58 protein-coding genes and 1 pseudogene are annotated in these 54,649 nt (G+C 68.4%); 30 read left to right on the top strand and 29 right to left on the bottom strand.

Features of this window, described 5'->3' with window-relative positions; all coding sequences use genetic code 11:
- Positions 1-23: 23 nt before the first annotated feature.
- Complete coding sequence (locus HNP73_RS12075; RefSeq protein ID WP_343063278.1) at positions 24-245, top strand: ribbon-helix-helix domain-containing protein; 222 nt, start codon at positions 24-26, stop codon at positions 243-245.
- A 2-nt stretch (positions 246-247) separates the two neighbouring features.
- Here HNP73_RS12075 and HNP73_RS12070 read toward each other — a convergent pair whose 3' ends face one another.
- Positions 248-445: a hypothetical protein gene (locus HNP73_RS12070; RefSeq protein ID WP_184150740.1), complete on the bottom strand. Its 198-nt coding sequence runs from the start codon at positions 443-445 to the stop codon at positions 248-250.
- 12 nt (positions 446-457) lie between these two features.
- Positions 458-1,537, bottom strand: coding sequence for a WD40 repeat domain-containing protein (locus tag HNP73_RS12065; RefSeq protein ID WP_184149429.1), 1,080 nt, complete (start codon positions 1,535-1,537; stop codon positions 458-460).
- A gap of 77 nt (positions 1,538-1,614) precedes the next feature.
- Here HNP73_RS12065 and HNP73_RS12060 point away from each other — a divergent pair, with 77 nt between their 5' ends.
- Positions 1,615-1,878, top strand: coding sequence for a hypothetical protein (locus HNP73_RS12060; RefSeq protein WP_184149426.1), 264 nt, complete (start codon positions 1,615-1,617; stop codon positions 1,876-1,878).
- Positions 1,879-1,905: 27 nt separating this feature from the next.
- On the opposite strand, the gene HNP73_RS12055 is transcribed toward HNP73_RS12060, so the two are convergent.
- Entirely contained in the window at positions 1,906-2,340 is a 435-nt protein-coding gene (locus tag HNP73_RS12055) for a hypothetical protein (protein ID WP_184149423.1), read from the bottom strand.
- Positions 2,341-2,828: 488 nt separating this feature from the next.
- On the opposite strand from HNP73_RS12055, the gene HNP73_RS12050 reads away from it, so the two are divergent.
- From HNP73_RS12050 to groEL, 8 genes are all read left to right on the top strand, one after another.
- Entirely contained in the window at positions 2,829-4,499 is a 1,671-nt protein-coding gene (locus HNP73_RS12050) for an aromatic/alkene/methane monooxygenase hydroxylase/oxygenase subunit alpha (RefSeq protein WP_184149420.1), read from the top strand.
- Between the two features lie 154 nt (positions 4,500-4,653).
- Complete coding sequence (locus HNP73_RS12045) at positions 4,654-5,730, top strand: NADH:ubiquinone reductase (Na(+)-transporting) subunit F (protein ID WP_184149417.1); 1,077 nt, start codon at positions 4,654-4,656, stop codon at positions 5,728-5,730.
- A gap of 24 nt (positions 5,731-5,754) precedes the next feature.
- Positions 5,755-6,810 carry an aromatic/alkene monooxygenase hydroxylase subunit beta gene (locus HNP73_RS12040; RefSeq protein ID WP_184149414.1) on the top strand — a complete coding sequence of 352 codons (1,056 nt, stop codon included), beginning with the start codon at positions 5,755-5,757 and terminating at the stop codon, positions 6,808-6,810.
- 14 nt (positions 6,811-6,824) lie between these two features.
- Positions 6,825-7,202 carry an MmoB/DmpM family protein gene (locus HNP73_RS12035; protein WP_184149411.1) on the top strand — a complete coding sequence of 126 codons (378 nt, stop codon included), beginning with the start codon at positions 6,825-6,827 and terminating at the stop codon, positions 7,200-7,202.
- A gap of 58 nt (positions 7,203-7,260) precedes the next feature.
- The gene (locus HNP73_RS12030; RefSeq protein WP_221288486.1) at positions 7,261-8,376 is read left to right on the top strand and encodes an NAD(P)-dependent alcohol dehydrogenase; all 1,116 of its coding nucleotides are present in this window, start codon (positions 7,261-7,263) and stop codon (positions 8,374-8,376) included.
- Positions 8,377-8,400: 24 nt separating this feature from the next.
- On the top strand, positions 8,401-9,423 hold the full coding sequence (locus HNP73_RS12025; protein WP_184149408.1) for an amidohydrolase family protein: 1,023 nt from the start codon (positions 8,401-8,403) through the stop codon (positions 9,421-9,423).
- Positions 9,424-9,429: 6 nt separating this feature from the next.
- Positions 9,430-10,242, top strand: coding sequence for an iron-sulfur cluster assembly protein (locus HNP73_RS12020; protein ID WP_246399743.1), 813 nt, complete (start codon positions 9,430-9,432; stop codon positions 10,240-10,242).
- Positions 10,243-10,333: 91 nt separating this feature from the next.
- The gene (gene groEL / locus HNP73_RS12015; RefSeq protein ID WP_184149405.1) at positions 10,334-11,962 is read left to right on the top strand and encodes a molecular chaperone GroEL; all 1,629 of its coding nucleotides are present in this window, start codon (positions 10,334-10,336) and stop codon (positions 11,960-11,962) included.
- Positions 11,963-12,158: 196 nt separating this feature from the next.
- Here the strand turns inward: groEL and HNP73_RS23320 are convergent, their stop codons facing one another.
- The 10 genes and pseudogenes from HNP73_RS23320 to HNP73_RS11970 all read right to left on the bottom strand — a co-directional run bounded on the left by HNP73_RS23320 (position 12,159) and on the right by HNP73_RS11970 (position 21,977).
- Entirely contained in the window at positions 12,159-13,031 is an 873-nt protein-coding gene (locus HNP73_RS23320) for a sigma 54-interacting transcriptional regulator (RefSeq protein ID WP_246399741.1), read from the bottom strand.
- A gap of 496 nt (positions 13,032-13,527) precedes the next feature.
- A pseudogene (locus tag HNP73_RS23315) lies at positions 13,528-13,932 on the bottom strand (GAF domain-containing protein); the annotation flags it as partial.
- Between the two features lie 293 nt (positions 13,933-14,225).
- Positions 14,226-14,702 carry a hypothetical protein gene (locus tag HNP73_RS12005; protein ID WP_184149402.1) on the bottom strand — a complete coding sequence of 159 codons (477 nt, stop codon included), beginning with the start codon at positions 14,700-14,702 and terminating at the stop codon, positions 14,226-14,228.
- A 158-nt stretch (positions 14,703-14,860) separates the two neighbouring features.
- Positions 14,861-15,799, bottom strand: a complete 939-nt coding sequence (locus tag HNP73_RS12000) for an ABC transporter permease (RefSeq protein WP_184149400.1) — start codon at positions 15,797-15,799, stop codon at positions 14,861-14,863.
- Positions 15,796-16,722, bottom strand: coding sequence for an ABC transporter permease (locus tag HNP73_RS11995; RefSeq protein WP_184149397.1), 927 nt, complete (start codon positions 16,720-16,722; stop codon positions 15,796-15,798). The genes HNP73_RS12000 and HNP73_RS11995 overlap by 4 nt, the downstream gene beginning before the upstream one ends.
- Positions 16,723-16,836: 114 nt before the next feature.
- Complete coding sequence (locus HNP73_RS11990; protein ID WP_184149394.1) at positions 16,837-18,285, bottom strand: sugar ABC transporter ATP-binding protein; 1,449 nt, start codon at positions 18,283-18,285, stop codon at positions 16,837-16,839.
- Complete coding sequence (locus tag HNP73_RS11985) at positions 18,285-19,298, bottom strand: ABC transporter substrate-binding protein (protein ID WP_184149390.1); 1,014 nt, start codon at positions 19,296-19,298, stop codon at positions 18,285-18,287. The genes HNP73_RS11990 and HNP73_RS11985 overlap by 1 nt, the downstream gene beginning before the upstream one ends.
- Positions 19,299-19,461: 163 nt before the next feature.
- Positions 19,462-20,721 (bottom strand): D-tagatose-bisphosphate aldolase, class II, non-catalytic subunit, encoded by a 1,260-nt coding sequence (locus HNP73_RS11980; protein ID WP_184149388.1) that lies wholly within the window; start codon positions 20,719-20,721, stop codon positions 19,462-19,464.
- Positions 20,718-21,656: a tagatose kinase gene (locus tag HNP73_RS11975; protein WP_184149385.1), complete on the bottom strand. Its 939-nt coding sequence runs from the start codon at positions 21,654-21,656 to the stop codon at positions 20,718-20,720. Before HNP73_RS11975 ends, HNP73_RS11980 begins: the two co-directional genes overlap by 4 nt.
- 87 nt (positions 21,657-21,743) lie before the next feature.
- Entirely contained in the window at positions 21,744-21,977 is a 234-nt protein-coding gene (locus tag HNP73_RS11970) for a hypothetical protein (protein ID WP_184149382.1), read from the bottom strand.
- Between the two features lie 84 nt (positions 21,978-22,061).
- On the opposite strand from HNP73_RS11970, the gene HNP73_RS11965 reads away from it, so the two are divergent.
- The gene (locus tag HNP73_RS11965) at positions 22,062-23,153 is read left to right on the top strand and encodes a zinc-binding dehydrogenase (RefSeq protein WP_184149379.1); all 1,092 of its coding nucleotides are present in this window, start codon (positions 22,062-22,064) and stop codon (positions 23,151-23,153) included.
- Positions 23,154-23,156: 3 nt separating this feature from the next.
- On the opposite strand, the gene HNP73_RS11960 is transcribed toward HNP73_RS11965, so the two are convergent.
- The 3 genes from HNP73_RS11960 to HNP73_RS11950 all read right to left on the bottom strand — a co-directional run bounded on the left by HNP73_RS11960 (position 23,157) and on the right by HNP73_RS11950 (position 25,403).
- Positions 23,157-23,852 carry a molecular chaperone DjiA gene (locus tag HNP73_RS11960; RefSeq protein WP_184149377.1) on the bottom strand — a complete coding sequence of 232 codons (696 nt, stop codon included), beginning with the start codon at positions 23,850-23,852 and terminating at the stop codon, positions 23,157-23,159.
- 76 nt (positions 23,853-23,928) lie between these two features.
- Positions 23,929-24,669, bottom strand: a complete 741-nt coding sequence (locus tag HNP73_RS11955; RefSeq protein WP_184149374.1) for an SDR family NAD(P)-dependent oxidoreductase — start codon at positions 24,667-24,669, stop codon at positions 23,929-23,931.
- A 65-nt stretch (positions 24,670-24,734) separates the two neighbouring features.
- Positions 24,735-25,403, bottom strand: coding sequence for a TetR/AcrR family transcriptional regulator (locus tag HNP73_RS11950; protein WP_184149371.1), 669 nt, complete (start codon positions 25,401-25,403; stop codon positions 24,735-24,737).
- Between the two features lie 182 nt (positions 25,404-25,585).
- On the opposite strand from HNP73_RS11950, the gene HNP73_RS11945 reads away from it, so the two are divergent.
- From HNP73_RS11945 to HNP73_RS11915, 8 genes are all read left to right on the top strand, one after another.
- Positions 25,586-26,425 carry a transporter substrate-binding domain-containing protein gene (locus HNP73_RS11945; protein ID WP_184149368.1) on the top strand — a complete coding sequence of 280 codons (840 nt, stop codon included), beginning with the start codon at positions 25,586-25,588 and terminating at the stop codon, positions 26,423-26,425.
- Positions 26,426-26,505: 80 nt separating this feature from the next.
- Positions 26,506-26,940, top strand: coding sequence for a type II 3-dehydroquinate dehydratase (gene aroQ / locus HNP73_RS11940; protein ID WP_184149365.1), 435 nt, complete (start codon positions 26,506-26,508; stop codon positions 26,938-26,940).
- On the top strand, positions 26,937-27,380 hold the full coding sequence (locus tag HNP73_RS22905) for a Gfo/Idh/MocA family protein (protein WP_221288484.1): 444 nt from the start codon (positions 26,937-26,939) through the stop codon (positions 27,378-27,380). The genes aroQ and HNP73_RS22905 overlap by 4 nt, the downstream gene beginning before the upstream one ends.
- The gene (locus HNP73_RS22900) at positions 27,362-27,994 is read left to right on the top strand and encodes a Gfo/Idh/MocA family protein (protein ID WP_221288483.1); all 633 of its coding nucleotides are present in this window, start codon (positions 27,362-27,364) and stop codon (positions 27,992-27,994) included. The genes HNP73_RS22905 and HNP73_RS22900 overlap by 19 nt, the downstream gene beginning before the upstream one ends.
- 75 nt (positions 27,995-28,069) lie before the next feature.
- Complete coding sequence (locus HNP73_RS11930) at positions 28,070-28,915, top strand: aldo/keto reductase (protein WP_184149362.1); 846 nt, start codon at positions 28,070-28,072, stop codon at positions 28,913-28,915.
- Positions 28,912-29,574 (top strand): amino acid ABC transporter permease, encoded by a 663-nt coding sequence (locus HNP73_RS11925; protein ID WP_184149359.1) that lies wholly within the window; start codon positions 28,912-28,914, stop codon positions 29,572-29,574. The genes HNP73_RS11930 and HNP73_RS11925 overlap by 4 nt, the downstream gene beginning before the upstream one ends.
- Before the next feature lie 11 nt (positions 29,575-29,585).
- A complete protein-coding gene (locus tag HNP73_RS11920) occupies positions 29,586-30,230 on the top strand; it encodes an amino acid ABC transporter permease (RefSeq protein WP_184149356.1) in 645 nt (214 codons plus the stop codon).
- Positions 30,231-30,269: 39 nt separating this feature from the next.
- Positions 30,270-31,001: an amino acid ABC transporter ATP-binding protein gene (locus tag HNP73_RS11915; protein WP_184149353.1), complete on the top strand. Its 732-nt coding sequence runs from the start codon at positions 30,270-30,272 to the stop codon at positions 30,999-31,001.
- A 27-nt stretch (positions 31,002-31,028) separates the two neighbouring features.
- Here HNP73_RS11915 and HNP73_RS11910 read toward each other — a convergent pair whose 3' ends face one another.
- Both HNP73_RS11910 and HNP73_RS11905 read right to left on the bottom strand, forming a co-directional pair.
- A complete protein-coding gene (locus HNP73_RS11910; protein WP_184149350.1) occupies positions 31,029-31,478 on the bottom strand; it encodes a hypothetical protein in 450 nt (149 codons plus the stop codon).
- 2 nt (positions 31,479-31,480) lie between these two features.
- On the bottom strand, positions 31,481-31,915 hold the full coding sequence (locus HNP73_RS11905; RefSeq protein ID WP_184149347.1) for a DUF1489 family protein: 435 nt from the start codon (positions 31,913-31,915) through the stop codon (positions 31,481-31,483).
- A 134-nt stretch (positions 31,916-32,049) separates the two neighbouring features.
- Here HNP73_RS11905 and HNP73_RS11900 point away from each other — a divergent pair, with 134 nt between their 5' ends.
- The 4 genes from HNP73_RS11900 (at position 32,050) to HNP73_RS11885 (ending at position 37,031) form a co-directional block, all read left to right on the top strand.
- Positions 32,050-34,917, top strand: coding sequence for an adenosylcobalamin-dependent ribonucleoside-diphosphate reductase (locus tag HNP73_RS11900; RefSeq protein WP_221288481.1), 2,868 nt, complete (start codon positions 32,050-32,052; stop codon positions 34,915-34,917).
- A gap of 92 nt (positions 34,918-35,009) precedes the next feature.
- On the top strand, positions 35,010-35,609 hold the full coding sequence (locus HNP73_RS11895; protein ID WP_184149344.1) for a LemA family protein: 600 nt from the start codon (positions 35,010-35,012) through the stop codon (positions 35,607-35,609).
- A gap of 16 nt (positions 35,610-35,625) precedes the next feature.
- Positions 35,626-36,420 carry a TPM domain-containing protein gene (locus HNP73_RS11890; protein WP_184149341.1) on the top strand — a complete coding sequence of 265 codons (795 nt, stop codon included), beginning with the start codon at positions 35,626-35,628 and terminating at the stop codon, positions 36,418-36,420.
- Positions 36,420-37,031: a TPM domain-containing protein gene (locus tag HNP73_RS11885; protein WP_184149338.1), complete on the top strand. Its 612-nt coding sequence runs from the start codon at positions 36,420-36,422 to the stop codon at positions 37,029-37,031. The genes HNP73_RS11890 and HNP73_RS11885 overlap by 1 nt, the downstream gene beginning before the upstream one ends.
- An 11-nt stretch (positions 37,032-37,042) precedes the next feature.
- Here the strand turns inward: HNP73_RS11885 and HNP73_RS11880 are convergent, their stop codons facing one another.
- Positions 37,043-38,176: a fatty acid desaturase family protein gene (locus HNP73_RS11880; protein ID WP_246399737.1), complete on the bottom strand. Its 1,134-nt coding sequence runs from the start codon at positions 38,174-38,176 to the stop codon at positions 37,043-37,045.
- A 124-nt stretch (positions 38,177-38,300) separates the two neighbouring features.
- Between HNP73_RS11880 and HNP73_RS23675 the strand changes: the two genes are divergently transcribed.
- The gene (locus HNP73_RS23675) at positions 38,301-39,332 is read left to right on the top strand and encodes a LacI family DNA-binding transcriptional regulator (protein WP_184149336.1); all 1,032 of its coding nucleotides are present in this window, start codon (positions 38,301-38,303) and stop codon (positions 39,330-39,332) included.
- Positions 39,333-39,338: 6 nt separating this feature from the next.
- Here the strand turns inward: HNP73_RS23675 and HNP73_RS11870 are convergent, their stop codons facing one another.
- The 4 genes from HNP73_RS11870 to HNP73_RS11855 form a co-directional block, all read right to left on the bottom strand.
- Positions 39,339-39,950 carry an HAD-IA family hydrolase gene (locus tag HNP73_RS11870; protein WP_184149333.1) on the bottom strand — a complete coding sequence of 204 codons (612 nt, stop codon included), beginning with the start codon at positions 39,948-39,950 and terminating at the stop codon, positions 39,339-39,341.
- Positions 39,951-40,033: 83 nt separating this feature from the next.
- Positions 40,034-41,305 (bottom strand): HlyC/CorC family transporter, encoded by a 1,272-nt coding sequence (locus HNP73_RS11865; RefSeq protein ID WP_184149330.1) that lies wholly within the window; start codon positions 41,303-41,305, stop codon positions 40,034-40,036.
- 45 nt (positions 41,306-41,350) lie between these two features.
- Positions 41,351-42,292, bottom strand: a complete 942-nt coding sequence (locus HNP73_RS11860) for a site-specific tyrosine recombinase XerD (RefSeq protein WP_184149327.1) — start codon at positions 42,290-42,292, stop codon at positions 41,351-41,353.
- On the bottom strand, positions 42,289-43,890 hold the full coding sequence (locus HNP73_RS11855) for a hypothetical protein (protein ID WP_184149324.1): 1,602 nt from the start codon (positions 43,888-43,890) through the stop codon (positions 42,289-42,291). The genes HNP73_RS11860 and HNP73_RS11855 overlap by 4 nt, the downstream gene beginning before the upstream one ends.
- Before the next feature lie 256 nt (positions 43,891-44,146).
- On the opposite strand from HNP73_RS11855, the gene HNP73_RS11850 reads away from it, so the two are divergent.
- The 3 genes from HNP73_RS11850 to HNP73_RS11840 all read left to right on the top strand — a co-directional run bounded on the left by HNP73_RS11850 (position 44,147) and on the right by HNP73_RS11840 (position 46,865).
- The gene (locus HNP73_RS11850; protein ID WP_184149321.1) at positions 44,147-44,749 is read left to right on the top strand and encodes a shikimate kinase; all 603 of its coding nucleotides are present in this window, start codon (positions 44,147-44,149) and stop codon (positions 44,747-44,749) included.
- Positions 44,746-45,876 (top strand): 3-dehydroquinate synthase, encoded by a 1,131-nt coding sequence (aroB, locus tag HNP73_RS11845; RefSeq protein ID WP_184149318.1) that lies wholly within the window; start codon positions 44,746-44,748, stop codon positions 45,874-45,876. Before HNP73_RS11850 ends, aroB begins: the two co-directional genes overlap by 4 nt.
- Before the next feature lie 227 nt (positions 45,877-46,103).
- Positions 46,104-46,865, top strand: a complete 762-nt coding sequence (locus tag HNP73_RS11840; RefSeq protein ID WP_184149315.1) for a MipA/OmpV family protein — start codon at positions 46,104-46,106, stop codon at positions 46,863-46,865.
- 3 nt (positions 46,866-46,868) lie between these two features.
- On the opposite strand, the gene HNP73_RS11835 is transcribed toward HNP73_RS11840, so the two are convergent.
- Positions 46,869-47,306, bottom strand: coding sequence for a tellurite resistance TerB family protein (locus HNP73_RS11835; protein ID WP_184149313.1), 438 nt, complete (start codon positions 47,304-47,306; stop codon positions 46,869-46,871).
- Positions 47,307-47,455: 149 nt separating this feature from the next.
- Here HNP73_RS11835 and HNP73_RS11830 point away from each other — a divergent pair, with 149 nt between their 5' ends.
- Entirely contained in the window at positions 47,456-48,358 is a 903-nt protein-coding gene (locus HNP73_RS11830; RefSeq protein WP_221288477.1) for a cyclase family protein, read from the top strand.
- 6 nt (positions 48,359-48,364) lie between these two features.
- Here HNP73_RS11830 and HNP73_RS11825 read toward each other — a convergent pair whose 3' ends face one another.
- The 3 genes from HNP73_RS11825 to HNP73_RS11815 form a co-directional block, all read right to left on the bottom strand.
- Positions 48,365-48,817 carry a hypothetical protein gene (locus HNP73_RS11825; RefSeq protein ID WP_343063275.1) on the bottom strand — a complete coding sequence of 151 codons (453 nt, stop codon included), beginning with the start codon at positions 48,815-48,817 and terminating at the stop codon, positions 48,365-48,367.
- A 6-nt stretch (positions 48,818-48,823) separates the two neighbouring features.
- On the bottom strand, positions 48,824-49,192 hold the full coding sequence (locus HNP73_RS11820) for a DUF6152 family protein (protein WP_184149307.1): 369 nt from the start codon (positions 49,190-49,192) through the stop codon (positions 48,824-48,826).
- Between the two features lie 143 nt (positions 49,193-49,335).
- Positions 49,336-50,424, bottom strand: coding sequence for a PA0069 family radical SAM protein (locus tag HNP73_RS11815; protein ID WP_184150664.1), 1,089 nt, complete (start codon positions 50,422-50,424; stop codon positions 49,336-49,338).
- Positions 50,425-50,583: 159 nt separating this feature from the next.
- On the opposite strand from HNP73_RS11815, the gene HNP73_RS11810 reads away from it, so the two are divergent.
- Both HNP73_RS11810 and HNP73_RS11805 read left to right on the top strand, forming a co-directional pair.
- Positions 50,584-51,288 carry a corrinoid protein gene (locus tag HNP73_RS11810; RefSeq protein WP_184149304.1) on the top strand — a complete coding sequence of 235 codons (705 nt, stop codon included), beginning with the start codon at positions 50,584-50,586 and terminating at the stop codon, positions 51,286-51,288.
- 149 nt (positions 51,289-51,437) lie between these two features.
- Positions 51,438-52,064 (top strand): DUF1638 domain-containing protein, encoded by a 627-nt coding sequence (locus tag HNP73_RS11805; protein ID WP_184149301.1) that lies wholly within the window; start codon positions 51,438-51,440, stop codon positions 52,062-52,064.
- Positions 52,065-52,069: 5 nt separating this feature from the next.
- Here the strand turns inward: HNP73_RS11805 and HNP73_RS11800 are convergent, their stop codons facing one another.
- Positions 52,070-54,073, bottom strand: coding sequence for a pyrroloquinoline quinone-dependent dehydrogenase (locus HNP73_RS11800; protein WP_184149298.1), 2,004 nt, complete (start codon positions 54,071-54,073; stop codon positions 52,070-52,072).
- Positions 54,070-54,453: a hypothetical protein gene (locus HNP73_RS11795; protein ID WP_184149295.1), complete on the bottom strand. Its 384-nt coding sequence runs from the start codon at positions 54,451-54,453 to the stop codon at positions 54,070-54,072. The genes HNP73_RS11800 and HNP73_RS11795 overlap by 4 nt, the downstream gene beginning before the upstream one ends.
- Between the last annotated feature and the right edge of the window lie 196 nt (positions 54,454-54,649).

Below are 54,649 nucleotides of genomic sequence, written 5' to 3'. Positions count from 1 at the left end.
CCGGTGCGAGACCTTTCCAGCGCGTGAGCCGGTCCCTCAGGATCGGCGGTCACGCCACGAGCATCCAGCTCGAGGCGGCGTTCTGGGCGGTGCTCGACTCCATGGCCGAGCGTCAGGGGGTCACCACGCCGAAACTCATCGCGGCGCTCCACGAGGAGTCCGCCGAGTTCGAGGGCGGAGCGACGAACTTTGCCTCGACGCTCCGCACCATCTGCCTGATCTACGAGGGCTCGCGCCCGGGGTAGTCTCAGTGCGGCTTTTCCTCGCCTCCGAGCCGGCCCTCTGCGATCCAGCGGGCCGCGAGGACCAGTGCGCCCATGGCGAAGTCGCGCCCGTGTGCCGCGACGATTTCCTGCGAGAGATCGCCGAGACGCGTGAAGAACGCGTCCTTGCTCAGCTCTTCCTCGGTCAGGGTGGCGGGCGCGTTGGCGGTGTCGGTGCTCACCAGAATCTCCTCCTACTTGAACATGTTGCGCGGGAAGGTTGCGATTGCCGCCGCGCCACTCGCGTCGCCGATCGCCAGGTGACGTCCGTCCGGCGAGAAGGCGAGGCAGGTGATGGCGGCACCGGCCTGCCGCAGCAGGAGCTCGTCGCGCGTGCCGACCTGCGCCAGAACGACCTGACCGTTGGCGTAGCCGGCGGCAACGAGCGGCCGGCCCGGATGCGCCGCAACGGCCTCGACAACGACGAGCCCCGGCTGGCCGGTCAGAAGCGCCTGCTCGGTCGAGGGCAGCGCGCCTGCGTCCCAGGCGGCGATGCGGAACGCACCCGCCGCGGTCACCGCGTTCGCGGGGCGGCTCCAGGCGAGGCTCCGCACGGCGGCGGGGAAGCTCCGCAGGTGATGGACGGGCTCGGGCGCTTCGGCATCGACGAGCGCGAGCCCGTCCGCTCCGAGGGCGGCGGCCAGCCAGCGGCCGTCATCGCGCCAGGCGAGTCGCGAGACGTTGCGCAGCGGGACCGTCTCGTCCCCCTCACGCTCGAAGATCACCACCTGCGCGGCGTTGGCTGCGGCGAGCCGCCGGCCGTCCGGCGAGAGTGCGAGGGTGCGAAAGCCCGGGATCTCCCGACGCCGCACCGTGCCGCTCTGCATCGTGACCAGCGCACGCTCGTCCGCCGCGGCGGTGATCCCGGCCACGTGATCGAGCGCCACCACCGGCCCGTCGAGACTGAAGAGCGGCGTGGCCGTGCCAGCGCCATCGAGGCGCAGCACCCGGCCGCCCGCCGTCCCGGCGAGAAACCCGGTGCCCGCCGCGGCGAAGGCCGGCACCCCGTCGCAGAGATCGGTCACGGCGGCCAGCGGCGCGGGATCGCGCTCGCGCGGCCGGATCGTCGTCTGCCCGAGGTCGCCGCTCACGCGGATCCGACTGTCGGGCGGCTCATCGTCGGGAGCGCCCGCGATCAGCACAGCCCCGCCGGACGTGGCGAAAGCCGCGGTGCCGTCGGCGGCGAAACGCGCCTCCGCCACGGCATCACCCGTTTGCCAGCAACGGGCGATGAGATCGAAGAGCGTGAGTGCCCGGTTGCTCTGGTCATTCATGGCGGTCCTCCTCGGAGCGCGTCGGCACGGCGCGTACCAGCGGAGACGCAAATCGCGGGCCAACTCGGGAGGAGACCATGTTCGACAATGCGGGACGGGTGATGTTCACCGCCCTCCATGCCGCGGCCGAGGCGCGTCTCGGCGCGGAGCATCCCTGCACCGGTGCGCTGGCCGCCGCCGCACTGGACCCGGCGCCGGACGCGGTGCGGGCGGCGGAGGACGCGCTCCGGGCGCTGCCGGAGGCCGATCGGCTGGCGCTCATGGAGGCCACGCACCGGACGCTTCGCACCGATCCGGCGGCGTGGCTCGCCCTCTGGCCCGGCGGCGGCCGGAAGCAGTAGTCGGCGCCGGCCGGGCGACAATGCCTCTCAGGACCCGTCGCGCGGCTCCGGTGTCCGGTAGCCATCGAGCTGATCGGGCAGCCCGGGCGCCTGGGTGCGGAATTGTCGTTCGGCCATCTCGATGTGGGTGCGCAGCGCGTCCCACACGTCGACGCTGAGAAGGGACGTCGCGTCGCCGGTCAGCCGCTCCATCTCCGGCAAGCGCACCTGATGCGCCATGGAAAGACCCGCGAACACGAAGTCGCGCAAGGTGCGCGCGTGAGTCTCGATGAAGCCATGGATCATCGGATGGCTGTCGGGCGTGACGCCGTTGCGCGCGAGCTCGGCCTCGATGAAGTCATGGAAATGCCGCTGCAGGCGCAATTGGCTTTCGCCGAGGAAGCGCAGCATGAAAACTGCGTCCCGTGGCATGAGGCGGACCAGATCGGCGGTGACGTCCTGGGGTGAGGGGGTCTCTGGCATGGCGGGGCTCCCCGAGTGCGTCGCGAGTAGATACGCCGGGATGTGCGGTTGTCCAGATAGCTGTTTTGCACCCGCACAAGTAATTTTGCGTCCGCAAAATTACTGTCCACGCAACAACTGTAAATTACACATGTAACGAAACGTTACGTCCGGACCCGGGATGTGGACGGGGTTGCCCGGAAGCCACGCTCCTGGGACACGTTTTCGCACGTTCTCAACTTGGCACGGCAATTGCATGGTATCCGGCAGAACAAGCCCATCGGGAAGTCTGCCCGGTGCCACAAGAACGAAGGAAACGCGACCGGGTCACGACTGCTGGCTGAGAAGCCCGCCCACGAAAACCTCCGGGATGCGCGACACCTTTGCCGGATCCACCGAACGACGGCCCCCGACCGGGCTGCCGCTCGAGAGCGAGAAACTGGCGGCGCACGACGCCGCGATAGCCGGAGCCATGGGCTGCCGGCGCAACGGGTGGAGGCTTTTTGACGATGACGTCATTGACGCTCAACAAGATCACCTCGCAACGGGGCATCCCGGTTGGCGAGGCGACCAAGCGGATCTCGGACCTCGGGTGGCAGCCCACCTACGTCCAGGAAGCGAATACCTTCCCGACCGACTACAAGATCGCCAAGGCGCCGCGCGACCCGATGAAGCAGGTCCTGCGCTCCTACTTCCCGATGCAGGAAGAAAAGGACAACCGGGTCTACGGCGCCCTCGACGCGGCGCTTCGCGGCGACATGTTCCGCAACGTGGAACCGCGCTGGGTCGAGTGGATGAAGCTCTTCCTCGCGATCATCCCGTTCCCGGAAATCTCGGCGGCGCGCTCCATGGCCATGGTCGCCCGTCTGGCGCCGGGCGAGGATCTGCGCACCGGCTTCACCATGCAGATGGTCGACGAGTTCCGCCACTCCACGATTCAGATGAACCTGAAGAAGTGGTACATGGAGAACTACATCGACCCGGCTGGCTTCGACATCACCGAGGAAGCCTTCGGCAAGTGCTACGCCACCACGATCGGCCGGCAGTTCGGCGAGGGCTTCATCACCGGCGACACTATGACCGCCGCGTGCATGTACCTGACCGTGGTCGCCGAGACCGCGTTCACCAACACGCTCTTCGTCGCCATGCCGTCGGAAGCCGCCCGTAACGGCGACTACGCGCTGCCGACCGTGTTCCTGTCGGTGCAGTCCGACGAGAGCCGGCACATCGGCAACGGCCACTCGCTGCTCATGGCCGCCCTGAAGGAGCCGGAGAACCACCTGCTTCTCGAGCGCGACCTGCGGTATGCCTTCTGGCAGAACCACGCGATCGTCGACGCCGCCATCGGCACGTTCATCGAGTACGGCACCACCAACCGCGACAAGAACAAGGAATCTTACGCGGAAATGTGGCACCGGTGGATCTTCGAGGACTACTACCGGACCTACATGCTGCCGCTCGAGAAGTACGGCGTGAAGGTGCACCACGACGACGTCCACGAGGCGTGGAACCGCATCACCAAGAAGTTCTACGTCCACACCGTCGCCCAGTTCTTCGCGGTGGGCTGGCCGGTGAACTTCTGGCGGATCGAGGCGCAGCGTGACGCCGACTTCGAGTGGTTCGAGCACAAGTATCCGGGCTGGTACGCGCAGTTCGGCGACTTCTGGAAGTGGTACGACAAGCTCAGCCACCGCGGTCAGAAGGTCATCACCTTCGCCGGCGAGGACACGGGCTACGTCTACCCGCACCGCTGCTGGTCCTGCCTCGTTCCCTGCCTCATCCGCGAGGACATGGTGGTCGACGAGATCGACGGCCAGATCCACACCTTCGCCCACGAGCTCGATCGCTGGACGGCGGTGGAAGCGTTCTCCGGTGAGTACCAGGGCCGGCCGACGCCGGCGATGGGCCGCTTCTCCGGCAAGCGCGAGTGGGAAACGCTCTATCACGGCTGGGATCTGGCCGATGCGATCAAGGACCTGAACTTCGTCCGGTCTGACGGCAAGACCCTGATCCCGCAGCCGCATCTCCGCTTCGACGACAAGGAGATGTGGACCCTCGACGACGTGAAGGGCAACACGCTGCTCTCGCCGCTCACGATCCTTCGGGAAATGACCCCCGAGGCACGTGAGGCGCACATCGCCGAGTACAAGGCGGGCTTCACGATCAAGCCCTGCAACTGACGACCCCCCGGGGTGGGTGTCACACCCACCCCGCCAATACCAAGGGGCAGGCAAGCAACCCGCCCCACCAGCATCCGAAGTCAGCAACCGAAAAGACCTTCCCCGCACATCCGCGGGGAGGGGGCGGGGAAGAAGTGGAAACGAGGCAAAGGGAATGACTCACACGGTCCGCCTGGAGCCGGTCGGCGTCGAATTCGAGGTCGAGGACGGTGAAACGGTCCTCAATGCGGCCTTTCGTCAGGGCATCGCCCTGCCGCACGGCTGCAAGGAGGGTCAGTGCTCGGCCTGCAAGTGTATCCTGAACGAGGGCGAAGTCGACCTGCTGAAGTATTCGACCTTCGCGCTCAACGACATGGAGCGCGACAGCGGGCATATCCTGCTCTGCCGGTCGATTGCCTACTCCGACATGGAAGTGGAACTCCTCAACTACGACGAGGAAATCCTGTCGAAATCCATTGCGGTCAAGAGCTACGAGGGCCGCATCTCGGAGATCGACACTCTCACCCATGACATCCGGGGAATTGCCATCGCGCTCGATGCGCCGATCAAGTTCTGGGCCGGACAATATGTCGACATCACCGTCACCACCGAAGAAGGGGAGACGATTACGCGCTCGTTTTCCATGGCAAATACGCCGGAGCAAACCGAAACCCTGCGTTTCATCATCAAGAAGTACCCCGAAGGAAAGTTCTCCGGCGAGCTCGACTCCGGCGGAATCCGCACCGGTGCAGCCGTCACCGTCGTCGGACCGTACGGAACCTGCTTCCGGCGGGAAGACCGGGAAGGACCCATCGTGATGGTGGCCGCGGGTTCGGGGCTCTCGCCCGTCTGGTCGATCCTGCATGATCACGTGGCCAGCGGCGAGGACCGCGAAGTCTACTTCTTCTACGGCGCGCGTACCCAACGCGACCTGTTCTATCTGGACAGGATCGCGGCCCTGACGGAAGCCAATCCGTCCGTCCACTTCATCCCCGTCCTCAGCCATGCCGATGACGATGACGAATGGACCGGGGCACGGGGCTTTGTCCACGAGCGTGTCGCCGACAAGCTCAAGGAGCTCGACATCGACGGCGAAGGCGACGTCTACGCCTGCGGGCCACCGCCGATGATCGACGCGCTCGAGCCGATCCTCTTCATGGGCGGCTTCGAGACCGAGCGTATCCACTTCGACCGCTTCACCACTTCCTCCAGCGCTTCACCGGGGCAGCTCGAGCCGGCCCGGTCCCACTAGCGATACCAACAGGAGCGAAACGTCATGCCAGCTATCTCCAGCTCGGTCGGATCGGGCGCGGCGGGTGCCGCCATCTTCGCCGATAGCGACAGCCGCAAGTACCGCTACTTCCAGCCGCGCGGCCAGCGCGCCACCCACTACGAGGACGTCACCGTCGACGTCCAGCCGGACCCGGAGCGCTACCTGATCCAGAACTGGATCATCGAGTTCTCCGACGGCCGCGGCGCCTACATGAAGGACAACACCCGCGCGCTCAGCTCCAACTGGCACGCCTTCCGCGCTCCCGACCAGGAGTGGGAACGCACCCACTACCAGCGCCAGTCCAAGATCGAGACGATGGTCCAGTCCGTCATCTCGAACGCCCGCAAGTCCGGCGCCCACACCGCCTATGACAAGGCCTGGGTCAAGGTCCTGCAGCATCATCTCGGCGCGTGGAAGCACGCGGAGTTCGGCCTTGGCACCTCGCTCATGCAGGCGCAGCGCTACGGCTACACCCAGATGATCAACAACGCGACGCTGACCAACAGCTCCTACAAGCTGCGGCTCGCCCAGGACATCACCCTCTACCTCGCCGAGATCGGCATGGACATCCCCGGCTGGGATGACAACGCCGGCAAGGACCACTGGCTGAACGACCCCATCTGGCAGGGTTGCCGCGAGGCGATCGAGACGATCATGGGGACCACCGACTATCTGGAGCAGTACTTCGCCATCAACCTCGTCTTCGAGCCGCTGGTGGGTGAACTCTTCCGCTCCGGCTTCATGATGCGGGTGGCCGCCGCCAACAGCGACTTCGTGACGCCGCCCGTCATCTCCGCAGCCGAAGCGGACTACGAGCGCAACCTCGCGAACTGCATCGACCTCATGTACCTGCTGGCCCACGACGAAGAGCACGCCGAGCACAACCGCTCGCTCTTCAAGGCATGGATCAAGGTCCACCGCCCGCTCGCGGAGAAGGCAGCGCGCGACCTCCAGCCGATCTGGTCGGAGCCGCACTCGAAACCCGTCTCGTTCGAGGACGTGCGGGCACAGTCCGAGGAGCGCATCGCGCACATCCTCGGCGAACTCGGCCTCAACTAAGGGAGTAGGGACAGATGTCGGTAGAGTCCGCCAAGCGCGACAGCGCCAAGCACGACAACATCTTCAAGTCCATGAAGGACATCACCTTCGAGCAGACGATCTCCGACCAGTGCGGCGTGACGATGAACGACTCCGTCGAGGCACGTGCCATCGCCGAGTTCATGGGCCAGAAGCCCGACGTCACAGTCACCTACCAGCCGGCACTCATCCGCATCGACGGCCACGACAAGCTGATCTTCAAGATGGACGAGATCGGCGATTTCCTCGGCCGCGAGATGACGGCGGAGATCTTCGAGGTGAACACCTCCACTCACTACGGGCGCATGGTGCGGGTCGATGACAACACCGTCATCCTCTTCGGCAACATGGACGAGGTGATGGAATACATCTGACGCGTGACCGGGGCCGGTTCAGCCGGCCCCGTTTTTACCCCCCATCGGGAATGCATAGATGGACTCCTCTACGCTCGCCGGCAACTCCAGGAAGGCGAAGGCCGGCAAGATGAAAGCCGCGATCTTCGTTGAAAAGGGCCGCATCGTCCTCGACGACAAGCCCGTCCCCGACATCGGCCCGCAGGACGCGCTGATCCGGGTCACGACCACCACTATCTGCGGCACCGACATCCACATCCTGAAGGGTGAGTACCCGGTGGCGAAGGGGCTGACGATCGGCCACGAGCCGGTCGGGATCATCGAGAAGCTCGGCTCCGAGGTGAAGGGCTTCACCGAAGGCCAGCGGGTGATCGCCGGCGCCATCACGCCCTCCGGCTGGTCCAACGCCTGTCTCTGCGGCTTCTGCAGCCAGGACGGCGCCGGCACCAAACACGGTTGGCAGGCGATCGGCGGCTGGAAGTTCGGCAACACGATCGACGGCTGCCAGGCCGAATTCGTCCGGGTGCCGGACGCCATGGCGAACCTCGCGCCCATCGACGACCGCCTCACCGACGAGGAAGTCCTGATGTGCCCGGACATCATGTCCACGGGCTTCGCCGGTGCCGAGAACGGCGGCATCAAGATCGGCGATACCGTCGCGGTGTTCGCCCAAGGCCCGATCGGCCTCTGCGCCACGGCCGGGGCGAAGCTCCTCGGCGCCACCCGCATCATCACCGTCGATGCGGTCGCCGCGCGCATGTCCATGTCCCGCCAGCTCGGCGCCGACGAGGTCATCAACTTCCGCGAGACCGATCCGGTCGAAGCCATCATGGCCCTGACCGACGGCCGCGGCGTTGACGTGGCGATCGAGGCGCTCGGCACCCAGGCCACCTTCGCGGCGGGCCTGCGCGTTGTCCGCCCGGGCGGCACGCTCTCCAGCCTCGGCGTCTACTCGGGAGATCTGACGATCCCGCTCGACGCCTATGCCGCCGGTCTCGGCGACAAGACGATCAAGAGCGCGCTCTGCCCCGGCGGCAAGGAGCGGATGCGGCGGATGATGTCGGTCATCGCCTCCGGCCGGGTCGACCTGAAGCCCCTCGTGACCCACCGCTACTCCATCGACCAGATCGAGGAGGCGTATGACCTCTTCGCGAACCAGCGGGACGGCGTTCTCAAGGTCGCCATCTCGGTCTGAGCCAATAAACCAGGGAGCCAAGCCATGTACGTGACACCGGAAGGCAAGGAAATCTTCGTCGTCGACGGGCACATCCACTTCTGGGATGGAAGTCCGGAGAACCAGCGCAACATCCACGGCAAGCAGTTCATCGAGTGCTTCTACGCCTACCACAACGCGCTCTCGCCCAAGGACGAGCTGTGGGAGAAGTCGCGCTTCGAGAAGTACTCGGCCGACGACCTCTATCGCGACCTGTTCATCGACGGCCCGGATGACATGGCGATCATCCAGACCACGGTGCTCGGCGACTTCTACAAGAACGGCTTCGGCGACCTCGGCCGCGCGCACGACATGGCCAAGCGCGCCAAGGACCGCTTCATCATCAACGGCGCCTACGATCCGCGCGATGGTGAAAAGGCGCTCGAATACATCCACTACATGAAGGAAACCTACGACATCCAGGGCGTGAAGCTCTACACCGCCGAGTGGAAGGGCGACAGCAAGGGTTGGAAGCTCAACGATCCGTGGTCGTACCGTTGCTTCGAACTGCTCGACAAGCTCGGCATCAAGAACGTCCACGTCCACAAGGGCCCGACGATCATCCCGCTCAACAAGGATGCCTTCGACGTCCATGACGTGGACTACGCCGCGACCGACTTCCAGAACCTGAACTTCATCGTCGAGCATTGCGGCCAGCCGCGCCTTGACGACTTCTGCTGGATCGCGGTGCAGGAGACCAACGTCTTCGGCGGTCTCGCGGTGGTTCTGCCGTTCATCCACTCCCGTCCGCGCTACTTCGGCGAGATGATGGCCGAGCTCCTGTTCTGGGTCGGGCCGGACAAGATCCTGTTCTCCTCCGACTACGCCATCTGGACGCCCAAGTGGCTGGTCGAAAAGTTCTGGAACTACCAGATCCCCGAAGACATCGCCGCCGAGCGTGGCGTTCAGCTCACCGACGAGATCAAGGAGAAGATCCTCGGCCTCAATGCGGCCCGCATCTACGGCATCGACGTCGAGTCGAAGAAGGCCAAGCTGCGCGCCGAACCCGTCTCCATCGCAGCGGAGTAACAAGCCATGTGCGAGATGCACGAGGCCCGGACCCTCAGGGGCGACGTCTGGCAGGCGCTGGCGCGGGTGGCCGATCCCGAACTTGACGAGCCGATCACCGACATGGGCTTCGTCGAGGACGTGGAGTTCGCGGGACCGCCTGACGACGCTGTCGTCACCGTGGTCTTCCGCTTGCCCACCTACTGGTGCTCGCCGAACTTCGCGTTCCTGATGGCTGAAGGCATCTCGCGCGAGGTCGGTGGACTGCCCGGGGTCACCCGGGTGGTCGTCCGGCTCGAAGACCACATGCACGCCGAAGAGGTGATGGAAGCGGTCAACGGCGGCCGTGGCTTCCAGGCGGTCTTTGCCTCGCTCTGCGACGGTGGCGATCTCTCGGAACTGCGCGCCACCTTCGAGGAAAAGGCGTTCCAGCGCCGGCAGGAAAGCGTGCTGGTACGCCTCCGCGCCCTCGGCTGGTCGGACGCCTCCATCGCGGTGATGACGCTACGCCAGCTCGACGCCGTCGATTTCGACGGCGGCGAGGCGGCGGCGCAGCGGCCCCGCTACCGTGAGCTTCTGGTCCGGCGCGGCCTCGCCCGCTGGCCCGGCGATCTCGCCTTCCGCAACTGGGAGGGCGAGGCGCTGCCGGGAGACGGACTGAAGGACTATGTCGCACGTCTCCGGCAGGTGCGGATCAACATGGAGTTCAACGGCGCGCTCTGCCGTGGCCTCCAGGGCACTCGCTACAAGGAAGTCCAGACTGTCGATGGCGAGCCGACGCTCGTCGACTTCATGCTCGGCCGGGTGCCGGCGCGTGAGACGTCGTTGACATCAGGTTAAAAGAGCTCGGATTTCGCCGTAATTTCAAAGGATTAGACCGGGTGCGCAACATGCGCGACTGCGCGCCCGGCTGGGGAAAGAGGAAGAACAGATGCCCAAGGTGATGCTCCACAGTTCCGAGGCTCGCAGGGCGCTCGCGCGCGGCGTCTGGCAGCTCGCTGCCGCCGTCGAGCCCACGCTCGGGCCGAAGGGCATGAACACGATGATCGACCGCCCCCTCGGCACCCCGATGGTGACCCGGGACGGCGTGTCGATCGCCAGCGAGATCGAGCTTTTCGACCGGTTCGAAAACATGGGCGCCCAGGTGGTCCGTGAAGTCTCGATGCAGACCAACGAGGTTGCCGGCGACGGCACCACCACCGCCATCGTGCTGGCGAACGCCCTCATCCAGAAGGGCGTCGAGGCGTCCGAGAAGGGTGCGAAGACCGTCGATCTCTGCCGCGGCATCGACCTCGCCGTGACCGCCGTCGTCGCCGCCCTCCGCGCCGGCGCGAAGCCCGCGAAGAACGGCGCCCTCGCCTCGGTCGCCGCCATCGCCGCCACCGAGGCGAAGCTCGGCGCGCTCGTCGCCGAGGCCTTCGAGCGGGTAGGGGCCGAAGGCGTCATCACCACCGACTTCAGCGTGACCACCGAGACCCTGCTCGACGTCGTCGAGGGCATGTCCTTCGACCGCGGCTATCTCTCCCACCACATGGTGACCGATCAGGAGAAGATGGAAGCGGTGCTCGATCAGCCGCTGATCCTGATGACCGACCTCAAGATCAAGGATCCCGCTGCCCTCGACGGTGTCCGCAAGATCGCCGAGGCCGAAGGTCGCCCGCTGGTGGTCATCGCCGAGGAGGTGGCGCCGGAAGTCGTCATCACGCTGCTCGGCAAGGAAGGCCCGGGCCGTTACCTCGTGGTTCACGCCCCCGAATACGGCCACTGGCGCAAGGCCCTGATGGAAGACCTCGCCATCCTCACCGGCGGCCGCGTCATCGCCCGCGACCTCGGCGGCCGCGTCGAGGACGCCACCCGCGACGATCTCGGCGGCGCCGGTCAGGTCCGCACCAGCGCCACCCACACCGCGGTGATCCGCGGCGTGGGCGAGCCTGCCGCCATCACCGCCCGCCGTGCCCAGGTCCAGCGCCAGCACGACATGGCGCCGCCGAACATCGAGCAGGACAAGCTCCGCGAGCGCCTCGCGAAGCTCTCCGGCGGCACCGCCGTCCTCTACGCCGGCGGCGTCACCCCGGTCGAGCAGAAGCGCACCATCCAGCTCATCGAGGACTCGCTCTCCGCCGTTCGCGCTGCGGTCGAGGAAGGCGTCGTCGCTGGCGGCGGCACAGCCCTCGCCCAGCTCGGCCCGGTGGTCGACAAGGTGATTGCCGACGCGAAGGGCGACATCGCCGAGGGCGCGAAGCTCGTCCGCTCGGTCCTGACCCGCCCGCTCTGGCGCATCGTCCAGAACTCCGGCGGCGATGCTGACGAGGTGGTGAAGGAAGTCTCCGCGGTGAACGGCGGCTACGGCTACAACGCCGCGGCCGGCTCCTATCAGAACATGTACGAGGCCGGCATCATCGACCCCGTTCGCGTCACCTGCGCCGCGCTCGAGAACGCCGCCTCGGTGGCGAAGCTCATCCTGACAACGGAGACTCTCGTCGGCGATCTCGCCGAGGACGAGGACCCGACCGCCGGCCCGGCGCTGGGGGGCGGCGCCGAGAAGCTCGGACGCCCGTAAGCGGGCACACTTCCTTCTCAGGGGCAACCTTTTGGCCGCGGGCACTCTCCCGCGGCCATTTTTCGTGCCTGGCCGCCTGACGAGACTTCCTGACGAGACTTCCTGACGAGACCTTCCGCAACGGGAATGAAACGTCCGCGGGATCGCAAACCCCGCGGACGAACTCCGTCATTCCTGACCGCCCCCGAGCCCTCGCTCAGCGGAACGTGCGGCGGATGTCGTAGTGGTCGAGCTTGCGGTAGAGCGTCGGCCGGGAAATGCCGAGACGCTGGGCAACTCTGGTCAGATTGCCCTGCTCCGCCTCGAGCGCGTTCTTCAGCGTGACGAGCTCGGCATCCTCGAGGCGTGTTACGGCCGCAGGTGCTGGTGGCGCTTCGGGCACGGCAACCGGCTGGAGAATGTCCGGCGGCAGATCGATCAGCCGGACCGGGCCGCTCGCCAGGACGTGCAGCCGCTCGACCAGGTTCTTCAGCTCACGGACATTGCCGGGCCAGCGGTAGCTTCGCAGCGCGTCGAGCACCTCCGGCGTGAACTCGAGCCGGTCGCGGCCGCTGCGCTCCGAGGCGACGGCGTTGAAGTACTCCAGGAGCATCAGCGCGTCATCGCCCCGCTCCCTCAGCGGCGGCACCCGGAGCGCGACGGCGCCGATCCGGTAGTAGAGATCCCGGCGGAAACGGCCGGCGTCGACTTCCGCGCGCAGGTCGCGGTTCGTCGAGACGACGAGACGCACATCCACCGGTCGCGCCCGGGCCTCGCCAATGCGCTGCACCGCGCGATCCTCAAGGACCCGCAGGAGGAACGGCTGGATGTCGAGCGGCAGTTCGCCGATTTCGTCGAGGGTGAGCACGCCACCGTTGGCAAGCTCGAAGACACCCGGCTTGCCCTCGCGCGTGGCACCGGTGAAGGCACCGGCCACGTGACCGAAGAGCTCGCTGCCGATCAGCTCGCGGGTGATGCCGCCGCAGTTGACGGCGATGTAGCGATCGGCGGGCCGCGCGCTTCCGGCGAGGCGGGAAAAAAAGTTCCTTGCCGACGCCGGTCTCGCCTTCGACGAGAAGCGACGGCACATCGGGGCTGCGCGCGATCCGCGTGGCGATCTCGACCGCCTCACGGATTGCCGGGCTGCTGCCGATGATGATGGCTGCGGCCTCGGCCACCGGGTCGGCGCGCCCATTCCTTGCGCGGGTGCGTCCGGCCGGCAGGACCAGGGCCGCGCCGCGCAGACTGCCGTCGAGCTTCAGCGGCGTCAGGTGACATCCGCTCATGTCAGGCGGCAGCGCGCGGGTCACGTCGTCGAGAAATCCGCTCGGGTTGGTGGGCGACGGGACGTGCGCGGCGCAGGTCTTGAGCGGGAAGCGTCCGGCGACCTCGCAGGGGATGTTCGTGCAGTAGATCGGACGGCTCCGGCGATCGAGGATCATCAGGCCGTCGGAGCGGCGGTAGTGGGGTGCGGAGGCAATGAACGCCTCGAGCAGGCGCGAGCGTTCCTCGCTCTGCTGTTCGGCAAGGGCCTTCTCGATCTCGCGCGCGGCCGCCGCGACGAGGGCGGTGTTGTGCGGGCGAAAGATCCCCGGATGGCCGGACAGGTCGACCACGCCGACGATGCGGCCGTCGAGGGGGTCGCGGATTGGCGCGCCAGCACAGGTCCAGCCCTTGATACCGGCGCAGAAATGTTCGGCCGCGTGCACGAAGACCGGCTCGCCGGCGAAGAGCGCTGTGCCTATGCCGTTGGTGCCGACGACATCCTCGGTCCACTTGCCACCGACCGCGAGATGGATGTCCATGCCATCGTAAAGGGTGCGCTTGTCGCCGATCGTCTCGACGAGGACGCCCTCGTTGTCGGCGAGGACGAGCATGGCGCCAGTGCCTTCGAGCAAAGTGCCGATGCTGGCGAAGGAGCGCTGGGCGGCGGCGAGCAGGTCGGCGCTCGACTGGCGGAGGGCCTCGCGATGGTCGCGGTCCTCGGTCATGGGCGCTTCGCCCTGGGTGGCGTCGATGCCGCCGTGGGCGCATCGCTGCCAGCTGTCACCAATGAGCGAGCGCACCTGACATGCCGGGGCCTGGTCGGCCGAGCCGGCGAGGAGTTGCTCCCACGCGCCCATCGTTGCACGCTCGTCGTAGTCCGGGACGGATGTCGCGGACGCCGCGAGGGGAGAAGCGCGCCTGCCTGCCACTGAAGGGACTGGGTTGGGCTTGTTTGTCATCTCTCGTGCGTTGGATCGCTTTCGGGTGCTGCGTTGCCTCCAGTCGTCGGGAATGCTGGTCAGAGTTGCAGGCGGACGCCGATGGCGTCGATGAGGGCACGCTCGCCGTCGCGGCCGCGGACCGGCTCGCCGTCAAGCGTTGAGAGGGCGGTGGCGAGATCCGGATCGACCGGCGAGAAGAAGCCGTTCTCGCGCGTGGCGAGGCGGAAGCTCTCGATGCCATCGCGACGGCGGATGTCGCCCAGATGGTGCATCTGCCGGCCGGTATTGCTGTCGACCACGCTCACCCGGCCATTGACCGCGATGCGGACGAAAGGCTTCGGCGGCTCGGTCGTGGTGCTGGCGCGCGCCGTATGGATCATGAGGCCCGACGGTTCCGGCCCGGTCGCGGCGGGCTGCTGCTTCCGCGCGGACCAAGCCCCGTTGGTGAGGTGATCGGCCATGCGATTCAGCGTCGGGCGGTTCGCGTCGATGACACGCCTCAGGCGCTCATCTTCCGGACGCGGACCGTCCCGGCGAGAAATGATATCGACCACGCTTGTCTCCCCTGTGGCCGCCCGGGTCTGCGCCGGGGTCAGCCGTTCCTGCCAAATTACACCAACCGAGGCCAGACTGCTAGGACCAGAAGGTAGCGGTTGCGGGACCTTCACCGGTAGTAGCGGCTTACCACGTTGCTCACTTCGATGGGAGCAGGTTAGCGGGTCCGGGTCCGCCCGCCGGCTGCGACGATCACGGCGATGATGATGAGACCGGTCAGAATGAGCCGGACGCCGGCGCCGAGGCCGTAGGTGTTGAGCATGGTCACCAGCAGGAACATGAAGAGGCTCGCGCCCCAGATCCCCGGGACGTTGGAGTTGCCCCCCGCCACGGACGAGCCGCCGATGACGACGACGGCGATCGAGGTGAGCAGGTACTCTGCGCCCATGTTGAGCGCAGCGCCGCCGGAGAAGCTCGCGAGCAGGAAGCCGGCGAGTGACGCGAGTAACGCGCAGAGGATATAGGTGGCGAAGCGCACCCCATCGACCGGAACTCCGGCGAGGCGTGCGGCCCGCATGTTCTGGCCGATGGCGAGAACACGCCGGCCGAAGATCGTGCGCTCGAGCAGAACCCAGGCCGCGACGGTGAGAACAAGGGCGATCCAGGCAACGTTCGGCACCCCGAGGGTCATGTCGGTGGAAAAGCCGGCGAGCGCGTCGGGCGGCTTGATGCGAATGCCCCGGTTCGCCCAGATGGCGGTCGACTGGAAGATGAAGCTGGTCGAGAGCGTCGCGATGATCGGCGGGATACGGAGCGCGCGGATGAGGGTGAAGTTGGCGATGCCGACCCCGAGCCCGACGAGGAGCGAGACCCCGAGGCCGACGAGTGTGCCGCCGCCCCAGGCGTCGATCGCCTTCAGCGAGAGGGTCCCGGCCAGCGTCATGGTGGCGGGGATCGACAGATCGACGTTGCCGGGCCCGAGCGTGATGACGAACATCTGGCCAATGCCAACCATGACCGAGAACGCCGCGAAGGTCAGTGCTGCGTGAGTGACGCCGGCGGCTGATGCCCCGCCCGTGAAAAGCACGGTGGCGCCCCAGACTGCGGCCATGGCGATCCAGGACCAGATCCATGGGCGGGCGGCGAAAGCTGTCATCCGCGGCGCTCCTGCCGGTTGAGGACGAGGCGGATTGCAAGGACGACGATGAGGATCGCGCCCTGCGCGCCGATCTGCCAATCGGGAGAGAGGCGCAGGAAGGTGAGGAACGACGACGCGAGCGTCAGGGTGAGCGCGCCGATGACGGCGCCGATCGCGGAGACACGGCCGCCGGTGAACTCGCCACCCCCGAGGATCACGCCGGCGATGGAGAGAAGCGTGTAGCGCAGCGCGATGTTGGCGTCAGCCGCGGTGGTGAGGCCCACGAGCGAGACACCGGCGAGGACGCCGAAGAGGCCGGCGAGCGCGTAGGTGGCGGCGCGCAGTTTCAGGACCGACCAGCCGGCGCGCTCGACCGAGCGGGCGTTGCCACCGACACCCCGGAGCGCGGTGCCAAAGCTCGACCGCATGACGATGAGGTGCGCGACGGCCGCGATGACGAGGCTCGCGACGATCGCCATGGGCAGGAGCGGCGGCTTTGCCGTCATCAGGGCGCGGATCCACGGCGGCGCGCTGCCGCCCGGTGCGGGCAGGATCAGGACGGCGAGCCCGCCCCAGACGAAGCTCATGCCGAGGGAGACGACGATCGAGGGCAGCTCCCGCAGGTGGATGAGGACGCCGACGAGCGCATAGGTCGCGATGGCCGCGGCGAAGATGGCGAGGCCGAGCACGGGCGAATCGTTCAGGAAGGTGGCGGTGACGCAGGCGACGAAGCTCACGAAGGTGCCGATCGAGAGATCAAGGTCGTTGACCGCGATCACCAGCATCTGCGCGATCGTCGCAAGCGCGATCGGCACCGCGAGATTGAAGAGCAGGTTCAGGCCCAGATAGCTCATGGCGCGCGGTTGCAGCCAGAAGACGGCTGCAAGGAGCACGGCGAAGGAGAGCGCGGGGATGAGGACGCGCAGGGAGTCAGGCTTCATGCGGGACTCCGGGGGGTGGGGGCGGCTGGATGTATCGACGGTCAAATCCAGCTGGCGTCGGCGTGGCAAGAGGCGGGCGGCCAGAGCGGCGCTTCGCGGTCACAGGAACGCGCGTCATGCGTGCCCTCCGCCGAAGGACGCGGCGATGATGTTCTCCTCCGTCACCTCGTCGCCGCCGAGGGTCGCCGCGACCTTGCCTTCGCGAAAGACATAGACCCGGTCGCAGAGGCAGACCTCGTCGGTTTCGGTGGAGTACCACAGGAACGTGCGGCCGCCGTCCGCCTCGGTGCGGATCCGGGCGTAGACGTCCTGCTTGGTGCCGATGTCGACGCCGCGCATGGGATCGTCCATCAGCACCACCGGGGCGCGGCTGCCGAGCGCACGGGCGAAGAGCGCCTTTTGCTGGTTGCCGCCGGAAAGCGACACGATCGGCACGTCCATGCCCGGCGCGCGGATCGCCAGCCGCTCGCGCCATTCGGCGCCGAAGGCGGCCTCGGCTGCGCGGTCAACGAAGCCGCCGCTCCGGGTCATGTCGGGCAGGACGGTGGTGGTGGTGTTCCACAGGATCGACCAGAGCGGGAAGACGCCGTCCACCTGCCGGTCGCCCGCGACGAATGCCGCGCGCGGGTCGCGGCCGGTGCGCCAGCCGCTCGACGCGGCAAGATAGAGCGCCGCGAGCGCCTCGCTCTGGCCGTGACCGGCGAGACCCGCAAGGCCGACGATCTCGCCAGGCCACGCGGCAAGCGAACCGTGGGTCAGAAGCGGGGTGCCGGACCGGGCCGGTTGTGCCCGGCGGGCGGCGCGCTCGCGGGCGACGCTGCCCATGGCCGAGACGAGACCGCGGGCATCGAGGCCGGCGGTCGGCCGGTCTGCGGCGACGCGGCCGTCCTTCATGACCACCACGCGGTCGCTGATCTCCAGCACCTCCGAGAGGATGTGGCTGATGAAGACCACCGCGCCACCTCCGGCGCAGAAGCGGCGCACGTGGGCGATGAGTTCGCGCCCGCGGCGGGCGTCGAGCGAGGAGGTGGGCTCGTCGAGGATGACGAGGCGCGGCGGCGCGCCAACGTCGAGGAAGGCGATGGCGATCTCGACCATCTGACGTTGCGCGATCGAGAGCCCGCCCAGCCCGGCGTGGCCCGAGATACCATGGCCGGGGAAGATGCGGTCGAGGGACTCGCGCACCGTCGCTGCGGCCCGGTTGCGCCAGCCGAAGCCGCCCGATCCCTCGCGGAGCACACGGACGTTCTCCGCGACCGTGAGGTTCGGGCAGAGCGAGAGCTCCTGAAAGACGCAGCGGATGCCGACGCCCCGGGCGACCGCGACGTCATAGGTGGCCCGCGCCTCGCCGGCCGCGACGATCTCGCCGCGGTCGGGGGTGAGGCCGCCATTCAGCACGTTGACGAGCGTCGACTTGCCCGCGCCGTTGTGGCCGACGAGGCCGACGCACTCGCCGGACCGGATCGCGAAGTCGACGCCGTCAAGCGCGCGCACCGCGCCGAACGCCTTGGCGGCGCCGGCGACGGCGATGACGGCCGGGGCGATGACGGCCGGCTGAGGCATCAGGCTCCGCCGGCGGCGGCGATCACCTTCGCGGCGTCTTCCTGGGTGTACTCGACATTGGCGACGCCGCCCTTGGGCGTGGTCTCCAGCGCCGTCTCGAGGTCGGCCTGCTCGATCTTCAGGAACGGCACGGTCAGGTCCTTCGGGACTTCCTTGCCATCGAGGATCGCCTGCGCCACCCAGAATGCGAGAGTGGAGACGCCGGGCGCGATCGAGGTCGACATGGTCTCGTAGCCGCTGGCGTCCTTCTGTTCCTTCCACCACGCAAGCTCGTCCTGGCGGTTGCCCATGATGATGATGGGCGTCGGCCGGCCGGCGGCGGCGAAGGCCTGCGCGGCGCCGTAGCCGTCGCCCCCCTGGGTGACCACGGCGGCAACTTCCGGCAGCGAGGGCAGGACGCCTGCCACGGCCTTCTGCGCCACGTCCTGCGCCCAGTCGCCGTTGACCGAGCCCACGACCTTGAAGCCGGGGTTCTCGGTGACGCCCGCGGTGATGCCGGCATGGATCGCGTCATCGACGAAGACGCCCGCGAGGCCGCGGATTTCGAGGAGGTTGCCACCATCGGGCAGGCGGCCCTTCAGGTACTCGATCTCGTCCTTGCCCATCTTCTCGAAGTCGACGGCGATGCGCCATGCACAAGGCTCGGTCACGATGCCGTCGAAGGAGACGACCGTGATGCCCGCGTCGCAGGCTTCCTTGATCGCACCGTTGATCGCGGTCGGCGAGGCGGCGTTGACGACGATGGCGTCATAGCCCTGCAGGATCATGTTCTGGATCTGCGCGGCCTGCTCGGTGGCCTGGTTCTCGGCGGTGGTGAAACTGTCGGCCGCCGCGACGGTGCCGGCCTCGACGGCGGGCTTCGTCACGCGGTCCCAGCTTTCGAGCATCGCCTGACGCCACGAGTTGCCCGCGTAGTTGTTGGAGAGCGCGATGCGCTTTTCGGCGGTATCCGCCTGAACGGCCGTCGCGGCGGCGAGTGCGACGCCGGCAAGCAGGATGGTGCGGAACGTCATGGGGTCGTCTCCCTGTGTTGGAGCCTCGTCTGGGCGAGGTCTGGTCGTTCGTGACGACCAGTTGAGCAGAACCGGGTGGCGACGCAAGAGGGTTCGTTCTGAATAAATACCGGCGGCGTGAACATCGCGCATTTCGCGAGTCCGGGCGCCGCCGGTGCCGGCCTCAGCCGGGATGAGTCGCGGCGCGATACTGCCTGAGGACGCGCTCTACGGCGGCAATTTGCAGGGCGTGCGGCGTGGGCTCGAGGTGGCCTGCGGCGACGTCCGGATAGAGCGCGCCGAGGTACTGGCTCACCAGCGTCTCGGGGATGCGGCGGCCATCGAGCCGGGCGTCGAGGCGGGCGAGTGCCGACTGCGCCGCGGGATCGGGCCAGTAGTAGCGGATGCGATCGGCGTAGCCGAAATGCCGCTCGCGGCGGAGATCGTCCGGGGTGCCGTGGAGATACTTCTGCCAGTTGGACGGATTGGCCACCATCACGTCCTCCATGGCGGCGGCCAGCGCGGGCGGCGCGCCGTCGAGGGCGGAGGCGATGTGGTCGAGGCCGTAAAGCGCCTCGCGCAGCGCGAAGGTGAGGCCGGGGCCGACCTTCAGGATCGCGAAGCCGTCGCGCACGAGCGCGGCCAGCGCCTCGGTCGGCTGGTAGTCGGTCGAGTGGGCCTCGAAGACAAAGCCGGGCAGGTCGGTGAGCGCGGCCGAGAGGGCGCGGGCGGCATCGGGACGATAGACGATGACGTCGTCGTTGCCGAACTCAACCCCCGGTTGGACCACCGCCGCGATGGCGCGGGCGAAGGCGGCGTCGAGGCCCCGGGCGGCGAAGGCACGCTGGTGGACCGCGACGGTCTCGCGCGCGGCGTCGGGGCTCGTCACTTCAAGGTGGTCGATCGCATGGGTGGCGCCGCCCGGCACCGGCACCTCGGTGCCGATCACGTAGACCGGTGGCGTCGGCGCGGCGGCCTCGGCGACGGCGGCAAGCTCGGCCGCGCGTTCGGCGGTGGTGACATCGGGCAGGGCCGCCGGCTCGCCGGCGCAACCCATGCTGGTGTCGAGGTGGATCTTCCCGAAGCCGGCGCGGGCGTAGGCCTCGACCATGGCGCGCGCCTTCGCCATTGCATCGACGGGCGCGAGATCCTTCCACGGATTCGGGCCGAGGTGGTCGCCGCCGAGGATCAGGTCGTCGCGCGAAAAGCCGGTCCTGTCGGCAATCGCCTCGACGAAGGTGCGGAAATCGGCCGGGGTCATGCCGGTGTAGCCGCCGTCCTGGTTCACCTGGTTGCAGGTCGCCTCGATCAGCACCGGCGAAGCGGTTTCGACGCCGAGGCGAAGCGCGGCCTCGATCACCGTCGGATGCGCCGAGCAGACCGAGGTGATGCCGGCGGTCCGGCCCTCGGCGTGCAGGCGCGGGAGATCGGTGAGGACGCTCATGCGTGTGCTCCGAGGAAGGCGTCGAGTTCGGACCGGGTGGACGTTCCCTCCATCGGGCCGCGGCGGGTGACGGCGAGCGCTCCCGAGGCGTTGGCGAGGCGCAGTGCCTCGGCCGGCGTGGCGCCGCGCAGCCAGAGGGTGACGAAGGTGCCCGCGAACGTATCGCCGGCGCCGGTCGGGTCGATCTCCTCCACCGGATAGGCCGGTGCCGAGACGAGCGCGCCCTCGGCGTGGAAGCGGGCGCCCTCGGCGCCGTCCTTCACCACGATTGCCCGGATCCCCCGGCCGAGAAGCTCGGCGACGGCGTCGCCTTCGGTGGCGGCGCCGGAGAAGAGGAAGAGCTCCGGCCCTGACGGCAGGAAGAGGTCAGTGCGGGCGAGGACGCGGTCCATGGTCTCGCGGGTGCCGGGCGTGGCGAGAACCGACGGGCGGAGGTTCGGGTCGAAGGAGACGCTGCCGCCGCGGGCGTGGATGCGGTCCGCGGCCGAGAGCGCAAGCTCGACGATCGCAGGCGTGGAAAGCGAGGAGCCCATGACGTGGAGGTGGTCGGCGCCCTCGATCAGCCGCTCGGCCTCGGGCGTGGCGCCGGTGGCACCGGCAGCGCTGTGGCGGATGTTGAAGACAAAGTGCCGCGAACCGTCCGGGCGGTAGCGGACAAACGCGCTGCCGGTCGGCAGCTCCGGGTGGGTGACGATCGCCGAAGTATCGACACCGTCGCCCGCCAGACGGTCGAGGTTCACCCGACCAAAGTCGTCATCACCAACGCAGGCAATCATGCCACAAGGCTGTCCGAGCTTCGCAACCTGGTCGATGAAGATCGCCGGCGCCCCGGACGGGAAGGGGCCGACGAGGCTGATTGCCTCGAGAAACCCGTCCCCAGGCTCTGTTGCCATGATCTCAACGAGGATCTCTCCGATGGTAATGATCTTCTTCACGTCTTCCCCCCGAGGCGCAGGCTGGTGGCGGGAACGATTGCAGGGGATCGCGCTTGCTGTCCAGCCGGCGCGGGCCGCGCGGGGAGGTCAGTCGTGACGGTGGAACTGGTTGTAGAGGCCGCTGAGGCAGGCCTGTTCGCCCCGGTCGTAGAGGCCGTCGCCGTCAAGGTCGCATCTGGCGAACTGCGCCGCAGTCATCCGCGGATACCTGAGTTCGAGGCGCTCCTGCGGAACCGGCCCGCGCGGCGTCAGGAACGTGGCGGCGGCGGCTGAGGCAGCGACCGCTGCCGCGAGAACGATGAGCGTGGTGCGGCTGGCCATATGATGGGTCCTTTCGCTTGCTGCGAGAGATTGTCGCCGGCCGCGCGGTTTTCTAGTGTCGCCGGTCAGAAACGAGGAGTCGTCATGCGCGCCGCCGTTTGCCGCAGGTTCGGGGAGCCGCTGGTCGTCGAGGAGTTGGAGCTGGCACTGCCGGGACCGGGACAGGTCGCCGTCAGGATCGACGCTGTCGCGATCTGTCAGTCGGACGTGGCCTATGCGGCCGGGGCATGGGGCGGACCGGTGCCGACGGTTCTCGGGCATGAGGCCGCGGGAACGGTGACGGACGTCGGTCCCGGGGTCGTCGATCTGGAGCCGGGAACCCGGGTGCTGGTGACGCTCATCCGCTCCTGCGGGGCCTGCCCGGCCTGTTCGAGCGGGACCCCGACGTCCTGTGACCACGCGTTCGAGTTGCAGGCGAGCCCGCTCCGCGATGCGACCGGCGCGTCGATCGCGCAGGGGATGGCGACCGGCGCATTCGCCGAGGCGGTGGTGGTGGAGCGGAGCCAGCTCGTGCAGCTGCCGCTCGACGTGCCGCCGGAGGCCGCGTGCCAGCTCGCTTGCGGCGTGCTGACCGGGGTCGGCGCCGTCGTCAACGTGGCGAAGGTGCCGCCAGGCGCCACGGTCGCGGTCGTCGGCGCAGGTGGTGTCGGGCTGAACGCGATCCAGGGCGCCGCGCTCGCCGGAGCCGGCCGGGTGATCGCGATCGACCCGCTGCCGGCGAAGCGGGAGGCGGCGCGGCGGTTCGGGGCAACCGACGCGGTCGATCCCGGCGACGGTGACGGGGCGGTGACCGCGGTCCGGGCGATGACCCATGGCCGTGGCGTCGACTTTGCATTCGTCGCCGTCGGCTCGCCGTCCGCTATCGAGGAAGCGGCGTTGCTCCTCGCGGTGCGCGGGACGCTCGTCATCGTCGGCCTCGCGCCGTCGGGATCGTTGGTCCGATTTGACCCGACTCTGATGGCCGCGCGGAATCAACGGGTTCTCGGCGCGCGAATGGGGCAGTCGGTGATTGCGCGCGACGTGCCATGGCTCATCGGCGCCTGGCGTGCGGGGCGGCTCAAGCTCGAGGAACTGGTGACGGGCAGGTTCCGGCTTGACGAGATAAACGACGCGATGGCCGCCACCCGGGAGGGAGCGGCGCTGCGCAACGTCATCGTCTTTCGCGAACGGCGATAGATCTCATTCGGCCGGCGCCACGGTCTTCTTGCGCGCGACGATCTCTTCCCAGGCGCGGTTGATCGCGGTCAGCCGAGCGGTCGCGAGCTTCACCGCATCGATCGGCAGGCCGCGGGCGATCATCCGGTCGGGGTGAGTCGCGCGGACCAGTTCGCGCCAGCGGGCGCGTGTGGTGGCGAGGTCGGCGTCACGCGGCACGCCGAGGACCTGCCACGGGTCGGATATGCGTCCCTCGAGATGGCGCGCCTCGATGAGGTCGAACGCGGCCTCGGGGACGCCGAAGATCTCCCTGACCCGGCGCAGGAAACCCTCCTCGCCCTCGTGGTAGCGCCCGTCCGCCATCGCGATCTCGAAGAGGCCTTCGAGCACATCCTCGAGCACTTCCGGCTCGTCCTCGAACATCCCGGCGATGCGTGTGGCGTAGGCCTCGAAGCCCGCGACGTCCTGACGGGCGAGATTGAACACCCGCGCCGCCGCCATCTCGTCCTTGGGTGCGAGCTGGAAGACCCTGCGGAAGGCGGCGACCTCGGCGGGGCGCACGAGGCCGTCAGCCTTCGCCATCTTTGCGCCGAGGCTGACGATGGCGATGGTGAAGGCCACACTCCGTTCCGGCCCACGCCGGTCGAAGTAGGCTATGAGGCTCTCGCCCCGCGCGATGATCGCGGCGACGGCTTCGGAGATGCGGGTCCAGATTGACATCCCCTGTATATTAGCAGGCTATGCCGCGCCGCACAAACGCCCGTCGCTGAGCCGGCGTCCGGCCGTGGGGATCCCGTCAGTAGGTCGCGCGGCCCCCCGAGGCATCAAAGACTGCGCCGGTCGAGAACGAGCACTCCTCCGACGCGAGCCAGGCGACGAGCGACGCCACCTCCTCCGCGCGACCAAGGCGGCCGAGCGGGATCTTCGAGGTGACGTAGGCGCGGAACTCGGGGGTGACCTGGGTCAGCATCTCGGTCTCGATGGCGGCGGGCGCCACGCAGTTCACGAGGACGCCGGTGGTGGCGAGTTCGCGCCCGACGGATTTCGTCAGACCGATCACCCCGGCCTTCGACGCGGAATAGGCGACCGCGTTCGGGTTGCCCTCCTTGCCGGCGATCGAGGCGATGTTGACGATCCGGCCGTAGCCGGTCTTCAGCATTTCGCGCACCGCCGCCTGGCAGCAGTGAAAGACCGCGTCGAGGTTCAGCTTCATCACGAAGTCCCAGCCGTCGGTGGGGTATTCGGCGAACGGAGCGACTGGCCCGTTGTGGCCGGCGCTGGTGACGAGGATCCCGAGCGGGCCCATCTCGTCGACGACGCGGGCACAGGCGGCGTCGATTGCCACCGGGTCGGTGACGTCGACCGCATAGCCCCGGGCTCCCTCGATCCCGGCTGCCGCGGTCTCGGCCCGGGCACCGTCGAGATCCCAGATCGCCACACGATGCCCACGGTCCGCGAGCCGTGCGGCGATCGGCAGGCCGAGGCCCCCTGCGCCACCCGTGACGATGGCGACGCGTGACGTTTCGGCGGTGGGCATGGCGGTCTCCGGGTTGGCTGGGGTTGGGTGGAGCGGCGTCGAGGCGCCCGCAGGAAATGCAGGCGTCAGTCGGCCCGCAGGTAGCGCAGGATCATGTCGGTGATGCTGGCGAGGCGGGCATCGATGGCCTCGGGCGCCAGAAGATCACGCCCGAACAGGACCTTGAGCGAGTGCTGATTCGCCACATAGGTGAAGCTGAGCGCCGAGATGGAAATGTAGAGATCGAGGACGTCGATCCCGGGCCGGAAGACGCCGTCCGCCACGCCGCGCGCAAGGATCGCGTCAAGGCGGTCGAGGATGGTCCGGTTCAGCCCGGGCATGTCGGGCGAGCCCCTGAGATAGCTCGCGCCGTGCAGGTTCTCGGTGTTGATGATCCGCACGAAGGCGGGGTTGTCGACGTAGTAGCGCAGGGTGAACTCGGCGAGGCGCCGGATGGCCGCCTCGGGCTGATCCGGGTCGAGGTCGAGTGCCGCCTCGGCGTGGCGGATGCCGGCGTAGATGTCGTGCAGAGCCGCGAGATAGAGATCATCCTTGCTGCCGAAGTAGTGGTAAACCATCGCCTTGTTCGTCCGCGCCCGTTCGGCGATGCGGTCGATCCGCGCGCCCCCGACGCCGAACGAGGAAAATTCCTGTATGGCGGAATCGAGCAGGGCGCGGCGGCGTTTCTCCGGTGCGCGCTGCCCCGGGAGGATCGCGGCCTCGCTGCCGGTCGCCTCGCTGCCGATAGGGTCCATGGTTTCGAACCTCCGTTCGCCCGGCAAGGTTTCCGGGGTCGGTGTCAACCTACACCGCGAACGGCTTTGACATCAACCAACCGTTTGATTAACACTTGACGGTGGCCAGCCCCGGAAACTCAACCGGGGCGGCGCGAGCGGGTGGGCTGGTCCGACAGAACCACCTGAAATCGGGAGGAGACATGTCGATGAAATTCACGTTCCGGGCCCGGGCTCGGGCCATTGCGCTCGGTGTCGTCGCTGCATTGGGCCTCGCCGGCCTGACGCCCGCTCAGGCGCAGACGCTTGAGGCGATCAAGGAAGCCGGTGTGGTGCGGGTCGGCGTCATGGCCGAGCAGGCGCCGTGGGGTTCGATCGACGCCAGCGGCCAGAACATCGGCTACGACGTCGATGTGGCGCGGCTCATTGCCAAGGAGCTTGGCGTCGATATCGAGTTCGTGACCGGCGCGGTTGCCGCGCGCATCCCGAACCTGCTCACCAACAAGGTCGACCTGCAGATGGCGATCATGGGGATGTATCCCGATCGCGCCAAGGTGGTGCAGTTCACCCAGCCCTACGCCGGGCTCAAGATCGTGCTGATTGCCAGCGCCAAGGACAAGATCGAGACGATCGAGGACGCGCGCGACATGACGATCGGCGTGCCGCGCGGCGCGGCGCAGGACACGGCGATCACCAAGCTGCTTGGCGACGTGCCCAACATTCGCCGTTTCGATGACGACAGCTCGACCATTCAGGCGCTGGTTTCGGGACAGGTCCAGGCCGTCGGCGGCAACACGACCTACAAGATCAACATCGACCGCGCCGCGCCGGGGAATGATTTCGAGCCGAAGATCACCTTCCAGGAGCAGTGGATGGGCGTCGCCACGCGTCCGGGCGACAAGGAGCTGAACGAGTGGCTCAACAGCTTCATCGACAAGATCAAGGCTGACGGCCAACTGGAAGCGATCAGCCAGAAATGGCTCGGCGCGCCGCTGCCTGCGTTCCCGGCCTCACTCGAGGGCGTGCCCTACACCGTCCAGTAAACCGACCGGACTCGCGGCGGCCCGCGTGTGGCCGCCGCGGGTCCGGGTTGTCCCACTGATTTTCCGAGGAGAGGGGTCGCGTGCCCACGATCTATGTCCTGAACGGCCCCAACCTCAATCTGCTCGGCGAGCGTGAGCCGGACATTTACGGCAGCATCACGCTCGACCAGATCCGCGACTGGTGCGAGGCCGACGCGGCGGAGCTTGGCCTTGAGGTGGTGTTTCGCCAGTCAAACTTCGAGGGCGAGATCATCGAGTGGATCCACGAGGCACGCCGGCAGGCCGCGGGGATCGTCATCAACCCCGCCGGCTTCACGTTCACCTCGATCGCGATCCTTGATGCGCTCAAGACCTTCAATGGCCCGAAGATCGAACTTCACATCTCGAACGTGCACCAACGCGAGGAAATATATCATAAATCCCTCGTCTCCCGAACCGCCACCGCGGTGATGGCGGGCTTCGGGGCGCTCGGTTATCGCCTCGCGCTCCGGGCGATGAAGGACTGGACTGCATGACGCGGATCGCAGTCCTTGGCGCGGGTCTGATCGGGCGCGAGCACGCCGGGCTGATCGTTGCTCATCCGGCAACCGAACTCGCGGCGATCTGCGATCCGTCGCCCGCCGCCGAGGCGCTCGCCGCGCGCCTGTCGGTGCCGCATTTCGCCGACTACGTCGCGGGTCTCGAGGCGGTCCGGCCGGACGGCGCCATCGTCGCGCTGCCGAACCAGCTGCATGAGGCCGCAGCGCTGGCCTGCATCGAGCGCGGCATTGCGAGCCTTGTGGAGAAGCCGGTCGCCGACACGGTCGCGGCGGGAGCCCGGATCGCCGAAGCCTCGGAGCGGACCGGCGTCCCGGTGCTCGTCGGCCACCACCGCCGGCACAGCCCGGACATCCGCGCGGCGAAGGCTGTGATCGAGGGGGAGAGCTCGGGCCGCTGGTGGCGGTCAACGGCATGACGCTGTTCGACAAGCCCGACGACTATTTCGGCGCCGAGTGGCGGCGCCAGCCCGGCGGCGGGCCGCTGCTCATCAACCTGATCCACGACATCGACTCGCTTCGTCACCTCGTGGGCGAGATCGAGAGCGTGCGCGCGTTCACCTCGTCCGCGACGCGCGGTTTCCCGGTCGAGGATACGGCGAGTGTCGCCATCCGTTTCGCGAACGGCGTGCTCGGCAGCTTCGTCATCTCCGACGCGGCGGTCAGCCCGTGGGCGTGGGAGTACACCTCCGGTCAGGCGCTCTATCACCCGAGCCAGCCGGGGGCGTCGCTCTTCATCGCCGGGCGCGCCGGGGCGTTGTCGGTCTCCGACCTCTACCTCTGGCGCCACGCCGCGCCCGGCCAGCACTGGCAGCACCCGCTCGTCCGCGAGCATCGGCCGGGCGACGGCTCGCAAACCTATGTGACCCAGCTCGAGCATTTCGTGGCGGTGATCCGCCGCGAGGCGGCCCCGCTCGTCAGCGCGCGCGACGGGCTCGCGACGCTGGCCGCGACCCTCGCCGTCGAGGTGGCGGCGCGGGAGGACCGCACGGTCACGCTCGCCGAGATGCTGGGCGGCACGCGGGGGACCTGAGCCGGCTTCGACGGGCTGTCCCCGTACCGTGGGGGCGGCGCAATGGACGAGATGATGCCTGAGGGGGATGGGACCATGATCGAGAAGACTATCCGCGGCGAGGCGATCCCGGCGCTCGGCTTCGGAACGTTCGAACTCACCGGCCCGGACGGTGAGGCAGCGATCCGGACCGCGATCGAGATCGGCTATCGCCAGATCGACACCGCCATCCGCTATGGCAACGAGGCCGAGGTCGGCCGCGCCATCGCCGCCGCGGGCGTGCCCCGGGGCGAGCTCTTCGTGACGACCAAGATCTGGTACGACGATCTCGCGCCCGAGCGGGTGCATCAGCGCGTGAGCGAGAGTCTCGAACGTCTGGGGCTCGACCAGGTGGACCTGCTCCTCGTCCACTGGCCGGGGCGCGATGTGCCGCTCGGCGAGACCCTGGCGGCCTTCGCCGATGAGAAGGCTCGGGGGCGGACCCGGCTCATCGGGGTCAGCAACTTCACCGTGCCGCTGCTCGACGAGGCGCTCGACGTCCACAAGGCCGATCTCTTCTGCAATCAGGTCGAGTACCACCCGTATCTCTCGCAGGCGAAGCTCCTCGCGCGGATGCGCCGTGCCGACATGCTGCTGAACGCCTACCAGCCGATCGCCCGTGGCAAGGTGTTTCAGAGCGAGCTTCTGCAGGAGATCGGCCGCCGGCATGGCAAGTCTGCCGCGCAGGTGACGCTGCGCTGGCTGATCCAGCAGGACAATGTGGGCGCCATTCCGCGCTCGTCCCGCGTCGAGAACATGCGCGCGAACCTCGATATCTTCGATTTCGAGCTCAGCGAGGCGGAGATGGCCGCGATTTTCGGACTGGCGCGCGGCGAGCGGCTGTCGAACCTTCCCTGGGCTCCGGTTTGGGACGAGGACGACAGCGCGGGGGCCGCGGGATGACCCTCGACTTCAGCGTCGTCACCAATGCCTGGCAGGCCCTCGCGTGGGGCGTGGTTGGCACGATGCTCCTCGCGGTCTTCGGCATGGCGCTCGCCATGGTGATCGGCGTCGGCGGGGTGGCGGTGCTGCGGGCACAGCGGCGTATCCCGACGTTGCTCGTGACCGCCTTCGTGGAGGTCATCCGCAACACGCCGTTTCTGGTGCAGATCTACTTCATCTTCTTTGCCCTGCCGTTCGCCGGGATCCGCCTCAACCCGACGATCACCGCAATCCTCGCGCTCGGGCTCAATGGCGGCGCCTACGCGATCGAGATCATCCGCGGCGGCGTCGAGTCGATCCCGAAGGGCCAGACCGAGGCCGGCCTCGCGCTCGGGCTGCACAGGGGCGAGGTTTTCCGCATGATCGTGCTGAAGCCGGCGCTGAAGGCGATCTATCCCTCCCTGTCGAGCCAGTTCATCCTTCTGACGCTTACCACCGCGATCTGTACTTCGATCTCGGCCTACGAGCTCACCTCCGTCGGCCAGCGCATCGAGGCAGAGACGTTTCGCAGCTTCGAGGTCTATTTCACCCTGACGGGCATCTATCTGGTGATCTCGCTGCTGACCATGTGGGCGCTCGCGGCGATCGGCCGGCGGGCGTTCGCCTATCCCGACCGCTGAGGGAGGAGCCGATGGGTACGCTCGAATTCACCTACCTCCTGGAGGGCCTCCGCTGGACGCTGGTGCTGACGGCAGTGGGCTTCGCCGGCGGCATCGCCTTCGGCCTCCTTGTCGCGCTGATGCGCGTCTCGAAGAGCCCGTGGCTGCGCATTCCGGCGATCGGCTGGATCGGCCTCTTTCAGGGCACGCCGCTGCTCATGCAGCTCTTCGTGGTTTACTTCGGACTACCGCTTTTCGGCTTCGACGTACCGGCCTGGGCGGCGGTGGCGTTCGCGCTGACCGCGCACGCCTCTGCCTATCTCGGCGAGATCTGGCGTGGGGCGATCCAGGCGGTGCCGAGGGGCCAGACCGAGGCCGCCGAGGCGCTTGGCCTGCCGTCGCGGAGCCGGATGGTCGACATCCTCCTGCCACAGGCCTTCAAGCTGTCCCTGCCGGCGACGGTCGGGTTCCTCGTGCAGCTTCTGAAGGGCACGTCGCTCGCCGCGATCGTCGGCTTCATCGAACTGACGCGGGCCGGGGTGATCGTCGCGAACCAGATTTACCAACCGCTCGTGGTCTTTGGCATCGTCGGCGTGATGTACTTCCTGATGTGCTGGCCGCTGTCGCTCTATGGCCGCCACCTGGAACGGCGCATGGCGGCCGGTATCTCGAAGTAGGGAACAGATATGGCAACAGTACGGCCGGGGACGGCCTCCATGATCGAGATGCGCAACGTCGACAAGTGGTATGGCTCGTTCCAGGCGCTGAAGGACGTGAGCCTCACCGTCTTGCCCGGCGAGAAGATCGTGCTCTGCGGCCCCTCGGGGTCGGGCAAGTCGACGCTCATCCGCTGCATCAATCACCTCGAGACGATCCAGAAGGGCGAGATCGTCGTCGCCGGACACCGCTTGAGCGACAGCCAGAAGGTGGTCGACGCAGTGCGCCGTGAGGTCGGGATGGTCTTCCAGCAGTTCAACCTCTTTCCGCACAAGACCGTGCTCGAGAACTGCATCCTCGCGCCGATGCGGGTGCGCAAGCTCTCGCGGGCGGACGCGGAGGCGACCGCGCGGCGCTATCTCGAACGGGTGCGGATCGGCAATCAGGCGGAGAAGTATCCCGCCCAGCTTTCCGGCGGTCAGCAGCAGCGCGTGGCGATCGCCCGTGCGCTCTGCATGGAGCCGAAGGCGATGCTCTTCGACGAGCCGACGTCCGCCCTCGACCCGGAGATGGTGAAGGAGGTGCTCGACACCATGGTGTCCCTCGCGCGGGACGGCATGACGATGATCTGCGTCACCCACGAGATGGGCTTCGCCCGACAGGTGGCCGACCGGGTGATCTTCATGTCCGATGGCGAGATCATCGAGGAGAACGACCCGGAGCGCTTCTTCTCGAACCCGACCCACGCCCGCACCCGCGCCTTCCTCGGCGAGATTCTCGCCCACCGTTGAGCGCCCGGGCGGCTCCCGCGTGGGGTCTCAGTCCTGCCCGGCGAGCCCCTGCAGTCGCGACATCAGCGTGTCGCTCTTTCGGATGGCGAAGAGCACGTCGTCGATGCGGGTCTGGCCGTCCGGTTCCGGCACCACGACGATGTAGTCGTTCCAGCCGGTGCCGTCCGGCTGGCTCCGGGTGATCTGCACCAGCGCCGCGTTGACCGTGCGGGCGCCGCAGACCGGCACGGGCGTGGTGTAGGTCTGGAACAGCACGTCCGGCGGCGGCAGCGACGGGTTCCCCGCGGCCTGATCGAGAGCCCTCACGAGACCGCGGGACAGGAGCGGCCGGAGGCCGGCGAGATCGCCGGCAAGCGTCAGCCGGCAGAACTCGAAGCCCAGCTCGTCGTAGTTGAACGCCGACGCGGCAGCGGCGGGCGTGGCGGCCCCGAGGGCACCGGCCAGTGCGGCAGCGATCAGCATCGGGGCAGGGCGCATGGCTAGAGGACTCCCAGCTCGGCGAGACCGGCGGCGAGGGTCGGGGGCAAGTCCGCTTCGGCCTGGCCGGCGGCGAGGTCGGCCGGCGCGTCTTCCGGGCGCAGGTAGCGCCACCCCTGAAACGGCCGGCGCGGCTGTGGCACCGTGCGCACGACCTCCGGGTCGAGCCGGATGGCGCACCGCGCGATCCCGTCCGCGCCCTGCCGCGCCTCGAGCCCGAGGACGCGCTGCCGCGCGAGGACGAGCCCACGGAACACCCAGTAGAGCGAGCCGCCGTCAGTAAGTTCGTCGGCGCGTTTCGGCCACATCCGGGTGACGTGATACGGGTGGGGATCGAGGCCGGCGGCGCGGCGCTCGGCGATCCGGTCGGCCTGCCAGGCCAAGAGGTCCTCGACCGCCTCGGCGCCGACGCAGAGCTTGATCAGGTGAACGCCCATGGACTCACTACGTGTAGCGGAAAGCTTCCGCGAGTTACCCAAGATATACCGGTGCTCCGCCGGCTCCGCAATTGACTGGGGCACCCCTCGCACTTATCTTTGAAGCCCCCGCCGACAGCCCGCAGGGTATTCCCGTGAACAGTCCCCAGCATCCCACGACCGGCTCCGCCCGCGTGACCCTGCCCTGGCAGGAGGTGAGCCTCGACGTGCTGCGCGAGAAGTACGCCAAGGGCGCGGAGCGCGGGCTCGACGGCCCGGACGCGGTGCGTGCGGTGCGCTCGCGCGTGGCGCGCGCGCTGGCCGCGGTCGAGGATGATCCCGGCGCGCATGAGGCCGATTTCCTGCGGGCGCTGGAGGCAGGCTTCATTCCCGGCGGGCGGATCAACGCGGCGGCGGGCACCGGGATCCGCGAGGTCACGCTCATCAACTGCTTCGTGCAGCCGGTGGGCGATTCGGTCTCCGAGACCGTGGACGGCAAGCCCGGCATCTACATCGCGCTCCGCGAGGCGGCGGAGACCATGCGCCGGGGCGGTGGCGTCGGCTACGACTTCTCGGCGATCCGCCCGCGCGGCGCGCGGGTTCACGGCACCGCCAGCGCTGCTTCCGGTCCGATCAGCTACATGCATGTCTTCGACCAGTCCTGCGCCACGGTCGAGAGTGCGGGTGCCCGTCGCGGCGCGCAGATGGGCGTGCTGCGTGCCGACCACCCGGACATCCTCGAATTCGTCGGCGCCAAGCGTCAGGCGGGCCGGCTCAACAACTTCAACATCTCCGTCGGCGTGCCCGACGCGCTGATGCGCGCGGTCGAGGCGGATGGCGAATTCGACCTTGTCCACAAGGCCGAGCCCGGCCCGGCGCAGATCGCCGCCGGCGCGCGCCAGCGGGAAGACGGCGTCTGGGTCTACGCCACGATCCGGGCGCGCGAGCTCTGGTCGGCGATCATGCGGTCGACCTACGAGGCGGCGGAACCCGGCGTGCTCTTCCTCGACCGGATCAACGGCGAGAACAACCTCCACTACTGCGAGACGATCGAGGCGACGAACCCCTGCGGCGAGATCCCGATCCCCGATCACGGCTGCTGCTGCCTCGGGTCGATGGACCTCACCCGCTTCGTGACGGACCCCTTCACGCCTGACGCGGCGTTCGAGCACGCGCGTTTCGCCGAGACGGTGGCGATCGCGGTCAGGATGCTCGACAACGTGCTGACGACGACGGTCTGGCCGCTGCCCGAGCAGGCGCGCGAGGCGGAGGCGAAGCGCCGGATCGGCCTTGGCTTCACCGGTCTCGGCGATGCGCTCATCCTCATGGGCCTGCGCTACGACACCACGGCTGCGCGGGCCGAGGCGGCGGAGATCGCGCGGACCATGCGCGACGCGGCCTATCGGGCGTCCGTCGCACTCGCGCGCGAGAAGGGCGCGTTCCCGCTCTTCGATGCGGAACCCTACCTCGCGTCCGGCATGGCCTCGCGCCTGCCCGACGACATCCGGGCGGAGATCCGGGCGCACGGCATGCGCAACAGCCACCTGCTCTCGATCGCGCCGACTGGCACCATCAGCCTCGCCTTCGCGGACAACGCCTCGAATGGCATCGAGCCCGCGTATTCCTGGTTCTACACCCGCAAGAAGCGCGAGGCCGATGGCAGCATGCGCGAGTACCGGGTCGAGGATCACGCGTGGCGGCTCTGGCGTGCGAAGGGCGGCGATCCGGCCGCGCTGCCGCCAGCCTTCGTCAATGCCCTTGAGATCTCGGCGCGTGATCACATGCTGATGCAGGCGGCGATCCAGCCGATGATCGACGCGGCGATTTCGAAGACCGTGAACGTGCCGGAGGACTATCCCTTCGAGGACTTCGAGACGCTTTATCTCGAAGCGTGGCACGCCGGGCTGAAGGGGATCACCACCTACCGGCCGAACAGCGTGCTCGGCTCGGTGCTCTCGGTCGAGGCGGCCGAGGCGCCGCAGGATCTCGACCAGTCCGAGCCTGACCGGCGGATCCGCATCTCCGACGCGCCACAGGTGGCGCTCGCGGCGCTGCGCTGGCCGCACCGGCCGAAGCTGACCGACGGCTCGCCGTCCTGGACCTACATGGTCGAGGCGCCGGAGCGGCGGTTCGCGGTCTTCGTTGGCCATGTGGAGAATGGCTCGCGGCATCCCTTCGAGGTCTGGGTGAACGGCGAGCAGACGCCGCGCGGGCTGGCGGCGCTGGCGAAGAACCTCTCCATGGACATGCGCGCGCAGGATCCCGCGTGGCTGGCGCTGAAGCTCGAGAGCCTCGCGAAGACGCCCGGCGCGCCCTTCACCATGCCGATGCCGCCCGATGGCCGGCCGGTGCCGGTGCAGGGCGCGGTCAGCGCCTTCGCGCGGGTCGTCGAATACCGCTGCCGCGCCCTCGGGGTCTTCGATGGCGACGACGACGCGACGCCGCTCGTCGATGCGATGTTCTCCCGCAAGGAGCCGAAATCCGGCGTCGACGGCACGCTGTCCTGGACCGTCGATATCCTGAACCCGACGACCGGCGACGACTTCGCGATGTTCGTGAAGGAGTGCGTCCTGCCCGATGGCACCAAGCGGCCGTTCTCGGTCTGGCTTTCGGGTGCCTATCCGCTGGAGTTCAACGGCCTCACCCGGTCGCTCAGCCTCGACATGCGGGTGATCGACCCGGCCTGGATCGGGAAGAAGCTGCGCGGCCTGAAGGACTTGCCCGAGGCGCAGGGCGACTTCTTCGCGCGCGTGCCCGGCTCGGAAAAGCAGGCGGTGCAGCCCTCGACGATTGCCTATGTGGCACGGCTGCTCATCCACCGCTACGAGATGCTCGGGGTCCTGGACGCGGCCGGCTTCCCGAGGGCGGGCTCGGCCCGTCTCTGGACCGACGCGCCCGCACCCGGCTCCGCCCCGGCGCAGATCGCGGGCCGGACATGCCCCGAATGCGGCCATCCGACCCTCATCCGCCGCGACGGCTGCGACTTCTGCACCGCCTGCGGCCACGTCGGCGCCTGCGGCTAGACCGGCGCGGGCCGCGTTAAGGCCCGCCCGCAAAGCCCCTTCCCACTCGCGAAAAGCGCGCCTATCCTCTCGCTCGTTGGAGGAGGGTGACCATGACCTATCAACTTGCGCGCATTCGCGCCGGCCTTGCGCTCACGCTTCTCGCGCTGGCGCTCTCGGCCTGCGGCTACAACACCATTCCGACGCTGGAAGAGCAGGCGAAGGCGCGGTGGTCCGACGTCCAGAACAACTACCAGCGCCGCGCGGACCTGATCCCCAATCTCGTCGCGACGGTGCAGGGCTATGCCCAGCAGGAGAAGGACGTGTTGACGTCCGTGGTCGAGGCCCGCGCCAAGGCGACGCAAGTCACCATCACCGCGGACGATCTGACCGATCCGGCGAAGATCAAGGCCTTCCAGGAGGCGCAGGGCCAGCTCAGCGGTGCGCTCGGGCGGCTGCTTGCGGTCAGCGAGAATTATCCCGACCTGAAGTCGAACCAGAACTTCCTCGCGCTGCAATCGCAGCTTGAGGGGACGGAGAACCGCATCACCATCGCCCGGCGCGACTACATCGAGGCAGTGCGGGCCTTCAACACGTCTCTTCGCACGTTCCCGGGCATCATCTGGGCGAACACGGTCTTCCGCAGCACCAAGCCGATGGCGGACTTCACCGCGAACGACGCCGCCCAGACCCCGCCTACCGTGAAGTTCTGATGCCTTGGGTCGCCTGATGGGACATGGCGGTCGCAGTGCCTCGCGCCCCGGCGCGTGGCTGCTTGCGGTCGCCCTTGTCTTCATCGCGGCGGTTGCCTGGGCACAGACCTTTCCGCCGCTGACCGGCCGCATCGTCGATCAGGCGGGCATCCTCTCGCCGGAGGCGAAGGCCGACATCGAGCCGAAGCTCGTGGAGCTGGAAACCAAATCCGGCATCCAGCTCGTCGTTGCGACCGTCTCGTCGCTCGACGGTCAGGCCATCGAGCCCTACGCCAACGAGCTCTTCCGGGCATGGCGGCTCGGGGAGGCGACGCAGAACAACGGCGTGCTGCTGCTGGTCGCTCCGAACGAGCGGCGGGTGCGGATCGAGGTCGGCTACGGCCTCGAAGGCACGCTGACCGACGCGCTTTCGAGCGTCATCATCGCCAACGCCATCACCCCACGGTTCAAGGCCGGGGATTTCAGTGGCGGCGTCGTGCGCGGTGTCGACGACATCATCACCGTGCTCACCACCGACGCCTCCGAATGGGCGGCGCGGCCCGACCTGCGTCTTGACCGTCAGCCTGAGGCGGGGCCGCCCGACTGGCTGCTGATCGCCGGGTTTTTCGGGTTCTTCGCACTCTTCACCATCTCGCCGGGCTTCCGCCGGCTGGTGATGAACGTGATGTTCGCCCTCCTCGTGACCTCCGGCAGCGGGCGCTCCGGCGGCTTCGGCGGTGGGCGCGGCGGCGGCGGGTTCGGCGGCGGGGGTGGCGGGTTCTCCGGCGGCGGCGGGTCGTCCGGTGGCGGCGGCGCATCGGGGAGCTGGTAATGGAGATGTCTCCCGAGGATCGTGACCGGATCACCGCCGCAATCCGCGATGTCGAGACGAAGACGAGCGGAGAAATCGTCTGCGTGCTCGCCGATCAGTCGGCCGACAGCGGCGCGTTGCCGATCCTGCTCGCGGCGATCGCGGCGTTGGTCGCGCCGTGGCTTCTCGTCGCCTTCACCACGCTCTCGGTGACGACAATCCTTTCGGTGCAGGTTCTGGTCTTTCTGGTCGGGGCGATCCTGCTCTGCCTGCCGCCGGTACGGGTGGCGCTGATCCCGCGCCGGGCACGGCGGGCGATGGCGTTTCGCGTGGCGACGGAACAGTTCTTCACCCGGGGCGTCTCGCGCAAGGAGGAGCGCTCAGGCATCCTGATCTTCGTGTCGCTGGCCGAGCACTACGCCCGGATCATCGCTGACGACGGCGTTGCCGAGCGGGTGCCCCAGTCGCACTGGCAGGGTGCCGTCGATGCACTGATTGCGCATGTGCGGGAGGGCCGTGTCGCTGACGGCTTCATCGCGGCGATCGGGATGTGCTCGACCGTGCTCGTCGAGCACTACCCGAGCGCGGAAAGCGGCCCGAACGAGTTGCCGGACCGCATCTACTTCATCTGACCTTGCAGGCTTCAGGTGGCGCCCAGCGCCTCGGCGTGGAAGTCTGCGCGGTAGGGCTTTGCCGTCGGCGGCAGCTCGCGCTTCAGGAAGTAATCCTCGTAGCGGAGCTGACGCACGACCGCCGGCCACATCTCGGCGAAGCCCGCGGCGATCGAGCGGTTCGGCGCCGGCAGGTCGTGCCTGATCCGCTCATGGAGCGCCGGCAGCTGGTGGTAGGGCACCATCGGGAACATGTGATGCTCCACGTGGTAGTTCATGTTCCAGTAGATGAACCGCGAGACCGGGTTCATGTAGACCGTCCGCGAGTTCAGCCGGTGGTCAAGCACGTTCTCGGCAAGGCCGCCATGTTGCAGGAGCCCGGTCATGATGTGGTGCCACGCGCCGTAGAGCCTTGGCAGACCGATCACCATCAGCGGCAGGATCGATTGGAAGGCGATCGAGAGCGCGATGGTCGCGGCGTAGATCAGCGTCCAGATCCGGGCGACGCGGATCACCTTCGGCTGCTCCGACGCGGGGATGAAGGTCGCCTCCTCCGGATGGATCCGGCCGCTGGCGTTCAGGAGCATCCGCCCGAGGCTGTGCCAGGCGTCGATGATGCCGAACCAGTTCAGGAACAGCTTGAACATCGCGGGGGGGCGCATGATGGCGATCTCGGGGTCGAGGCCGACGATGTAGGTGTCGGTGTGATGCCGGGTGTGGCTCCAGCGCCAGGTGTACGGGTTGCGGATCATCATGAAGGACGCGATCTGATAGACCCAATCGTTCATCCACTGCGTCCGGAACGCCGTGCCGTGGCCGCACTCGTGCCAGCGCGAGTCCGAGGCCGAGCCGTAGAGCACGCCGTAGGCGAGCCAGAACGGCAGTGAAAGCCACGGATGGCCCGAGACCCAGATGCCGATGCCAAGACCTGCGAAGGCCACCATGCAGCCGATCCAGATCGCCGTGTCGCGGATCGCCGGCTGGTCGGAGCGTTGCATGAACGCCTTCATTTCCTTGCGCGGCAGGTCGGTGTGATACCACTCGGCGGCCTTCAGGCCGGTCTCGACCGCCCGCCGGGCGTCGGGGCCGAGCAGGCTGTAATCGCGCCCGCGGCCGCCGCGCGTCTTTCCCATCGGGGAGAAGTCGGCCAGCGTTTCGTCCACCATGATCGCCTCCCGAAAGCCCGTCGTTCCTGCCTCGGGGATACGTGCGAACGGTGCGAATCGCAATTTTCGTTGCCATGAAATCTATCAGGTTCTATCAGAAACCAACGCGCGGGGGAGTTGTTGCATGGTGAGCCGTCCGACGGTCGCGGACGTGGCGCGCGAGGCCGGCGTGAGCGTCGCGACGGTGGACCGGGTGGTGAACGGCCGGCTTCCCGTGCGAGAGGATACCGCGCGCCGGGTGCTGGAGGCGGCGCAGCGGATCGGCTTCCACGCGGTCGGGCTCATCCGCTCGCGGCTGCGCGAGCAACTGCCGGAGGTGGCGGTCGGCGTGCTGCTGCAACGGCCCGACGAGCCGTTTTACGCCGACCTTGCGCGCCAGTTGCAGCGGGCGATCGCCGGGTCGCGGGTGTTTCGCGGGGTGGCGCGGCTCGACTACTGGGTCGATGACGATCCCGACGATATCGCCCTGCGCCTGCGGCGCCTGGCGCGGCGCTGCCATGCGGTGGCACTGGTGAGCCCGGACCACGCGGCGGTGGCGGCGGCGATCGCTGAGGTGGTGGACGCGGGCGTCCCGGTCTTCACCCTGCTTTCAGATTGTGCGCCGGCGGTCCGGACGTCCTATCTCGGCATCGACAGCCGCAAGGCGGGCCGGACGGCAGGCTGGCTGATCCGGCAATGCGCGCCGCGCGTGGGGCAGGTGGCGGTGATCGTCGGCAGCCGGCGCTTTCACGGGCACGAGCTGCGCGAGATGGGCTTTCGCTCGTACTATCGCGAAAAAGCCCCGGAGTTCATGGTCCTCGACGCCGTGGTGAACTCGGAGTCCGATACGGCGACGCAGGATGCCATCGTTCAGCTTGCCGAGCGCCACCGGGATCTGGTGGGGGTCTACCTCGCCGGAGGGGGCGCGGCGGGAGGCGTTGCGGGCCTGCGGCTGATCGAGCCTGAGCGCCGACCGGCGATGATCTGCCCTTCGCTTCAGCCCGAGGTGCGCGCGGCGCTCGCCGAGGGCGTGCTGACCGCGGCGATCTGCGAGCCGATCGAGCGGCTGGCGGAGCGGCTGGTCGATGCGGTGGCGCAGGCCCTCGACGAGCAGGGGCCACGGGTGCCGAACCAGATCGTGCTCCCCATGGACGTCTTCACCCCGGAAAACCTCTGAGCGGCTTCAGACCGCAAGCCCGATCTCGTCCCGGAGCGCGCGGCGAAGGGCGGGCTCGTCGGTGAAGAGGATACCCTTCAGTCCGAGCGCGTCTGCCGTGGCCACGTTCTTCGCGGAGTCGTCGATGAAGGCCGCATCGCTGGCCGCGAGACCATTCCGGTCGAGGCAGAGGCGGAAGATCTCGGGCTCCGGCTTCGTCAGCCGCTCCGTGCCGGACACAACGATGTCGCGGAAGCTGTTGGCCACGAACGGATGGCGCTCGAGCGTCTCGGAGAACTTCGCCTCGGAGAAGTTGGTGATCGCGTAGAGTGGCACGCCGGCGGCGGAGAGCTCTGCGAGAAGCTCCGGCATCCCCTCGACGGGGCCGAGGATCGTCTCGTGCCAGCGGGCGTGATAGGCGGCGATAAGCTCGGCCCGGTGCGGGAAGCGCGCGGAGTGCGCCGCGACACCGTCGTCCCAGGGCAGGCCGGCGTCGAACTGGTGGTTCCACTCGGAAAAGCCGACCTCGGCGAGGAAGGCATCCACCGCCGCGTCATCCGGCAGGAGCTGCCGGAAAAGCGCCCGCGGCTCCCAGCGCAGGAGCACGTTGCCGATATCGAAGATCAGGGTTCCGGGCACCGGTTCGTCCGCCTTGTGGTTGCGAGAATGTGCGAGGCTACCCGCTCGTGCGAGCCCTCGCAACGACGCCGAACGCTGCCTGCTCAGGTCAGCCTGCGCACCCGCAGGCGGGTCAGCCGCTGATGTTCCCGGCCCAGCACCTCGAAGCGGAAGCCGTGGAAGCTGAAGACCTCGCCCTCGTTCGGGATCGACTGGGACTCGTGGAGCACGAGGCCCGCGATGGTGTTCGCCTCCTCATCCGGCAGGTTCCAGTCACAGGCCCGGTTGAGCTCGCGGATCGACACGCTGCCATCGACATCGACCGAGCCGTCAGGCTGGCGCTCGATGCCGTCCGCGGTCTCCACATCGTGCTCGTCGGTGATGTTGCCGACGATCTCCTCAAGGATGTCCTCGAGTGTCACGAGCCCCTGCAAGGCGCCGTACTCATCGACGACGAGGGCGAAATGCGCCCGGCGCCGCAGGAACTCGTGGAGCTGCTCCTCGAGCGTCGTGGTTTCCGGCACGAAATAGGGCTCCATCGCCACGTCCATGACGTCGAAGCCGTCGAGAGCGCCTGCGCCGCGCTGGTCCTGCACGAAAGCGTGGACGGCGCGGGAAAGGTCCTTGGCGTGGATGACGCCGACGATGTTCTCCGGCTCACCCCGGAAGATCGGCAGCCGGGTGTGCGGCGAGGCGATGGCCTGGGAGAGGATCTCGTCGGGCGGCGCCTCGGCGTCGATCATCTCGATGTCGCGCCGGTGCATCATCACCTCCTCGACCTGCCGCTCGCCGAGATTGAGCGCTTCGAGCACTGCATCGCGCTCCTCGGCTTCGGGCGAGCGTTCGGTGAGATCGGCGCGCGGGTCCGGCTCGGGCTCGGCGCGGGCCGCGACGGGCAGACGGGCAGCGAGGCCCTGAAACAGCCCGGCGACCGGCGCGAGAACACTTACCAGCGGGCCGATCGGGCGCACCAGTCCGATCGCCGCCGCCTCGGCATTCGATTCGACGGCCGCGCGCGGCAACTGGCGCGCCAGAAGCGTGATCACGAGCGTCATGACGATCGCGGCGACGGCAACGCCCCAGTGCGGCAGCAGGCGCAGGCAGAGACCGGTTGCAAGGGCGGTCGCGAGGACGTTCGCCGCTGTGGTGCCGAGCAGCACGGCCGCCACGAGGCGTTCGCGGTCTTCGACCAGGGCGAGAACCTGCGCGGCGCCTGTGGTGCCCCGCTCGGCGAGGCTCTGCAGGCGGCTGCGGCTCACTGTGGAAGTGGCGGTGCCGAAGGCCGCCAGCAGGGCGGAGGCCATGAGAAGCACGACGATCGCCACGCCGGTGCCAAGAAGCACGGCGAGTGTCAGGGCCTCGGTCGGCGGCTGCATCGGGATCGTCCTCGAATGTCGGGCGGTCTCTTGTCCGTTATGCGGTCAGCGCGGCAGCGCTTCAAGCGCGTGGTCACGGGTCGCGAGGGGATGCCGTTCAAGCACAAGCTCCTTGAGGCGGGCCTCGATGACATGTGTGTAGATCTCGGTCGTGGCGATCGAGGCGTGGCCGAGTAGGGTCTGGATCACCCGAAGATCGGCACCATGGGCCAGAAGGTGGGTGGCGAAGGCGTGGCGCAGCGTGTGCGGCGAGATGTGCGTCGGGTCGAGCCCGGCGAAACGCGCGAGGTCCTTGACGAGCAGGAAGAAGCGCTCCCGGGTCATGTGGCCCCGGCGGCCCCGCGACGGAAAGAGATAGGCCGAGCGCGGGCGCCCCGGCGCGGCGGTCGCATCGAGATGCACGAGCCAGGCCGCAAGAGCCTCGCGAGCCGGGGGGGAGAGCGGGACCATGCGCTCGCGACCGCCCTTGCCACGGACGAGGATCATGCGCGGATCGCCACGCGCCGCGGCAACTGGCAGCGAGACCAGCTCGGAAACCCGCAGGCCGGTGGCATAGAGGAGCTGCATCAGACAGGTATCGCGCAACCGGTCGGCCGGGTTGCGGCCGAAGCTCGTCGCGGCTTCGAGCAGGCGGTCGACATCGGCCTCGGCCAGCGAGGCGGGCAGCGCCCTCTGCCGCTTCGGGCCGCGGATGAGCGCGGCGGGATCGTCCTCGCGCCAGCCCTCGAGAAAGGCGAAGCGGAAGAGTTGTCGGATCGCCGAGAGGCGGCGGGCGCGGGTCGAGTCCGCCATGCCGCGATCGGCCTGATCGACGAGATAGGCCTCGATTTCGGTGCGCTCGGCGACCGCCAGATCCCGGCCGCGCGCCGCGAGGAAGCCGGAAAAGTCGGTGAGGTCGCGCGCGTAGGAGAGCGTGGTGTTTCTCGCCGCGTCGCGTTCGGCCTGGATCGCCTCGAGGAAGCGTTCGAGCCAACGGGAATCGCTCATCGCGTGGCCTCCGCGAGCAGGGTCTGGATGGCGAGGGTGCGCGCCGCCGGCTCCTGACCGGCAAGCCGCAGGGTGAGCAGGGCAGCACGCAGGCCTTGCGGATCGACCGAGGGGCCCGCGGCGACGAGGGTGATCGCCTCGAGCAGCGCCTCGCCCTGCCGGCCCGTGGCGACGAGGCCGGCCAGTTGGCGCTCGCGATCGTCGGACGCCTCGCCGGCGGTCAGCCCGGCGACGGCGAAGCGCGCAAGTTCGCTCGGGGCCTCCGGGGCGGTGTCGCCGCGCGCGATCGCCAGCGCCGTCGCGACGGCGGGGCTGGTGTCCGGCACCGCGGCGGCCGCGTCCGTGCGCCCGCCGAGTAGCAGAAGCTCGGCCAGCCGGTTGCGATCGGGCTGCGACCAGCCGGCCGGATTGATCCCGGCGAGCCGGTCGGCGTAGCCCCGAGCAAGGACGACGCGCAAACCCCGGGTTCCGAGTGCTGCATCGGCTGTGGCAAGACTGGCGGCAAGATTGGCGGTCGGGCCGGAGCCGTCCGGGGCCTCGCTGACATCGAAGGCCGCATCGAGGCCTTGAACCGCGGCCGCCCGGTCCCAGACGCCGCCGGAGGCCGCAGGCTCGCCCGAGCGATAGGCGGCGAGAAGCCGGCCGCCGTCGATCGCGCCGGTCAGCGTGAGGCGCTCCGCCGCCTCGATCCGCATCCGCATCGGGGTATGTTCGGTCAAATCCTGCACGAGAAAGGCATTGGGCAGCGATCCCGGCGGGCGCGGCAGCCCCACGGCCTCACGCATCAGGAAATCGAGGGGCGTCAGCGGGTCGGGGATCGGCGGTTCCTCGGCTTCCTCGAAAAGCTCGGGATCGAGAAAGCGCGCAAGGAGCGCCTGCTGGTCGGGCTCGATCTGGCCGAGCTGCCGGCCGAGGGTGAGGGTGATCTCCGCCGCTCCCCAGTCACCGCCGCGGGCAAGGCAGAAGACACGCGCCGGCAGGGTCGGCGAAAGCGACGGGTTCTGCCGCAGGGCGGCGCAGGGCTCGGCGGCGCGGTCGAGCAGAAGCCCGGTGTCGAACCACCGCCGGAAGAGATCGGGCGTATCCGGGCCCGCGGCCTCGACGAGAGCGGCGGCCTTCTCCAGCGCGCCCATGTCGAGCAGCCGGTCGAGCCGGGCGATAAGGACGCTGGTGTCCGCGTCCGAGCCCGTGGGAGGGTCGGCTTCGGCGAGCAGCACACGCTGAAAGAGCGCCCGCGCCTCGGGAACGCCGGTGCCCGGGGTGTCGAGGATTTCGTCCCGAACCGCCTCGGCCGACTGTCCGTCCCAGAGGCGTCGCGAGAAGCCGGTCGAGTCGGGCGGCAGCAGGCCGATGGCATCGCGGTTGACCTCCGGCAGCGGCGTCACGCTGATCGTGTCGTCGGCCCCGGGTGTGCCGGGCCGGATCGGGCCGGTGGACGGGCGCGCCGGCGGCGCTGCAACGTTCTGGATGCTCTCGGAGAGCCAGGGAATCGCGCTCCGCGGCTCGGCCGCCTGACCGGAACCCGCAGCAAGCAGCCCGAGGGCGGCCAGGGCGGTCGCGCAGCCGCCAGGACGTCGCCAGAACTCCGGCGCGCTCACTTCGCCTCGACGGGAACCTCGACGTCCCTCTGGGGCGCCGGGAGATCCGAAAAGAACGCGAACCCAACGAGTCCGACGACGGCGACGATCACGAGATAGAGTAATATCCTGCCGAAAATACGCATACTGTCCTGCTCTGCCCGGTCCCGGCTTGACGCCGCGTTCTCTAGCCGTCAATCACGGGGATCATCCGCCGCGATTGACCGTGGGCGGGACTCTAGCTTGGGCGCGTCAGCACGGCAATTGCGATGATTGAATGTCCGCGATGACTGCCGAGACCAGGCCGGGTCAACCGAAGCTCCGCCGAACGATCGTCCTCGTGGGCCTGATGGGCGCGGGCAAGACCAGTGTTGGCAAACGGCTCGCGGCCCTGTTCGGCGTTGGTTTCGCCGATTCCGACGTCCAGATCGAGGAAGCGGCGGGAATGACGATCCCCGAAATCTTCTCGACGTTCGGCGAACCCGCGTTCCGTGATGGCGAGCGGCGGGTGATCTCGCGCCTCCTCGCGGAACGACCGGGCGTGCTCGCCACCGGCGGCGGATCGTTCATCGACCCGCGCACCCGCGCCGAAATCAGGACGCACGGCACCTCCGTCTGGCTGCGGGCGGACGTTGATCTGCTCTATGAGCGGGTCCGGGACCGGCCGGGCAGGCCGCTTCTGCAGGTTGCAGACCCGCGTGCAGTCCTCGTGGATCTGAACGAGCGCAGGTCGCCCTTCTACGCCGAGGCGGACATCACGGTGGACTGCTGTCGGGGCTACAGCCCCGAGGCGATGGCGCGCCGGGTCGTCGATGCCATCCGCGCACATGACCGCAGCGGTGCCAGCAACCGCGGCGCCACTCTTGAGGAACCCACGTGATCGATATCGTCCACGTGCCGCTCGGCACGCGCGCCTATGACATTCGCATCGGCGCCGGGTTGCTGGCGCAGGCCGGGACCGCGATCGCGCCGCTTCTCCGCCGGCCGCGCGTCGCCGTGCTGACCGAGGCGCGGGTTGCCGCCCTGCACGGCCCGACGCTCGCTGCGGGCCTCGAGGCCGCCGGGATCGCTTCGTCGGTTCTCGCGCTCGAACCGGGTGAGGCCACGAAGGGCTGGCGATCGCTGGAGACCGCGGTAGAGTGGCTGATCGGCGAGAAAGTGGCGCGCGACGACGTGGTCGTGGCCTTTGGCGGCGGTGTCGTCGGCGATCTCGCCGGGTTTGCCGCGGCGGTCCTGCGGCGCGGGGTGGGCTTCGTCCAGATCCCGACCACGCTGCTCGCGCAGGTCGACAGCTCGGTCGGCGGCAAGACCGGGATCAACTCCCCGCAGGGCAAGAACCTCGTCGGAGCGTTCCACCAGCCCCGGCTGGTCCTCGCCGACACTGGTCTTCTCGACACGCTGCCCGAGCGGGATTTCCTCGCGGGCTATGCCGAGGTTGCGAAATACGGCCTGCTCGGCGACAGCGAGTTCTTTGCCTGGCTCGAGACCAACGCTTCGGCGCTCAGGGCGGGCGACCCGGCGGCACGCGCCCATGCCGTGCGGCGGTCCTGCGAGATGAAGGCCGAGATCGTCGTGCGCGACGAGACGGAGGAAGGCGACAGGGCGCTTCTGAACCTCGGCCACACCTTCGGTCACGCGCTCGAAGCGGCGACCGGTTATGGCGACCGTCTGCTGCACGGCGAGGGCGTGGCGATCGGCTGCGTGCTCGCCTTCGAGCTCTCGGCGCGGCTCGGGCTCTGCTCGCAGGAAGCGCCGAGCCGGGCGGCGGAACATTTCGCCCACATGGGAATGCGCCGGCGGCTCGCCGACATTCCGGGCGAGCTGCCGGACGCCGATGCGCTGCTCGGGCTGATGGCGCAGGACAAGAAGGTGCGCGACGGGCGGATCACCTTCATTCTGGCGCGCGACATCGGCGAGGCATTCGTCGCGCGCGACGTGGACCTGGCACCCGTCCGCGCCCTCCTTGCGGACGCACTGGCGGAGCGGTCGCGGCTGACGCTGTCGTGACCTGGCACGGCGGCCCGAGCTGCCGGCCGGGGGGCAGCGGTGTTGCAACCCCACGGGGCACGGTTAAGAATTCGTCAGAGGATCCGGTGGACGCTTTTGGCGTTGCGGGTGGTTCCTCCGGGAGAACGATGGGCTTCGGGCTCTACATTCGGACGGCGTTCGTGGCGGCTCTGTCGCTGCTCCCGGTCGTGTGCGCCGTGGCGCCTGTCCATGCCCAGACGGCCGAAATGTCCGCACCCATCGACATCGATCCGAGCCTTCCGATCGGGACCGGCGCCCCGGGCGACGAGTCGCGGGTAATCGTGACGGTCCGAGGCGGCATCGCGGTCAGCCCGTCCTACTTCGGGTCGGACGACTACAAGCTCGGGCCGGATGCCGGTGTGCGGTTCGATTTCGCGCGCCTGCCCGGCGGCTTCGACTGGGGCGCGGCGGGACCGGCTGCGGCCGGGGTGCGCTCGGGCTGGGACATTCGCGGCTCCGCGCGCTATGTCGGCGGCCGCGATGCGACGGGCGCGCTCGCGGGCCTGGGCGACGTGGACCCGACCTTCGAGGCAGGCATCGGCCTCGGCTACGAGCAGCGGAGCTACCGGGTCTTCACTGACGTGCGCTATGGCATCGTCGGCACCAACGCCTGGACCGGCGAGGTCGGGATTGATGGCATCGCCCGGCCGATGGAAGGGCTGACGCTCTCGATCGGGCCGCGGCTCGCCTTCGGTGATGACCGTTTCGCGAGCACCTATTTCGGGGTCAGCGAACGCCAGGAGGCGGCCTCGGGGCTCGCAGCGCATCACGCGGAGGGCGGGCTCTACTCCGCCGGCATCGAGGTCGGGGCGCGCTACATGGTCGGCTCGCGCTGGGGCGTCGAGGGCGCGGCCAGCTGGAACCGTCTCACCGGCGACGCCGGAGACTCGCCGATCACCGATGCCGGCTCCGAGGATCAGCTGAGACTCCGGCTTGGCGTGACCCGTAGCCTGAGCCTCGATTTCTGAGCCTCAGCTTTCGCGCCTGAGCGCGCGCTGGCGGGCGAGACCCGAGTCCACGTCCGATACCCCGAGGAGGCCGGTGACAAGCCGCATCAGGCTGTGTTCGTCCGCGTTGACGCTGTCCGCCACGGCAACGCGCCAAAGCGCCTCGACGACACCCACCCGCTCCTCATAGGGCACCGCTTCCTTCACGAGGCGGGTGAACTGGACCGTGTCCTGTGCAGTGGCCTCGAGGTCCTCGGCCACCGAGCGCACCCGTGCCGCGGCGTCCGGAGCAAGCCCATACTGCTGGGACAGGACCGCGTCGATGCGGCGGCGTTCCGTCTCGGAATAGTTGTCGTCGCTCCGGGAGAGCCGCACCATCAGCGCGGCGAGCGCCACCTGACCCTCGTCGGCGGCGAGGGCGCGCGGCGGTGACGCGAGGTGGCGGAGCAGGTTTGCGAACATCGCCCTCATATAGGCGACGCGCGCCCACCCGCGCCAGTGTGCGGCGGCTGCGCGCGGGGAATTGATCGGCGCGCGGAAGGGAATAGGGTCGGGTCCTCGGTCAGTCGCAGGGGGAGAAGACAATGCGGGGACGGTGGAGATGTGCGGTCGTGGGCGTGGTGATTGCCACGGGCATCGTGGGGATGGCGGCGGCAGAGGAGCCGGGGCTCTGGAGCGTCTACACCGAAGGGTTGAAGGGGGCGAAGTACATCGACCTCAGCCACGTCATCACCCCGGAGATCCCCGTCTGGCCCAGGTTCGCTGACCCGGCGTTCGCGCAGGCGACGGCGGGTCAGGATCTCGAAGGCTACGCGAAGAAGGGGGACGTCTTCACCTACGAGAAGCACGGTTTCGAGGCGACGGCCTACACCCTGCCGACCGACCAGCTTGGAACCCAGCTCGACCCGCCCGCGCACTGGGCGCCGGAGTTTCCCGGCATCGACGAGTTGCCGGCGACCTATACCCTGCGGCCGCTGGTGGTGATCCAGATGCAGGAGCAGGTGGCGAAGGATTTCGGCTACGCCCTTCAGGTCTCCGACGTCGAGGCGTTCGAGACGAAGTACGGCCAGATTCCGGCGGGCTCGGTGGTTTTCGTGCGCTCGGACTGGTCGAAGCGCTGGCCGGACCGGGAGTTCGCGGCGAAGACGCCGTTCCCCGGCGTCGGTCTCGATGCGCTGAAGTTCCTGCACGAGCAGCGGCACATCCTTTTCCACGGCCACGAGCCGCTCGACACCGACGCGACGCCGACGCTCGAGGGCGAGCACTGGCTCATGCACCACGGCTATGCCCAGGCTGAGGGCGTGGCGAACCTCGACAAGGTGCCGCCCGTCGGCTGTCTGGTGGCGATCGGTTTCCCGAAGTTCAAGGGCGGCGTCGGCGGCTATGCCCGCTACGTGGCGATCTGCCCGCCCGACACGCCCGAGGGCATCGCCGTCTCGGACGCGGACGCGCCGTTGCCGGCATCGCCGAAGCCGCTGCACTGGGATGACGCGGCGGGGATCCGGGTTCGCTGAGTCACTTTAGAGATACCCGAGCGTCCTGCCGCAGGCGATCACCGCGGCCCATAGACCGGCGGAGAGAAGACCCGCGCGGCGTTGCCGTGCGGGGCCCATGTCGGCGATGCGACCGTGAACAAGCGCGTGTGCTAGGCCGAGCGTGACGAGGCTGATCTTGGCCCAGAAAAGTGGCAGAGCGGCGTAGTCCGTCGCCTGCACCGCAAAGAGCAGCGCACCGGTCAGGAGCGCGACGCCGGCGCCGATGGCAGCGACGGGGCGCAGCAGAGCGACGACCGCCGACACGCGCAACTCCCGGCCCCAGAGGCCGGCAAGGCGCAGGTCCATGGGAACGATCGCCCCGAACAGCAGCGCGATACCGAAGACGTGGGCGGTGTTGACTGCCGGATAGGTCCAGCGACTGCGGCGCAGCCATGTGGCGAGGTCGGAGGCCTCAATGCCAGCGAAGAGGCCCTCCACGCCGTTTCAGGTCCGGTCGGGGTAGAGGTCGTGGGTCTTGCCTGCGATCACGAGCCGCTCGGCCTTCATCACCCGTTCGTCGGGGTCACGCGAGCGGTGACCCTCTAGGGTGACCGGGGTACCCGGTGCCAGCATTTCCTCGGTCAGGCCCGCACGTTCGTTTCGCCATGGCTGGCCGATCTCGGCAATCCAGGCGCCGTCCTCCGCCGCGACCTCGAGTTCGCCGTGCGGGTTGCCGAGCCGGGCGCGCGTGATGGTGCCGGACAAGGTGAACTCGACATCCTCGGCCCATGCCCAGCCATGATGCGCCCGGGCCACGTGCGGCAGCAGGGGCAGGCTGGCCATGCCGGCCAGCATGGTTCGACGGTCCGGCATCGTGGATCCCTCCGGTGTTGGCAGGCCTGAGTGTACCAGACACGGGCATCCGTCCGAAGCCACGAACCCGCGACGTCATCGGACGCAAAGCCATGCCGGGAAGTATGTGGCGTGATAACAATGGATTGCCAGTCCATCCTCTCTCAGAACAGCGCTAGCTGCTCCGGGCCGGCGCTCGGCGGCCGGAACAGGTCGGTCCGCAGCGGCTTGAGGCCGCGGTTGATGCCGAGGCGGGAGCAGGCGGCGGCGAAGCGGCGGCCGATGAGTTCGGCGACGACGCCTTCACCCTTCATGCGCTTGCCCCACGCCGGGTCATAGTCGCGACCGCCGTGCATCTCGCGCACGAGGCCCATGACCCGCTTCGCCCGGTCCGGGTAATGCGCCTCGAGCCAGTCGCGGAACAGCGGGCCGACCTCGCGGGGCAGGCGCAGGACGATGTAACCCGCTCCACCGACCCCCGCGTCGGCCGCGGCGCCGAGCAGCGCCTCGATCTCGTGGTCGTTCAGCCCCGGGATCACCGGGCCGATGGAGACCCGCGTCGGGCAGCCGGCGGCCTTCAGGTGGCGGAGAGCCGCGAGCCGGCGCTCGGGCGCCGCCGCGCGCGGCTCCATGGCCCGGGCGAGGCGGCGATCGAGGGTGGTGATCGTCAGGCCGGCGGAGGCGATCCCGGTGGCGCCCATTTCCCCGAGGATGTCGGCGTCGCGCTCGATCAGCGCACCCTTCGTCAGGATGTGAACCGGATGCCGGAAATCACTGAGAACGCCGAGAATCTGGCGCATGACGCCGTAGCGCTTTTCGATCGGCTGATAGGGGTCGGTGTTTGTGCCGATGGCGATCGGCTCCGGGCGGTAGCCGCGACGCGAAAGCTCGGCGGCGAGGACGCGGGCGGCGTCGGGCTTTGCCGTCAGCTTCGTCTCGAAGTCGAGGCCGGGCGAGAGGCCGAGAAACGAATGGGTCGGGCGGGCAAAGCAGTAGATGCAGCCGTGCTCGCACCCGCGATAGGGGTTGATCGACCGGTCGAATGGCACGTCCGGGCTCTGGTTGCGGGCGATGATCGAACGGGGCCGCTCCAGCGCCACCTCGGTCCGGGTCGGGGCGATTTCGTCGTCACGCTCCCAACCATCGTCGACGGCCACATGCTCCAGCCGCTCGAAGCGTCCGGCCATGTTGAGCGTGGCGCCGCGGGCGCGGCGGGACTTGTCCGGGATCCTGTTCGATTCGTCGCCGATCATCGGCTGATGATAGAACAAGACAAGAACATTCGCCAGAACCGTCCCCGTGCCCCGTGCCCGGTCGGGGATGGCAGATGCAAGGTCGTTTCCGGATGTGGCGAAGCGCTCGGGATGGGTCTAGCTGTCGGATCAGGAGTTCCATCTGGCGAGGGCGGCGGCATGGCCGACGACGGCGACGACATCATCCTGAGCGAGCTTTCCGACGACGAGCTTGTCCCGCAGATGCATGACGACCTCTACGACGGCCTCCGCGACGAGGTGGTCGAAGGCGTGAACATCCTGCTCGCGCGCGGCTGGACGCCCTATGACGTGCTGACGAAGGCGCTGGTCGAGGGCATGCGGATCGTCGGCATCGACTTCCGCGACGGCATTCTCTTCGTCCCCGAGGTGCTGCTGGCGGCGAACTCGATGAAGGCCGGGATGGCGATCCTGAAGCCGCTGCTCGCGGAAACCGGCGCGCCGCGTCTCGGCAAGATGGTGATCGGCACGGTGAAGGGCGACATCCACGACATCGGCAAGAACCTCGTGTCGATGATGATGGAGGGGGCGGGTTTCGAGGTGGTGGATCTCGGGATCAACAACGCCGCGGAAAGCTATATCGAGGCGCTGGAACGCGAGGGCGCGGACATCCTCGGCATGTCGGCGCTGCTCACCACGACGATGCCGTACATGAAGGTCGTGATCGATACCCTGAAGGACAAGGGACTGCGCGACGACTTCGTGATCCTCGTCGGTGGAGCGCCGCTCAACGAGGAGTTCAGCCGGGCGATCGGCGCGGATGCCTATTGCCGCGACGCGGCGGTGGCGGTCGAGACGGCGAGGGACTTCATGGCGCGCAAGCACAACCAGTTGGCGCGTGCCTGAAGGCACACGGGGCAGATGGCGCGTGCAGGAGGGCGTTCCCGAACCGACACGGGCGCCGGCCGGGTTCAGCTTTCCTTGCCCGCAGGCCTTCCGATTGCGTCACACTGCACTAGATCTGCTGTCGCAGAACCGTCGCAGGGATGCTGGCCATGGATCACGGGACCGAAGCGGAGCGGCCGGGCGGCACCACGCCGCGTGACGCCGTCTTCGTCATTGCCTGCGGCGCGCTGGCGCGGGAAATCCTCGCGCTGAAGCGGCTGAACGGCTGGGAGCATCTCGACCTCGCCTGCCTGCCGGCGAAGCTGCACCTCTGGCCCGAGCGGATCCCCGATGCGGTCGCAGCCGCGGTCGAGGAGGCGCGCGGCCGCTACGCCCGGATTTTCGTCGCCTATGCGGACTGCGGCACCGGCGGGCTGCTTGCGGCCCGCTGCGCGAAGCTCGGTGTCGAGATGCTGGAGGGGCCGCACTGCTACAGCTTCTTCGAGGGCAACGACGTTTTCGCCGGGCATGCCGATGAGGAGATGCGGGTTTTCTACCTGACGGATTTCCTCGTGCGGCAATTCGATGCCTTCGTCTGGCGGCCCATGGGGCTCGACCGGCATCCGGAGTTGCGTGACATGCTGTTCGGCAACTACGAGCGGCTGATCTATCTGGCGCAGACCGAGGACCCATGGCTGGACGCCGAGGCCGAACGGTGCGCCGCAAGGCTCGGGCTCGGCTACGAGCGGCGCTTCACGGGCTACGGCGATCTCGCGCCCGCGCTTGGGGCCGCCTGAAGGCGCTACTTCTTCGGCAGGGCGTAGACCACGACCTGATCACCCACCTGATCCTTCAGGATCGAATTGCCGCCGGCGGTGAACGCCACGTACTCCCGGCCCTCGTATTCGTAGACCGCCGGGATGGAAACCGCCGGAGCCTGGACGTTGGCCGACCAGAGCTCGCGGCCGTCGTCGAGAGCGTAGGCGCGCACCTTGGCGTCCATCGAGGCGCCGATGAAGATCACCCCGCCAGCGGTGATCGCCGGGCCACCGATCGTCGGTGAGCCCATGCTCTCGGGCATGTAGAAGCCGTACTGCTGCGACGCGCCGATGGGGCGGCGCCACTTCACGTCGCCGGTGTGCATGTCGAGGGCGACGAGTTCGCCGAAGGGCGGCGCCCAGCACGGCATCCCGAGCCAGTTCGTGGCGTTGAAGAGCGACATGCCGAACGGCGCGCCCTCCTGTGGCGAGAAGCCGCTTTCGTTGCCCCTCAGGTTCGCCGCCTTGTCGTAGTCGGCGCGCGCCCAGAGCTTCAGTTCCTGAACGATGTGCGAGGTGTTGACGATCGCCGTCTGGGTTGTCGGGTCGAACGCCACGCCACCCCACTGCACGCCGCCGGCGCTGTCGGGATAGGTGAGCGTTCCGTCATTCGTGGTCGTGGGCGGAGTGTACATGCCGTCGTAATTCAGCCGGCTCCACTTGCGTGAGCAGGAGCCGAGCCCGACGATGTCGGCGGGCTTCCAGAGCGGCGGCTTCTTCGACTGGTCAAGGAGTGGCCGGGGCCTTGTCGGGAAGGGTTGTGTCGGGGAATAGACCTCGCCCGCGACGTCGCTCCCCGGCACATCGCGTTCCTCGATCGGCCAGACGTCCTCTCCGGTGCGGCGGTCGACCACGAAGAGAAAGCCCATCTTCGTCCCCTGGATCAGCGCGGGTACCGGCTTGCCGTTGACGGTGATGTCCATGAGGGTCGGGGCGGAGTTGATGTCGTAGTCCCAGATGTCGTGGTGGACCCACTGACGCGACCACACGACCTCGCCGGTCGCGATGTCGAGCGCCGTGGTCGATGTCGCCAGCGGGATCGGCGCGGTGCGATTGCCGCCCCAGTAGTTCGGCGACGGCGAGGAAACCGGCACGTAGACGAGGCCGAGCTTCGCGTCATAGGAGACGCCGGTCCAGATGTTGGCCGTGCCGGTATCTGCCGCGAGGTCATCGGGGATCGGCTTGAACGTCCACTGGAGCTTGCCGGTCCGCGCGTCGAGCGAGAAGAGCGAGCCGGGAGACTCGCTCTCGTAGACCCAGTCCATCCCGGCCCAGCCGAGGATCAGCCGGCCGCCGATCACCGTCGGCGGTTGCAGCAGAGAAAGCGGCCACTTGGCATTCTCGGTGTTCCATTGGTTGACGTCGAGCACGCCGTCGATGCCGAAGTCCTTGCAGGGCTGGCCAGTGTCGGCATCGACCGCGAAGAGGCGCGCGTCCATGGTGCCGAGGTAGACAATCTTCTGGCAAGTCTCGCCCGCGACGGGGTTTTCCGCCTGCCAGTAGGCCACTCCGCGTGACTTCAGCGCCGGTTGCGTCAGCGCTTTGAGCGTCGAGTGGGTGTCGAAGGTCCACTTCTCCTTCCCCGTGGCCGGGTCGAGAGCGATGATGCGGTAGAACGGCGTACCGATGTAGAGCGTGTTGTTGGCGAAGATCGGCGTTGCCGACCACACGGTTTCGGGCAGCTTGCCGGAGCCGTCGGACATGTCGCCGGTGTGGTAGCTCCAGACCTCCTTCAGCCCGCTGACGTTGGCGGCGGTGATCTCGGCGAGTGGCGAATATTTTTCGGCGCTGAGCTGTCCGTGGAAGGTGTCCCAGCGCGTGCCGTCAGGAAGTGGCAGCGCAACGTCGGCTGGCGCCCGTGCCACGTCGGCAAGCAGCGGTGCCGGCGGCGTGTAGGGGGCATTCGTCTGTGCAAGGGCGTGACCTGCCGCGAGAGCGGCGAACGCGGCGGCCAGGGTAGCGGAAGCAAGGGCGGGACGGCGGTTCATGCGTAGGCCCTCCTGGTGCGCACGGGGTTGAACGTCTCGACCGCGACCGCCACGACGCCGACGCCAAGCAGCCCCGCCGCCCACCAGCCGTGCAGGAACAGGAGCGCGATGAGCGTGAGGATCGATCCGACCCAGCTCAGGATCAGGAAAAGCGCGCGGGCGCCGCCCGGCTCCAGCCGGTGCAGCAGGCCACCGGCGAGGACCAGCATCGCGCAACCGAACGTGGCGAGCAGCGCGCCGGACGTGCCCTCGACCCCGGAGAGCGGCGTGAAGTAGCGCCAGAGAGTGAGGGCGCCCGCGAGAATCGACACGATGATGAGGATGAGCGCGCCAGTCCGGGTGTGCGCTCCGCGATTGGGGTTCGATCCGGCGTACGACATCCCGACGTCCTTCTTGCTTCTTGCGTCCTTCGGACCATCTGCCCGGGATGGCGAAACGTCTCCGGCCGGCATGTGTTCCATCCCGACCCGGCAGTCAGAGAGCAGGCAAGGCATGGTCGCGGAAACCGGATGGTGCTGTTTACGCGACTATGATGCTGGTCGCGTGGCGATTATTGATGCTAGAGACGGACCAATG

The sequence above is a fragment of the Amaricoccus macauensis genome, from assembly GCF_014201905.1.
Lineage (GTDB): Bacteria > Pseudomonadota > Alphaproteobacteria > Rhodobacterales > Rhodobacteraceae > Amaricoccus > Amaricoccus macauensis.
This window is presented reverse-complemented; position numbering and strand designations above follow the sequence as displayed.

Excerpts from the sequence above, each read along its gene's own strand:
- HNP73_RS12065 (WP_184149429.1), bottom strand. The coding sequence starts at position 1,537 with ATGAATGACCAGAGCAACCGGGCACTCACGCTCTTCGATCTCATCGCC.
- HNP73_RS12060 (WP_184149426.1), top strand. The coding sequence starts at position 1,615 with ATGTTCGACAATGCGGGACGGGTGATGTTCACCGCCCTCCATGCCGCG.
- HNP73_RS12055 (WP_184149423.1), bottom strand. The coding sequence starts at position 2,340 with ATGCCAGAGACCCCCTCACCCCAGGACGTCACCGCCGATCTGGTCCGC.
- HNP73_RS12050 (WP_184149420.1), top strand. The coding sequence starts at position 2,829 with ATGACGTCATTGACGCTCAACAAGATCACCTCGCAACGGGGCATCCCG.
- HNP73_RS12045 (WP_184149417.1), top strand. The coding sequence starts at position 4,654 with ATGACTCACACGGTCCGCCTGGAGCCGGTCGGCGTCGAATTCGAGGTC.
- HNP73_RS12040 (WP_184149414.1), top strand. The coding sequence starts at position 5,755 with ATGCCAGCTATCTCCAGCTCGGTCGGATCGGGCGCGGCGGGTGCCGCC.
- HNP73_RS12035 (WP_184149411.1), top strand. The coding sequence starts at position 6,825 with ATGTCGGTAGAGTCCGCCAAGCGCGACAGCGCCAAGCACGACAACATC.
- HNP73_RS12030 (WP_221288486.1), top strand. The coding sequence starts at position 7,261 with ATGGACTCCTCTACGCTCGCCGGCAACTCCAGGAAGGCGAAGGCCGGC.
- HNP73_RS12025 (WP_184149408.1), top strand. The coding sequence starts at position 8,401 with ATGTACGTGACACCGGAAGGCAAGGAAATCTTCGTCGTCGACGGGCAC.
- HNP73_RS12020 (WP_246399743.1), top strand. The coding sequence starts at position 9,430 with ATGTGCGAGATGCACGAGGCCCGGACCCTCAGGGGCGACGTCTGGCAG.
- groEL (WP_184149405.1), top strand. The coding sequence starts at position 10,334 with ATGCCCAAGGTGATGCTCCACAGTTCCGAGGCTCGCAGGGCGCTCGCG.
- HNP73_RS23320 (WP_246399741.1), bottom strand. The coding sequence starts at position 13,031 with ATGTGCCGTCGCTTCTCGTCGAAGGCGAGACCGGCGTCGGCAAGGAAC.
- HNP73_RS12000 (WP_184149400.1), bottom strand. The coding sequence starts at position 15,799 with ATGACAGCTTTCGCCGCCCGCCCATGGATCTGGTCCTGGATCGCCATG.
- HNP73_RS11995 (WP_184149397.1), bottom strand. The coding sequence starts at position 16,722 with ATGAAGCCTGACTCCCTGCGCGTCCTCATCCCCGCGCTCTCCTTCGCC.
- HNP73_RS11990 (WP_184149394.1), bottom strand. The coding sequence starts at position 18,285 with ATGCCTCAGCCGGCCGTCATCGCCCCGGCCGTCATCGCCGTCGCCGGC.
- HNP73_RS11985 (WP_184149390.1), bottom strand. The coding sequence starts at position 19,298 with ATGACGTTCCGCACCATCCTGCTTGCCGGCGTCGCACTCGCCGCCGCG.
- HNP73_RS11980 (WP_184149388.1), bottom strand. The coding sequence starts at position 20,721 with ATGAGCGTCCTCACCGATCTCCCGCGCCTGCACGCCGAGGGCCGGACC.
- HNP73_RS11970 (WP_184149382.1), bottom strand. The coding sequence starts at position 21,977 with ATGGCCAGCCGCACCACGCTCATCGTTCTCGCGGCAGCGGTCGCTGCC.
- HNP73_RS11965 (WP_184149379.1), top strand. The coding sequence starts at position 22,062 with ATGCGCGCCGCCGTTTGCCGCAGGTTCGGGGAGCCGCTGGTCGTCGAG.
- HNP73_RS11960 (WP_184149377.1), bottom strand. The coding sequence starts at position 23,852 with ATGTCAATCTGGACCCGCATCTCCGAAGCCGTCGCCGCGATCATCGCG.
- HNP73_RS11955 (WP_184149374.1), bottom strand. The coding sequence starts at position 24,669 with ATGCCCACCGCCGAAACGTCACGCGTCGCCATCGTCACGGGTGGCGCA.
- HNP73_RS11950 (WP_184149371.1), bottom strand. The coding sequence starts at position 25,403 with ATGGACCCTATCGGCAGCGAGGCGACCGGCAGCGAGGCCGCGATCCTC.
- HNP73_RS11945 (WP_184149368.1), top strand. The coding sequence starts at position 25,586 with ATGTCGATGAAATTCACGTTCCGGGCCCGGGCTCGGGCCATTGCGCTC.
- HNP73_RS22905 (WP_221288484.1), top strand. The coding sequence starts at position 26,937 with ATGACGCGGATCGCAGTCCTTGGCGCGGGTCTGATCGGGCGCGAGCAC.
- HNP73_RS11930 (WP_184149362.1), top strand. The coding sequence starts at position 28,070 with ATGATCGAGAAGACTATCCGCGGCGAGGCGATCCCGGCGCTCGGCTTC.
- HNP73_RS11925 (WP_184149359.1), top strand. The coding sequence starts at position 28,912 with ATGACCCTCGACTTCAGCGTCGTCACCAATGCCTGGCAGGCCCTCGCG.
- HNP73_RS11920 (WP_184149356.1), top strand. The coding sequence starts at position 29,586 with ATGGGTACGCTCGAATTCACCTACCTCCTGGAGGGCCTCCGCTGGACG.
- HNP73_RS11915 (WP_184149353.1), top strand. The coding sequence starts at position 30,270 with ATGATCGAGATGCGCAACGTCGACAAGTGGTATGGCTCGTTCCAGGCG.
- HNP73_RS11910 (WP_184149350.1), bottom strand. The coding sequence starts at position 31,478 with ATGCGCCCTGCCCCGATGCTGATCGCTGCCGCACTGGCCGGTGCCCTC.
- HNP73_RS11905 (WP_184149347.1), bottom strand. The coding sequence starts at position 31,915 with ATGGGCGTTCACCTGATCAAGCTCTGCGTCGGCGCCGAGGCGGTCGAG.
- HNP73_RS11895 (WP_184149344.1), top strand. The coding sequence starts at position 35,010 with ATGACCTATCAACTTGCGCGCATTCGCGCCGGCCTTGCGCTCACGCTT.
- HNP73_RS11890 (WP_184149341.1), top strand. The coding sequence starts at position 35,626 with ATGGGACATGGCGGTCGCAGTGCCTCGCGCCCCGGCGCGTGGCTGCTT.
- HNP73_RS11885 (WP_184149338.1), top strand. The coding sequence starts at position 36,420 with ATGGAGATGTCTCCCGAGGATCGTGACCGGATCACCGCCGCAATCCGC.
- HNP73_RS11880 (WP_246399737.1), bottom strand. The coding sequence starts at position 38,176 with ATGGTGGACGAAACGCTGGCCGACTTCTCCCCGATGGGAAAGACGCGC.
- HNP73_RS23675 (WP_184149336.1), top strand. The coding sequence starts at position 38,301 with ATGGTGAGCCGTCCGACGGTCGCGGACGTGGCGCGCGAGGCCGGCGTG.
- HNP73_RS11865 (WP_184149330.1), bottom strand. The coding sequence starts at position 41,305 with ATGCAGCCGCCGACCGAGGCCCTGACACTCGCCGTGCTTCTTGGCACC.
- HNP73_RS11860 (WP_184149327.1), bottom strand. The coding sequence starts at position 42,292 with ATGAGCGATTCCCGTTGGCTCGAACGCTTCCTCGAGGCGATCCAGGCC.
- HNP73_RS11850 (WP_184149321.1), top strand. The coding sequence starts at position 44,147 with ATGTCCGCGATGACTGCCGAGACCAGGCCGGGTCAACCGAAGCTCCGC.
- HNP73_RS11840 (WP_184149315.1), top strand. The coding sequence starts at position 46,104 with ATGTCCGCACCCATCGACATCGATCCGAGCCTTCCGATCGGGACCGGC.
- HNP73_RS11835 (WP_184149313.1), bottom strand. The coding sequence starts at position 47,306 with ATGTTCGCAAACCTGCTCCGCCACCTCGCGTCACCGCCGCGCGCCCTC.
- HNP73_RS11820 (WP_184149307.1), bottom strand. The coding sequence starts at position 49,192 with ATGCCGGACCGTCGAACCATGCTGGCCGGCATGGCCAGCCTGCCCCTG.
- HNP73_RS11815 (WP_184150664.1), bottom strand. The coding sequence starts at position 50,424 with ATGATCGGCGACGAATCGAACAGGATCCCGGACAAGTCCCGCCGCGCC.
- HNP73_RS11810 (WP_184149304.1), top strand. The coding sequence starts at position 50,584 with ATGGCCGACGACGGCGACGACATCATCCTGAGCGAGCTTTCCGACGAC.
- HNP73_RS11805 (WP_184149301.1), top strand. The coding sequence starts at position 51,438 with ATGGATCACGGGACCGAAGCGGAGCGGCCGGGCGGCACCACGCCGCGT.
- HNP73_RS11800 (WP_184149298.1), bottom strand. The coding sequence starts at position 54,073 with ATGAACCGCCGTCCCGCCCTTGCTTCCGCTACCCTGGCCGCCGCGTTC.
- HNP73_RS11795 (WP_184149295.1), bottom strand. The coding sequence starts at position 54,453 with ATGTCGTACGCCGGATCGAACCCCAATCGCGGAGCGCACACCCGGACT.